The sequence below is a fragment of the Pacificibacter marinus genome (genome assembly GCF_018860665.1).
GTDB lineage: Bacteria > Pseudomonadota > Alphaproteobacteria > Rhodobacterales > Rhodobacteraceae > Celeribacter > Celeribacter marinus_A.
The window spans coordinates 76,940-134,610 of the sequence record NZ_JAHKPK010000060.1 but is presented as its reverse complement, the minus strand read 5'-3'; the positions used below and the strand labels follow the sequence as shown (position 1 = coordinate 134,610).

The 57,671-nt window shown below is 54.3% G+C and carries 52 protein-coding genes (1 of these 52 cut by a window edge); 20 read left to right on the top strand and 32 right to left on the bottom strand.

Features of this window, described 5'->3' with window-relative positions:
* A protein-coding gene (locus KO497_RS16595) for a DegT/DnrJ/EryC1/StrS family aminotransferase (RefSeq protein ID WP_215945072.1) crosses the window boundary here: on the bottom strand, positions 1–599 show its 5' portion. Its footprint begins 592 nt before the window's first position; the window shows 599 of its 1,191 coding nt (coding positions 1–599); it begins with the start codon at positions 597–599; the stop codon falls past the left edge of the window.
* On the bottom strand, positions 596–1,261 hold the full coding sequence (locus KO497_RS16590) for an HAD-IA family hydrolase (RefSeq protein ID WP_215945071.1): 666 nt from the start codon (positions 1,259–1,261) through the stop codon (positions 596–598). Before KO497_RS16590 ends, KO497_RS16595 begins: the two co-directional genes overlap by 4 nt.
* A 169-nt stretch (positions 1,262–1,430) precedes the next feature.
* On the opposite strand from KO497_RS16590, the gene glmU reads away from it, so the two are divergent.
* From glmU to KO497_RS16570, 4 genes are read left to right on the top strand one after another with little or no spacing between them, the layout of a single operon-like run.
* A complete protein-coding gene (glmU, locus tag KO497_RS16585; protein ID WP_215945070.1) occupies positions 1,431–2,783 on the top strand; it encodes a bifunctional UDP-N-acetylglucosamine diphosphorylase/glucosamine-1-phosphate N-acetyltransferase GlmU in 1,353 nt (450 codons plus the stop codon).
* Between the two features lie 4 nt (positions 2,784–2,787).
* Positions 2,788–4,611 carry a glutamine--fructose-6-phosphate transaminase (isomerizing) gene (glmS, locus tag KO497_RS16580; RefSeq protein ID WP_215945069.1) on the top strand — a complete coding sequence of 608 codons (1,824 nt, stop codon included), beginning with the start codon at positions 2,788–2,790 and terminating at the stop codon, positions 4,609–4,611.
* Between the two features lie 12 nt (positions 4,612–4,623).
* On the top strand, positions 4,624–5,202 hold the full coding sequence (locus tag KO497_RS16575) for a GNAT family N-acetyltransferase (RefSeq protein ID WP_215945068.1): 579 nt from the start codon (positions 4,624–4,626) through the stop codon (positions 5,200–5,202).
* Positions 5,199–5,882, top strand: coding sequence for a DNA alkylation repair protein (locus KO497_RS16570; protein ID WP_215945067.1), 684 nt, complete (start codon positions 5,199–5,201; stop codon positions 5,880–5,882). Before KO497_RS16575 ends, KO497_RS16570 begins: the two co-directional genes overlap by 4 nt.
* Positions 5,883–5,923: 41 nt before the next feature.
* On the opposite strand, the gene KO497_RS16565 is transcribed toward KO497_RS16570, so the two are convergent.
* Complete coding sequence (locus KO497_RS16565) at positions 5,924–7,105, bottom strand: benzoate/H(+) symporter BenE family transporter (protein ID WP_215945066.1); 1,182 nt, start codon at positions 7,103–7,105, stop codon at positions 5,924–5,926.
* 208 nt (positions 7,106–7,313) lie between these two features.
* Here KO497_RS16565 and moaA point away from each other — a divergent pair, with 208 nt between their 5' ends.
* The 3 genes from moaA to KO497_RS16550 all read left to right on the top strand — a co-directional run bounded on the left by moaA (position 7,314) and on the right by KO497_RS16550 (position 9,325).
* Entirely contained in the window at positions 7,314–8,348 is a 1,035-nt protein-coding gene (moaA, locus tag KO497_RS16560; protein WP_215945065.1) for a GTP 3',8-cyclase MoaA, read from the top strand.
* 130 nt (positions 8,349–8,478) lie between these two features.
* Entirely contained in the window at positions 8,479–8,898 is a 420-nt protein-coding gene (locus tag KO497_RS16555) for a PACE efflux transporter (protein ID WP_215945064.1), read from the top strand.
* Positions 8,899–9,046: 148 nt separating this feature from the next.
* Complete coding sequence (locus tag KO497_RS16550) at positions 9,047–9,325, top strand: hypothetical protein (RefSeq protein WP_215945063.1); 279 nt, start codon at positions 9,047–9,049, stop codon at positions 9,323–9,325.
* Between the two features lie 28 nt (positions 9,326–9,353).
* Here KO497_RS16550 and KO497_RS16545 read toward each other — a convergent pair whose 3' ends face one another.
* Together KO497_RS16545 and KO497_RS16540 are read right to left on the bottom strand one after the other, a co-directional pair.
* The gene (locus KO497_RS16545) at positions 9,354–9,707 is read right to left on the bottom strand and encodes a DUF1304 domain-containing protein (protein ID WP_215945062.1); all 354 of its coding nucleotides are present in this window, start codon (positions 9,705–9,707) and stop codon (positions 9,354–9,356) included.
* A 41-nt stretch (positions 9,708–9,748) separates the two neighbouring features.
* Entirely contained in the window at positions 9,749–10,912 is a 1,164-nt protein-coding gene (locus KO497_RS16540) for a M20 aminoacylase family protein (RefSeq protein WP_215945061.1), read from the bottom strand.
* Between the two features lie 345 nt (positions 10,913–11,257).
* Here KO497_RS16540 and KO497_RS16535 point away from each other — a divergent pair, with 345 nt between their 5' ends.
* Positions 11,258–12,322, top strand: a complete 1,065-nt coding sequence (locus tag KO497_RS16535) for a YeeE/YedE family protein (protein WP_215945060.1) — start codon at positions 11,258–11,260, stop codon at positions 12,320–12,322.
* Here the strand turns inward: KO497_RS16535 and KO497_RS16530 are convergent.
* The 4 genes from KO497_RS16530 to KO497_RS16515 form a co-directional block, all read right to left on the bottom strand.
* Entirely contained in the window at positions 12,243–13,541 is a 1,299-nt protein-coding gene (locus KO497_RS16530) for a DUF3422 family protein (protein ID WP_215945059.1), read from the bottom strand. The genes KO497_RS16535 and KO497_RS16530 overlap by 80 nt on opposite strands.
* Positions 13,542–13,896: 355 nt before the next feature.
* A complete protein-coding gene (locus KO497_RS16525) occupies positions 13,897–14,943 on the bottom strand; it encodes a YHYH protein (RefSeq protein ID WP_215945058.1) in 1,047 nt (348 codons plus the stop codon).
* Between the two features lie 208 nt (positions 14,944–15,151).
* Positions 15,152–16,585, bottom strand: coding sequence for an NAD(P)(+) transhydrogenase (Re/Si-specific) subunit beta (locus KO497_RS16520; RefSeq protein WP_215945057.1), 1,434 nt, complete (start codon positions 16,583–16,585; stop codon positions 15,152–15,154).
* Positions 16,586–16,598: 13 nt separating this feature from the next.
* Positions 16,599–18,170, bottom strand: coding sequence for a Re/Si-specific NAD(P)(+) transhydrogenase subunit alpha (locus tag KO497_RS16515; RefSeq protein ID WP_215945056.1), 1,572 nt, complete (start codon positions 18,168–18,170; stop codon positions 16,599–16,601).
* Positions 18,171–18,567: 397 nt separating this feature from the next.
* On the opposite strand from KO497_RS16515, the gene KO497_RS16510 reads away from it, so the two are divergent.
* Positions 18,568–19,032 carry a GNAT family N-acetyltransferase gene (locus KO497_RS16510; RefSeq protein WP_215945055.1) on the top strand — a complete coding sequence of 155 codons (465 nt, stop codon included), beginning with the start codon at positions 18,568–18,570 and terminating at the stop codon, positions 19,030–19,032.
* Here the strand turns inward: KO497_RS16510 and KO497_RS16505 are convergent.
* The 3 genes from KO497_RS16505 to KO497_RS16495 all read right to left on the bottom strand — a co-directional run bounded on the left by KO497_RS16505 (position 19,029) and on the right by KO497_RS16495 (position 22,538).
* A complete protein-coding gene (locus KO497_RS16505) occupies positions 19,029–19,802 on the bottom strand; it encodes a gamma-glutamyl-gamma-aminobutyrate hydrolase family protein (protein ID WP_215945054.1) in 774 nt (257 codons plus the stop codon). The two genes, KO497_RS16510 and KO497_RS16505, sit on opposite strands and share 4 nt — an antisense overlap.
* 159 nt (positions 19,803–19,961) lie before the next feature.
* A complete protein-coding gene (locus KO497_RS16500; protein WP_215945053.1) occupies positions 19,962–20,390 on the bottom strand; it encodes a GlcG/HbpS family heme-binding protein in 429 nt (142 codons plus the stop codon).
* Between the two features lie 3 nt (positions 20,391–20,393).
* Positions 20,394–22,538 carry a malate synthase G gene (locus KO497_RS16495; protein WP_215945052.1) on the bottom strand — a complete coding sequence of 715 codons (2,145 nt, stop codon included), beginning with the start codon at positions 22,536–22,538 and terminating at the stop codon, positions 20,394–20,396.
* Between the two features lie 245 nt (positions 22,539–22,783).
* On the opposite strand from KO497_RS16495, the gene pepN reads away from it, so the two are divergent.
* The gene (pepN, locus tag KO497_RS16490; RefSeq protein ID WP_215945051.1) at positions 22,784–25,339 is read left to right on the top strand and encodes an aminopeptidase N; all 2,556 of its coding nucleotides are present in this window, start codon (positions 22,784–22,786) and stop codon (positions 25,337–25,339) included.
* An 86-nt stretch (positions 25,340–25,425) separates the two neighbouring features.
* Here pepN and KO497_RS16485 read toward each other — a convergent pair whose 3' ends face one another.
* From KO497_RS16485 to KO497_RS16475, 3 genes are all read right to left on the bottom strand, one after another.
* Positions 25,426–26,262, bottom strand: coding sequence for a hypothetical protein (locus KO497_RS16485; protein WP_215945050.1), 837 nt, complete (start codon positions 26,260–26,262; stop codon positions 25,426–25,428).
* A 104-nt stretch (positions 26,263–26,366) separates the two neighbouring features.
* Positions 26,367–26,825 (bottom strand): Lrp/AsnC family transcriptional regulator, encoded by a 459-nt coding sequence (locus KO497_RS16480; protein ID WP_215945049.1) that lies wholly within the window; start codon positions 26,823–26,825, stop codon positions 26,367–26,369.
* The gene (locus KO497_RS16475; RefSeq protein ID WP_215945048.1) at positions 26,822–27,280 is read right to left on the bottom strand and encodes an Lrp/AsnC family transcriptional regulator; all 459 of its coding nucleotides are present in this window, start codon (positions 27,278–27,280) and stop codon (positions 26,822–26,824) included. The genes KO497_RS16480 and KO497_RS16475 overlap by 4 nt, the downstream gene beginning before the upstream one ends.
* Here KO497_RS16475 and ilvC point away from each other — a divergent pair.
* From ilvC to KO497_RS16455, 4 genes are all read left to right on the top strand, one after another.
* Positions 27,279–28,451: a ketol-acid reductoisomerase gene (ilvC, locus tag KO497_RS16470; protein ID WP_354668131.1), complete on the top strand. Its 1,173-nt coding sequence runs from the start codon at positions 27,279–27,281 to the stop codon at positions 28,449–28,451. The two genes, KO497_RS16475 and ilvC, sit on opposite strands and share 2 nt — an antisense overlap.
* 166 nt (positions 28,452–28,617) lie before the next feature.
* Positions 28,618–29,091, top strand: a complete 474-nt coding sequence (locus tag KO497_RS16465; RefSeq protein ID WP_215945047.1) for a tRNA (cytidine(34)-2'-O)-methyltransferase — start codon at positions 28,618–28,620, stop codon at positions 29,089–29,091.
* Positions 29,092–29,225: 134 nt separating this feature from the next.
* Positions 29,226–29,684, top strand: a complete 459-nt coding sequence (locus KO497_RS16460; RefSeq protein ID WP_215945046.1) for a hypothetical protein — start codon at positions 29,226–29,228, stop codon at positions 29,682–29,684.
* 116 nt (positions 29,685–29,800) lie between these two features.
* On the top strand, positions 29,801–30,172 hold the full coding sequence (locus KO497_RS16455) for a hypothetical protein (RefSeq protein ID WP_215945045.1): 372 nt from the start codon (positions 29,801–29,803) through the stop codon (positions 30,170–30,172).
* Positions 30,173–30,254: 82 nt separating this feature from the next.
* Here the strand turns inward: KO497_RS16455 and glmM are convergent, their stop codons facing one another.
* The 9 genes from glmM to KO497_RS16410 all read right to left on the bottom strand — a co-directional run bounded on the left by glmM (position 30,255) and on the right by KO497_RS16410 (position 41,177).
* Complete coding sequence (gene glmM / locus KO497_RS16450) at positions 30,255–31,601, bottom strand: phosphoglucosamine mutase (RefSeq protein ID WP_215945044.1); 1,347 nt, start codon at positions 31,599–31,601, stop codon at positions 30,255–30,257.
* Complete coding sequence (gene folP / locus KO497_RS16445; RefSeq protein ID WP_215945043.1) at positions 31,591–32,619, bottom strand: dihydropteroate synthase; 1,029 nt, start codon at positions 32,617–32,619, stop codon at positions 31,591–31,593. The genes glmM and folP overlap by 11 nt, the downstream gene beginning before the upstream one ends.
* An 18-nt stretch (positions 32,620–32,637) precedes the next feature.
* Complete coding sequence (locus tag KO497_RS16440) at positions 32,638–33,561, bottom strand: dihydroneopterin aldolase (protein WP_215945042.1); 924 nt, start codon at positions 33,559–33,561, stop codon at positions 32,638–32,640.
* A 143-nt stretch (positions 33,562–33,704) separates the two neighbouring features.
* Entirely contained in the window at positions 33,705–34,382 is a 678-nt protein-coding gene (locus KO497_RS16435) for a cell wall hydrolase (RefSeq protein ID WP_252729745.1), read from the bottom strand.
* A gap of 190 nt (positions 34,383–34,572) precedes the next feature.
* Positions 34,573–37,137 (bottom strand): putative PEP-binding protein, encoded by a 2,565-nt coding sequence (locus KO497_RS16430; RefSeq protein WP_215945040.1) that lies wholly within the window; start codon positions 37,135–37,137, stop codon positions 34,573–34,575.
* Between the two features lie 87 nt (positions 37,138–37,224).
* Positions 37,225–39,516: a glycine--tRNA ligase subunit beta gene (gene glyS, locus KO497_RS16425; RefSeq protein WP_215945039.1), complete on the bottom strand. Its 2,292-nt coding sequence runs from the start codon at positions 39,514–39,516 to the stop codon at positions 37,225–37,227.
* Between the two features lie 18 nt (positions 39,517–39,534).
* Positions 39,535–40,071 (bottom strand): DUF6446 family protein, encoded by a 537-nt coding sequence (locus KO497_RS16420; RefSeq protein WP_215945038.1) that lies wholly within the window; start codon positions 40,069–40,071, stop codon positions 39,535–39,537.
* Complete coding sequence (locus KO497_RS16415; protein WP_215945037.1) at positions 40,068–41,009, bottom strand: glycine--tRNA ligase subunit alpha; 942 nt, start codon at positions 41,007–41,009, stop codon at positions 40,068–40,070. The genes KO497_RS16420 and KO497_RS16415 overlap by 4 nt, the downstream gene beginning before the upstream one ends.
* Before the next feature lie 18 nt (positions 41,010–41,027).
* The gene (locus tag KO497_RS16410; RefSeq protein ID WP_215945036.1) at positions 41,028–41,177 is read right to left on the bottom strand and encodes a hypothetical protein; all 150 of its coding nucleotides are present in this window, start codon (positions 41,175–41,177) and stop codon (positions 41,028–41,030) included.
* A 136-nt stretch (positions 41,178–41,313) separates the two neighbouring features.
* Between KO497_RS16410 and KO497_RS16405 the strand changes: the two genes are divergently transcribed.
* On the top strand, positions 41,314–43,053 hold the full coding sequence (locus tag KO497_RS16405) for a serine protease (protein WP_215945035.1): 1,740 nt from the start codon (positions 41,314–41,316) through the stop codon (positions 43,051–43,053).
* Positions 43,054–43,174: 121 nt separating this feature from the next.
* Here the strand turns inward: KO497_RS16405 and KO497_RS16400 are convergent, their stop codons facing one another.
* From KO497_RS16400 to KO497_RS16390, 3 genes are all read right to left on the bottom strand, one after another.
* On the bottom strand, positions 43,175–44,623 hold the full coding sequence (locus KO497_RS16400) for a TrkH family potassium uptake protein (protein WP_215945148.1): 1,449 nt from the start codon (positions 44,621–44,623) through the stop codon (positions 43,175–43,177).
* Positions 44,624–44,870: 247 nt separating this feature from the next.
* Positions 44,871–45,977, bottom strand: coding sequence for a GTP cyclohydrolase FolE2 (gene folE2 / locus KO497_RS16395; RefSeq protein WP_215945034.1), 1,107 nt, complete (start codon positions 45,975–45,977; stop codon positions 44,871–44,873).
* Between the two features lie 121 nt (positions 45,978–46,098).
* Positions 46,099–47,283, bottom strand: coding sequence for an aminotransferase class I/II-fold pyridoxal phosphate-dependent enzyme (locus KO497_RS16390; protein WP_215945033.1), 1,185 nt, complete (start codon positions 47,281–47,283; stop codon positions 46,099–46,101).
* 425 nt (positions 47,284–47,708) lie between these two features.
* On the opposite strand from KO497_RS16390, the gene KO497_RS16385 reads away from it, so the two are divergent.
* Together KO497_RS16385 and KO497_RS16380 are read left to right on the top strand one after the other, a co-directional pair.
* On the top strand, positions 47,709–48,644 hold the full coding sequence (locus KO497_RS16385) for an alpha/beta fold hydrolase (RefSeq protein ID WP_215945032.1): 936 nt from the start codon (positions 47,709–47,711) through the stop codon (positions 48,642–48,644).
* A gap of 17 nt (positions 48,645–48,661) precedes the next feature.
* Positions 48,662–49,369, top strand: a complete 708-nt coding sequence (locus KO497_RS16380) for a glutathione S-transferase N-terminal domain-containing protein (protein WP_215945031.1) — start codon at positions 48,662–48,664, stop codon at positions 49,367–49,369.
* A 97-nt stretch (positions 49,370–49,466) separates the two neighbouring features.
* Here KO497_RS16380 and KO497_RS16375 read toward each other — a convergent pair whose 3' ends face one another.
* From KO497_RS16375 to ftsY, 4 genes are read right to left on the bottom strand one after another with little or no spacing between them, the layout of a single operon-like run.
* Positions 49,467–50,093: an inner membrane-spanning protein YciB gene (locus KO497_RS16375; RefSeq protein ID WP_215945030.1), complete on the bottom strand. Its 627-nt coding sequence runs from the start codon at positions 50,091–50,093 to the stop codon at positions 49,467–49,469.
* Positions 50,094–50,108: 15 nt separating this feature from the next.
* On the bottom strand, positions 50,109–51,011 hold the full coding sequence (locus KO497_RS16370; protein ID WP_215945029.1) for a DMT family transporter: 903 nt from the start codon (positions 51,009–51,011) through the stop codon (positions 50,109–50,111).
* Positions 51,012–51,023: 12 nt separating this feature from the next.
* Positions 51,024–51,458, bottom strand: a complete 435-nt coding sequence (locus tag KO497_RS16365) for a hypothetical protein (protein ID WP_215945028.1) — start codon at positions 51,456–51,458, stop codon at positions 51,024–51,026.
* The gene (ftsY, locus tag KO497_RS16360) at positions 51,455–52,633 is read right to left on the bottom strand and encodes a signal recognition particle-docking protein FtsY (protein ID WP_215945027.1); all 1,179 of its coding nucleotides are present in this window, start codon (positions 52,631–52,633) and stop codon (positions 51,455–51,457) included. Before ftsY ends, KO497_RS16365 begins: the two co-directional genes overlap by 4 nt.
* A gap of 140 nt (positions 52,634–52,773) precedes the next feature.
* On the opposite strand from ftsY, the gene KO497_RS16355 reads away from it, so the two are divergent.
* On the top strand, positions 52,774–53,850 hold the full coding sequence (locus tag KO497_RS16355) for an alkane 1-monooxygenase (protein ID WP_252729743.1): 1,077 nt from the start codon (positions 52,774–52,776) through the stop codon (positions 53,848–53,850).
* Between the two features lie 55 nt (positions 53,851–53,905).
* The gene (locus KO497_RS16350; protein WP_215945026.1) at positions 53,906–54,307 is read left to right on the top strand and encodes a hypothetical protein; all 402 of its coding nucleotides are present in this window, start codon (positions 53,906–53,908) and stop codon (positions 54,305–54,307) included.
* Positions 54,308–54,336: 29 nt separating this feature from the next.
* On the opposite strand, the gene xseA is transcribed toward KO497_RS16350, so the two are convergent.
* Entirely contained in the window at positions 54,337–55,869 is a 1,533-nt protein-coding gene (xseA, locus tag KO497_RS16345) for an exodeoxyribonuclease VII large subunit (RefSeq protein ID WP_215945025.1), read from the bottom strand.
* A gap of 101 nt (positions 55,870–55,970) precedes the next feature.
* Here xseA and purD point away from each other — a divergent pair, with 101 nt between their 5' ends.
* Positions 55,971–57,233 carry a phosphoribosylamine--glycine ligase gene (purD, locus tag KO497_RS16340; protein ID WP_215945024.1) on the top strand — a complete coding sequence of 421 codons (1,263 nt, stop codon included), beginning with the start codon at positions 55,971–55,973 and terminating at the stop codon, positions 57,231–57,233.
* Positions 57,234–57,671 lie beyond the last annotated feature (438 nt).

Here is a 57,671-nt window from a genome sequence, read left to right as displayed (position 1 = left end):
CCCTCGCCCGAATTGATGTGCTTATAGGTCTGGGTTGAATAGCACCCAATCGCGCCATGACGTCCAGAATGCACCCCATCCCATGTGGCGCCCATAGTATGCGCACAGTCTTCGATCACGATCACGCCCGCGCCGTTACAGATATACATGAGCGCATCCATATCGACGATATGCCCACGCATATGCGACAGCATCAGCACCTTTGCGCCACTTTCGGCGATCTTCACTTGCAAATCATCAAGGTCGATCACCAAACCATCGGTGACCCCCACAAAAACAGGACGAGCGCCGACAGATGCAATCGCGCCAGGCACAGGGGCCAGCGTAAAGGCATTGGTCAAAACCGCATCGCCCGCCACAACCCCGACAGCCCGCAACGCGCAGCCCAAAGCATAACCGCCAGACGCCACAGCCAGACAGTATTTTGCCCCTGTAAAGGCGGCAAATTCTTGTTCCAGCAGGGCCACTTCGCCCGCCTCATCGGGCAAGGTGTTATACCGATGCAGCCGACCAGAACGCATCACCGCCACGGCCGCCTCAATCGCCTCTTCAGGGATCGGCTCTTGTTGGGTGAAGTTGCCTTTGAATATTTCAGTCATCCGATCAGCTCCTTTGTCACCTGCATCAAGTCAGTGTAAGAGTGCAGCAAGGCTTCGGGCTTTAAGGCGCTCACCGCCTGCCCGTCTGGACCAAATGTCACCAAAGCACAGGGCACATCTGCAGCCTCAGCCGTTTTACGATCCGTGATTGTGTCGCCAACCAGATAGCTCATCTTCACATCTCCGCCGGCCTGCTCAACGGCTGCGATATACGGCGCGGGATCAGGCTTGCGCACCGGCAGCGTGTCAGCCCCGATCATAGACCCAAACAAATCGCGCACGCCGAGCTTTTTCAGCAAGGTTTCGGCCAAGCCAGATGGTTTGTTGGTGCAAACACCGACCGCATAGCCAGCCGTTTTCAGCGCCTCAACGCCTTCAACAGCGCCATCATATAGTTTTGTGTGCACATTTATTGCGTCACCATAGGCTTGCAGTAACACAGGATATTGCGCGTCAACATCGGTTTGATCGTAGTCTGGCTTGATCCGAGCAAAGCCCAAATTGAGCATCGCCCGCCCCCCCCGAAGCGCCGTGCCCGCATCCGAAACAGGGTCCAAGACATCCCCGTAGCCCAATGAATTAAAACAATAATTGGCAGATGCGATCAGGTCGCCTGAGGTGTCTGCCAATGTACCATCCAGATCAAATATAACGCAGCGCATAGCAAATCCTTTGTCCGTATTCATTTGGGTCCAGTCAGCGACAATCGGCGAAGGGATGCCGATACATGTAACCTGTGGTTAAAATATGTGAAGCCCCGCCTCTTGCGGTGCTGTGTGACATGGGTAAAACGGCATGCAGATAAAGAAAAGAGCAGATTGGGACGAACACATGGCCACAGCCCTCATTCTTCTTGCCGCGGGGCAAGGGTCTCGGATGAATTCAGAGTTGCCTAAGGTGCTGCATCAGATCGGCAATGCGCCTCTATTTGCTCATGCTCTGCACGCAGGCGGTGCACTTGACCCTACGCGTACTGTGATTGTTGTCGGTCACGGCGCAGATGCTGTCGCCTCACAAGCGCTCAGCCTCGATGAAGATATTATAATCGCACATCAAGACGAACAACTTGGCACCGCCCATGCCGTGCTACAAGCCAAAGAGGCTTTGGCTGATTTCGAAGGCGATGCCTATGTCCTTTACGGCGACACGCCATTTATTTCAGCCGAAACCTTAGAAAAAATGCAAACGGCACGGACCCAACATGATGTTGTGGTCTTGGGGTTCGAGGCCGCACACCCTGGACGCTACGGGCGTCTGGTTATGGACGGCGATACATTGTTGCATATCGTTGAGTTCAAAGATGCGACCGAGGAAGAGCGCTCCATCACACTGTGTAATTCTGGCGTGCTCTGCGCTGACGCCAAGGTCTTGTTTGACCTGTTATCCGAAGTCGGCAATGACAATGCCGCTGGCGAATATTACCTGCCGGATGTGATTAAAATTGCGCGAAGCAAAGGCCTGAGCGCAACCACGGTGTCATGTAACGAGGCAGAGACCTTGGGCGTGAACACCCGCACAGAACTGGCCTTTGCTGAATCCTTGTTCCAGCGCGCCAAGCGCACTGAGATGCTTGAGAACGGCGTCACGCTTGTGGCACCTGAAACCGTGTTTTTCTCGCTCGACACATACATAGGCCGTGACGCGATCATTGATCCGAATGTGGTATTTGGCCCGAATGTAACGATTGAAAGCGGCGCACGGATCAAATCCTTTAGCCATCTTGAGGGCTGCCATGTCTCAACAGGCGCTGATGCTGGCCCCTTCGCGCGTCTGCGCCCCGGTGCAGAGCTTGGCAATGACGCCCATGTTGGCAATTTCGTTGAAATCAAGAACGCACAGATTGGCGAGGGCACCAAAGTGGGCCACCTCGCTTATATTGGCGATGCGGATATCGGCGACGGCGCAAACATCGGCGCAGGCACCATCACCTGTAACTATGACGGCGTGTTTAAACATCGCACAACCGTGGGCCGTGACGCCTTTATCGGGTCCAACACCATGCTGGTCGCGCCTGTGAATGTGGGCATCGAGGCCATGACGGGCAGTGGATCTGTGATCACCAAAGATGTGCCCAATGGCGCTTTGGCGATTGCGCGCGCAAAGCAAGACAACAAACCGATGTTGGCGGTTAAGCTGTTCCAAAAGCTGCGTGCCCTCAAAGCAAAAAAAACCGAGGAAGGTTAATAACATGTGTGGTATTGTAGGGGTTCTGGGCAGGCATGAAGTCGCGCCCATTTTGGTTGAAGCACTCAAACGTCTTGAATATCGTGGCTATGACAGCGCAGGGATCGCCACCGTGAACAACGGCGTTTTGGATCGCCGCCGCGCGGTCGGGAAACTTGTCAATCTGTCAGATGAATTGGTCCACAATCCGCTGGCTGGAAAATCCGGTATTGGTCACACCCGTTGGGCCACACATGGCGCGCCAAGTGTGACCAATGCCCATCCGCATAAAGCTGGCCCTGTGGCAGTTGTACACAACGGCATCGTCGAAAACTTTCGCGAGCTGCGCGAAATGCTGGCCACCAAAGGCTATAAATTCGTCACAGAAACCGACACCGAAACCGTGGCGCTTTTGGCGCAAAGCTTTATCGATGCGGGTAAAACACCGATCGAGGCTGCCAATGCCACGATTGATGCGCTCACCGGTGCCTTTGCTTTATGTTTCTTGTTTGACGGCGAAGACGATCTGTTGATCGCCGCGCGCAAGGGGTCTCCGCTGGCTATTGGTCACGGGGATGGTGAAATGTTTGTCGGCTCAGACGCCATCGCGCTCGCCCCGATGACCGACCAAGTGACCTATTTGGAAGAAGGCGACCGCGCGATCATCACCCGCAGCAGCCTTGATATTTTTGCCCAAGACGGCAGCCAAGTGCAACGTACCCGCCGCGAGATTAAGATCGACGCGACACGGATCGAAAAAGCTGGGCACAAACATTTCATGTCCAAAGAGATCGCCGAACAACCGACAGTGATTTCCGAGGCGGTGAACTACTACATGTCCGCTGATGGGGCCTCTGTCGTGTTGCCAGAACCGGACATCGACTTCACTCAATTCGACCGGATTGTTATGGTCGCTTGCGGCACGGCGTTTTACGCCTGTTTCACGGCCAAATATTGGTTCGAACAGATCGCGAAAGTCCCTGTTGAGGTCGATATCGCATCCGAATTCCGCTATCGCGAAGCGCCGATCAGTCCGCGCACTTTGGCGATCTATGTCAGCCAATCTGGCGAAACTGCAGATACTTTAGCCGCTTTGCGCTATACAGCAGGCAAGGCCGCAAGCATCGTCACCGTCACCAATTCGTCTGAAAGTTCCATGGCACGCGAAAGCGATATGTCTTTGCCGATTTTGGCGGGCGTCGAAGTGGGTGTGGCCTCGACCAAGGCGTTTTCATGCCAACTGACCGTGTTGCATATGCTCGCGTTGAAAGCAGCGCAGGATCGCGGTGTTTTGAACGGTGAAGAGATCACGACACATCTGTCAGCTCTGCGCAGTCTTCCCGGTCTTTTGAATCTCGCTCTGGATCAATCCAACGCGATTGCCGATGTATCTGCGCTATTGGCCGAGGCCAGCGACGTGTTGTTCTTGGGGCGCGGCGCGATGTATCCGCTTGCCTTAGAGGGCGCTTTGAAACTCAAAGAAATCAGCTATATCCACGCTGAAGGCTATGCCTCAGGCGAATTGAAACACGGACCGATCGCGCTTGTGGATCAACACACGCCGATTATCGTTTTGGCCCCGCGGGACAAGCTGTTTGAAAAGACCATATCCAACATGCAAGAGGTCATGGCGCGCGGCGGCAAGGTGCTGTTGATCTCGGACGAACAGGGCCTGCGCGAGGCTGGTGACGGCGTTTGGCAGAGCATTCAAATGCCCACCGTGCCCGATTCTTTGGCCCCGATCCTCTATGCTGTCCCTGCCCAATTGTTGGCCTATCACACGGCTGTTGCCAAAGGCACAGATGTGGATCAGCCGCGCAATCTGGCGAAATCTGTGACTGTTGAATAGGATAACACGCGCATGACTTGGCCTGCCCCAGTATCGCTAAAAGGCGCGCATGTTCATCTGGCCCCGCTTGAGGTCATCCACTGCGATGATCTGTCTGGGGCAGTGGGTGATCTGCATCAGCTTTGGTACACAACCGTGCCATCGCCTGAGGGTATGCACGCAGAGATCGAGCGGCGTTTGTCATTGCAAAGCAACGGCCAAATGACAGCTTTTGCGATTTGCACCCCTGACGGGCGCGCTGTGGGCATGACCACCTATATGAATGTCGACCCGATCAACAAACGTGTTGAAATCGGATCAACTTGGATTTCAAAAGACGTGCAACGGTCCCAATTGAACACTGAGGCCAAGCTTTTGTTGCTCACACACGCTTTTGAGGTTTTGGACTGCATAGCGGTCGAGTTGCGCACTCACCGGCTAAACACGCAAAGCAGACGTGCGATTGAACGCTTGGGCGCGCAACTTGATGGTATATTGCGATCACATATGGTGGTGGCAAATGGTACGATCCGTGATACAGCCGTGTATTCGATCACGGCAGCTGAATGGCCCGCGATCAAAGCGGGACTGTTAGGAAAGATAAGCACATGACCCCTGAAAACGCGCTGACCGCGCTCCACGCTGAGGCTGATGAAGCCCGCGTCACGAAACTCAAAGCTCATTTTGGCGCTTCAGGGGATTACATCGGTATCGCACCTGGTCGTCTGGAAGAGATGGCCCGCGCTTGGCGCAAAGAAGTGGCTTTCCCAGAACGTCTTGAATTGGCTGCAACTTTATGGACATCTGGCATCCATGATGCGCGGCTTATGGCGGCAAAATTGCTGACCCAAGCGCGCATTTCTGACGATCAAGAAGTCTGGGCACATTTGACCGATTGGCTGGCGCAGGCCGGCAATTGGGCCGAAGTCGATGCGCTATGTGCGGCCTGCCAGCGCCGTTTGGCTGCCGATACGTCACGCATGAACAAGGTCTACAAATTGATGCGCCACGAGTCGTCGCTGCAACGGCGTGCGGCCTTGGGAATCACTGAATTCTTAGCCAAATCATCGCATCCGTCCGAACGTGAACAAATCGCGCTGGACCGCATTTGCGACTGGTTGCCCGAAGCCTTGGCCGATGAAAGCAAAGATGTGCACCGCACTGCGCAATCATGGCTGCGGTCTTTGTCCAAACACGACTACAAGCGTGCCCGCGCGATTCACCGCGGGGACAACGCGACTGAGGACAGCTCAGATGATGCGGATGATGACGAAGAGACGTTTGAGGGCTAAGGCGTTTTCGCTTTAAGCCTTTCTGAGCATTACATCTATGATCAGGAGCGCCGTTTGAGGGAAATCCCCTTGGCGCTCCAGATCACGCCACCGACAAGCACCCCCCAAAATGCACCGCTGACGCCGAACAACGCCATGCCACTGGCCGCGATCAAAAAGGTCAACGCGGGCGCTTCCATTTGGTCCTTGTTGCTAAATGCCCCCGACAGCGATCCAACCAAAGCTGGGATCAGCGCCAAACCTGCCACCCCCGTGATCAGTTCTGCCGGCGCAAGGCTCGCGATTCCCGCGACTGCGGTGGTCGCAAAGGCCAGCACCACATAGACCAGCCCAGAAACAATCGCCGCCCAATAGCGTTTGGCTGGATCTCGTCCCGCGTCCTCCCCTGCCATCATCGCCGCTGTGATTGCGGACATGTTCACGGGGATCGCCCCAAAGGGCGCGATCAGCAGACTGGCGAAACCAGTGCCACGAATAAGGGCCGCGCGGTTTACGGAATAGGCGTTAAGCTCCATCACCGCGAAGCCCGGAATGTTTTGCCCCGCCATAGTCACCAGATACATCGGCAAAGCGACGGATATTATCGCATGCAAACTAAACACTGGGGTGAGTGCGCTAAATTCGGGCAGCAAGGCCGCAGGCGCGGGCGCAGCGCCGCCATGTAGATCGACGCCAAAAATAAGCACCGCAACAAAGGCAATCACGGCAAAAGGCATCGCCGCCAATTTGTTCCACATCACCCCGATCAACCAAGCCACCAAAACAGGCAGCATCATCAGCGGTATCTCTCCAAAACCAATGGCAGGGGCAAAGCACAGTTTCAACAACACCCCCGCCAGCAAGGCATTGGCGATGGGTTTGGGGATCGCGGCCACTGCACGCGCCAAAGCGGGCAAGACGCCCGTGATCAAAATAAGCACAGCACAGATGATCAGCGCGCCGGATGCTTCAGCAAAACCACCGGGCAAGACAACGGATGACGCCAAAAAGGCCGCCCCCGGCGTAGACCAAGCGATGGCGGCAGGTGTGCGGGTCAAAAAGGGAATCACAATGCTGCAAATGCCCATGCCAAGCGTGGCAAAAAACAGCCCCGTGGTCGCCTGATCAGGACTGGCCCCCATCGCGCGCATGCCTGTCAAAACGATGGTAAAAGACGCAGCATAGCCCACAAAAGCGGCCAAAAGCCCCATCAATGCAGCCGAAAGGGTAAAATCACGGAACATAACGTCTCGCCGAGAATAAGTGTTACAACATAAGGCCTAATGTTTGCCCCTGTCCCGCAAATGCGTGACGTTTTGCGGATATAAACACCGACACAATATAGGGGCAACCAAAGCGCCATGGAAAATACGTTGACCTGCGCCAGCACAATTGCGTCAACATCGCAGGTCCCTCTTGGCCTTTGCGAATATCCTGCGTAGGGTCTTTGCCATGAACACACAGACCCATTTGACACAGCCCGCCCCACGCTTAATTGACCCTTTCGCAAGAGAGATCAATTATTTACGTGTTTCCGTGACTGATCGTTGCGATTTTCGCTGTGTGTATTGCATGTCCGAGAACATGACATTCTTACCGAAAAAAGAACTTTTGACCCTCGAAGAACTGGACCGCATGTGTTCAACATTTATTGGGCTTGGCGTCAATAAATTGCGGATCACGGGCGGTGAACCGCTGGTGCGTCGTGGAATTATGAATTTTTTCAATGGCATGACACGGCATTTGGACAGTGGCGCGCTGCAAGAGCTGACGCTGACGACAAACGGGTCGCAATTGGAACGTTTCGCAGATGATTTATTTGCCGCAGGCGTGCGTCGGATCAATGTGTCGCTGGACACATTGGACGCCGATAAATTCGCCCGCGTCACCCGCTGGGGCAAGCTGGATCAAGTGTTGCGCGGCATCGAAGCGGCGCGCAAAGCGGGACTGCGGATCAAGATCAACACCGTGGCTTTGAAGGGCTTCAATGAGGACGAAGTGTTCGATCTGGCCGCATGGTGTGCCCGCGAAGATATGGATCTGACCTTTATCGAAGTTATGCCCATGGGCGATTTAGGCGGTGAAGATCGCGTCGGGCAATATTGGTCGCTGGAAGATTTGCGCGGCCATTTGGCAACGCGGTACAGCTTGACCGAACTGACGGAACGCACCGGTGGCCCTGCCCGCTATGTGCGGTTAGAGGAAACCAATCAAAAGATCGGTTTCATCACGCCACTGACGCATAATTTTTGCGAAAGCTGCAACCGCGTGCGGCTGACCTGTACAGGCGAGCTGTACATGTGTTTGGGCCAAGAGGACAACGCATCCTTGCGGGACATCATGCGTGGAAGCCCTGATGATGACACACCGCTGATCCGCGCGATTGAAGAGGCTATTTCCCGTAAGCCAAAAGGGCATGACTTTGATTACTCGCGCCAACAAGAAGACGGCAAGATGACCCGCCATATGTCGCATACTGGCGGGTAACAGACGACGCGTGACAGGATAGACTTTTTCGCCACAGATCCTATAATGCGATACACGAGGACGACCTCCCCATTTGGGCCCCAATTCGGGTAATTTTCTGGGACGACCCAGCTCTGAAATGAGGGACATCATGCGCAACACTCGTGATCGTATTCGCCACGCACTCAGCTTTGAAATCATCGGCCTGCTTTTGGTGGTGCCGCTCGGTGCAGTCGGGTTTGGAATGCATATGCAAGACATTGGTGTTGTGGCGATTGTTGCATCCACACTCGCCACGCTTTGGAACTACATTTATAACATTGGGTTTGATCGCGCATTAAAACGAAAGCGTGGCACTGTGCATAAAACGATGCCCCTGCGCGTGTTACATGCTGTGTTGTTCGAAGCTGGGCTTTTGCTGTTCACATTGCCTTTGATCGCTTTGTATCTGGGCATAGGGCTATGGCAGGCCTTTGTCATGGATTTGGCCTTTGTTGTGTTTTATCTGATCTATGCCTTTGTGTTTAACTATAGCTATGACAAGATTTTCCCCCTGCCCGACAACGTTTGATGTCAGGGGCCAAACAAAAAGTCGTTCTTTCGCGGGCTTCATGCCAGAGGCAGCACCAAAGACCACCTTGGGTAGATGACAACTTAAGCCTTGCCAAACGTTAACTGTGTTCTTATTTTGTTCTTGTGGATAATTTAGGAACACAGCCATGGCACGATCAAATGAAACAGCTTCAAAAACGCATTACATTTGTCAAACATATCTCGGCGCAACGGCGGGCAGCACGCAGGGCGGGCTGAAAGTCGACAAGCTGATCGAATATTCGACCGCTTCGGCCGCCGAAGAGCGTGCAGAACGCGAATGCAGATTGCAAAACTGCATCGGCGCAGATGCTTATATGCTGATCGAAGACACGGATTCAGGCGAGGTCAGCCTGCCCGTGTTCTTGGCGCGTCATGGCATGGTGCCTGAGGTGGATGCCTTTTAAGGGCGATGCCGTAAACCCAGCGTGATCTTTAGTTTAAGAACACAACAGCAAAAAGTGCCAAGGCCGCTGGCAGGCCTTGCGTAAACAAAATCTTTTTAGACACCGTACGCGCGCCATAAGCGGCGGCCACGCAGATGCAGAGCAAGAAAAACACAAGAACATCTGTCTTGCCTGCAAACACGCCCCAAAACAGTCCAGCGGATAAAAAACCGTTGTACAGACCTTGATTGGCGGCCAGCGCTTTGGTCGCCTTGGCAAAATCTTCAGTGGTGCCAAAGATTTTACGAGTGCGTTTATCTTCCCATGCGAACATCTCAAGATATAGAATATAGGCGTGCAAAAAAGCGACTGCGATGCTCAATAGAATGGCGATAACGGACATGAGGCCCCCTTCAAAGTGACGTTAAAGTGGTGCAAGCCGCGCTATGCGACAGGTAAACGGCTTTCAACCATTTCAGCGTACCATGACGCCCCCACCGGCAGGATTTCATCGTTGATATTGAATTTCGGATGATGCACAGGGGCGCTGTCGCCATTGCCGACAAGAATATAGGCGCCGGGGCGTTCCTCAAGCATATAGGCGAAATCTTCGCCGCCCATCACCAGTGGCGCAAGATCACAACTGCCTGCAACTTTGGTGGCGGCATCTATCGCATATTGCGTTTCGCGGTCATGATTGACCATCACAGGATAGCCAAGCTTGTAACGCAGATCGATCTCAGCGCCAAACGTCGCGCCAATCCCTTGCGCAATGGCTTTCACGCGCGCCTCAGCCTGCGCGCGGACTTCTTTGTTGAGCGAACGCACGGTGCCGCGCAACTCAACCGAGGCAGGCAATACGTTATGGGCCTTTGACGAGGTCTCGAACGATGTGACCGAGACCACAACCTGTTCCGTCGGGTCCACATTGCGCGCGGCAATGGTCTGCAAAGCGATCACCAAATGCGATGCCACGACGGTGCTATCGATGGCCTCATGGGGCTTGGCCGCATGTCCGCCTTTGCCCACAACTGTGATGTTGAATTCATCCGTCGCGGCGAAAAACGGCCCCGTGCGAATGGCAAATTGCCCCAATGGCTGACCTGGCCAATTGTGCATGCCATAGACTTCGTCAATGTTCCACCGCGCCATCATGCCATCAGCGCACATCTCGCGACCGCCGCCCCCGCCCTCTTCGGCGGGTTGAAAGATCACCACGCAGGTGCCATCGAAATTGCGGGTCTCACATAGATATTGCGCAGCCCCCAACAACATCGAGGTGTGCCCATCATGCCCGCAAGCGTGCATCACACCGGGATTGATCGAGGCGTAATCAGCGCCGGTTTCTTCCAAAATCGGCAAAGCGTCCATATCTGCGCGCAATCCAACAGTGCGGCCTGATGCGGATTGCCGACCTTTTATGACACCAACGACGCCAGTGCGCCCGATGCCCTCGACAACCTCATCGCAGCCAAAATCACGCAGCAAATCCGCGACCTTTTTGGCGGTGCGGTGAACCTCGAACATCAGTTCAGGATGCGCGTGAATGTCTTGACGCCATTCGGCAATCTGCGGCTGCATATCGGCAAGACGGTTTTTAACAGGCATGAGGGGCTCCAAGCGATGGTGTTTATCTAAGCAATACGGTTTTGACCTCAAAGCGCAAGGGAGACAGAGCGCGCTTTTGATCCCTTGGTCAATATATACGCAGATGTGAATAAAGAACGACACAGCCCGCAGCATCGTCGCAAACCTTTGTGATGTCCCCATCACCGCCAGTTTCACAGAACAAACACGTCAAACAGATACGCAGGCGCAAACAAAGTCCACCCTGCCCCATATTCACAAATCTTAATCTATCTGCCAAAGAGGCATAAATCTAAAAAGACCGATTCCCGAACGCGCAGGCTCCAAACGCACTGCCCCCAAACACTCTGATCAAAGGACGCCCCCATGTACGAACAGCTCGGACTAGACGTCGATCCGCGCCAAGCGGCGATTATTTTCGGCCTCTTGGTAGGCTTTTTGTTTGGCGGGCTTGCCGAAGCGTCACGTTTTTGTTTTCGCCGCATGGTCGCAGGGCCACGTGGAGAGCGGCGCGCAGCCTCGGACGTTTGGTTTGCGGGTCTCGCGGTGGCTGTGATCGGCACGCAAATCGCCATCGCACAAGGGGTCATTTCATTTGAAGAGCACAGGTTCTTTGCCGCAGATCTGCCGTGGCTGGCCATCGTGATCGGCGGATTGGCTTTTGGCGCAGGTATGGTGTTAACGCGCGGCTGCGTGTCGCGTTTGACGGTTTTGGCGGGCACAGGCAATCTGCGGGCTGTCATTGTTTTGCTCGCCTTTGCCTTTGTTGCTCATGCCACGCTGAAAGGCGTTCTGGCCCCTGTGCGCACCACACTTGGCGCTGTGACGTTACCTTTGGATAAGGCAAGCCTGCCCGGTAACCCTATGATCTGGAGCGCGATTATCGTGATCGCAGCCCTGACCATTGCACTGCGCTCTGAGGCCCGCAAACGTGACATGGTGCTGGGTGCTTTGATCGGCGCTTTGGTCCCGCTGGCTTGGGTTGGCACAGGATATGTGCTGTTCGATGAATTCGACCCCATCGCGATGGAAAGCCTGTCGTTCACATCCCCTGCGGCTGAAACCTTATTCTGGGGCATCGCCTCATCCTCTATTCCCGCTGGCTTTGGCGTTGGCCTATTGGGCGGTGTGGTGGCGGGCGCTTTGGTGTTGTCCGTGCTCTTTGGTCGGTTCCAATGGCAAAGTTTCGAGACCCCACGCCAGACAGGGCGCTACTTTGCAGGGGCCGCTTTGATGGGCGTCGGTGGTGTGCTGGCCGGCGGCTGCACCATGGGCGCGGGCCTGTCGGGCATTCCCACACTGTCTATCGCTGCGATCTTGGCTGTGGTCTCGATTGCGATCGGTGGCAAAGTTACGGCGCAGCTTTTGCGTGATGGAGTGCCTTCAAGCGGCGCAACCCAAACCACACGCAGCCAAGCACCAGCGGCGTAATCCCTGCCAATGCCAGCCCCTTGCTGATGCCGAGGGGGTGCAAAAACGGATAGATCGCATAGCCCACAAGACCCACAGCGTAATAGCTGATGGCGACCACGGACAGGCCTTCGACTGTTTCTTGCAATTGCAATTGCAGATTGGCGCGGCGATCCATCGAGGCCAACAAGGCCTGATTTTGCATCTGCCGATCCACATCCACTTTGGTGCGCAACAGATTGGCCGCACGCTCGGCCCGATCCGCCAAGTTTTCCAACTGACGTTTGGCAGCATTCACGGTGCGCATCGCAGGATCAAACCGCCGCATCATAAATTCCGAAAACAATTGTCCGCCGCCAAAGCGTTCTTCGCGCAGCACTTCGATACGTTGCTCGACAATGGCGGCATAGGCGCCCGTGGCGCCGATACGGAAATTGGTTTGCGCCACCAGCCGCTCAATCTGTGTCGATAACCGCAGAATATCGCCCAGCATATCATCCGCCGGTCCCGCATCTTTGGCGGTCATTTGATCCATCAGCGCGGCAAGCTCGAATTCAATATCTGCCGTCTCGCCATTGATCCGCCGCGCTTGGATCAGCCCAAGCATCGACATCGATTTATAGGTCTCGATCTCGCAAAGACGTTGCAAAACCCGTCCGATCCTCTGCGCCCCGCATTCAGGGCGGGTGAACATCGCAAAGCGCATATGCCCGTCTGTGTCGATCCGAAAATCGGAAGCCACAGCCATTTCGCCATCCAGCACATAGGCCACAGCAAGACTTTCAGGTTCCAACCAACTGCGCAAACGCTTGCGCGCCCAATCTTCGGATTGCAAAGGCTCGATCCGCAAAATCGCAGAGGTCACGCGCTGCCCGGGTGCTGCGTCCAGCCAATCTTGTGGGAACAGATCAAACGTTCCGTCATCAAACCGCACGTCCGAAACCCCATCGGTGAACAAAGTATAGGTCACAAACTCTGTATGGCTTTCCCATTTCAGATGGTACTTGCCCAACTCGCCCATGAAATGCGTGGCCTCTGGCGCTGGATGCGCAGCCCCAAAGCGATCCAACAAGGCAATCAAATGTGCGCGATCCAAGGCCCGATCACGCCGAGCGGCATCGCCCGCACTGCGGATGGCCAAATAAGCCGCCCGCGACGGCGCATTCAAGCGTGGAAACGGGCGAGCGTGCAGCTCATTCGCCAACTCATAGCGGCGCGGGTGGTCGATAATAGGGGCCATGTTGGATCTCGTGCGTGTTGATTTACCTCACACTAGATCCAAAAAGCCCCTGTAGATAGAGATATATCGTCGCATATCAAAGACTTATCGGAATACCAACGTATACCAAAACCTGTCTAAGTTTGCCTAAGGCCATTTCACCTTGCGGCGCGAACAATCGGCGCAAGGGCTTCACACCGCGCCAATCTGGCTCAGATGTTTTTTGTCCAGACCAATTGAAAAGCCAACGGTGGTGACAAACATGCCAGAGACGAAAAAGCACTGACGGGTCGCCACGTCCCTGTGAGGAACTTGAAACAAAACATGGCGGCAAGGATCAGTCCTGCCGCCATGCGCATTGAAACCTGTCAAAACCTCACTCAGCAGGCGGCACATCAACACCTTCTGGTGGCGGACCACGACGCACATCAGACGCATCACAGATAAGCCCGCTGTCCTCAGAGGCGCAGCCTGTTTCGGCCTTAAAGCATCCCACGATGGCGTTGCTCGCGGCTTCACCTGCATGATAGTGATAGGCCATACCATCAGCTTCATGACCACCGCAATTATCAAGCCCAGAGACCACCTCACCTGCCGCGTCAAAACGGCTGTAAATGTCGTGGCCATCCATGGCGATACCGATTTTAACGGCACCTTCAGCGACATCCTCTGCGTCATGGAAATGCTCAGCCTCGACACCGGGCAAACAATCACGCACCGAATGATAATGATACCCCACATGCGTATTCACATGGCCACCGCAGTCATCAAAGGCGGCAATGGTGTGGGCGCTCAAGATCGCTTCAACAGGTGCCGGCCCATCAAGGCGCACGCCGTTATAGGCCAAACCAGCACCGGACTCGCGGGTGTCTTGGTCACTGGTGGCCACATGGGGTTCCAGCGGGATCACATAGGTCATAGAGGCATCGTCGGCCATATATTCAGGCAAGCACTGCACGCAGTAGTTCTGATACTCTTCGGCCACATCAGGGCGTGCAGCAGCTTCGCAGGCTTCCTGAGTGTCGGTCACACGGATTTCACCCGTTTTCGGATCATATAGCTGCCATTCGCCATCATTATACAGCTCATCTAGCGTGGCGATAAAATCCCCATCCACATCCATCACCTTGCCATCGGCAAACCAAATGCCGCCTTTGCTGGCGTCATCTTCGATATTGGTCGGACACCATGGACCCGGAGTGTAATCTTGTGGTTCTGGTCTGACCGTGATCGAAAAACACTTGGTTTGCATGCCTTGCGACAGGGTGCAATCGACGATTTCAGGACCGTTCAAAATCGCGGCGGTTGAAAAGAACGCCTCCAATTCTGCGATACGATCCTGTGAGGCATGGTCATCATGCGCCGAGGTTGCAAGGGGGATGATCGCCAAGACGATACACTGGCTTAAAAAGGGAAATTTCATAAAGTATATCCATCCTGTCACTGACATAGCGCGACGGTGCGACGGCTTTGTTGACCGCGATCCGCATTGTTCACTTTTATGTTACGTCACATGGCGAGATTTCCGTCGCATTAATTTGCCTGAGGACAAAAAATGGCGGATCAGTCAGATGCGGCAACAAAAAAGGCGGCCCATTTGGACCGCCTTCCCTGAACTATCACGCAGTGCCTTAGTCGATTTTAGGCAACAAGGCGTTTACAGAGTCTTTGGCATCGCCGTAGAACATCCGCGTGTTTTCTTTGTAGAACAACGGGTTCTCGATACCGGAGTAACCGGTGCCTTGACCGCGTTTGGACACGAACACTTGCTTGGCTTTCCAGACTTCCAGAACAGGCATGCCTGCAATCGGTGAGTTTGGATCTTCTTGTGCTGCTGGGTTCACGATGTCATTGGACCCGATCACGATGACAACATCCGTATCCGGGAAGTCCTCGTTGATTTCGTCCATTTCCATCACGATGTCATAAGGCACTTTGGCTTCCGCCAGCAAAACGTTCATGTGGCCCGGCAAACGCCCCGCAACGGGGTGGATGGCGAAACGCACGTTTTTGCCTTTGGCGCGCAGTTTGTTGGTCAACTCGGACACCGCCGCTTGGGCCTGCGCCACCGCCATGCCATAGCCTGGAACGATGATCACTGAGTCCGCTTCGTTCAATGCATTGGCAACGCCATCCGCATCAATCGCAATCTGTTCGCCTTCCACTTCCATCGCTGGACCCGTTGTGCCGCCAAAGCCGCCCAAGATCACAGACACGAACGAGCGGTTCATCGCCTTACACATGATGTAGGATAAGATCGCACCAGAAGAGCCCACAAGCGCGCCCACAACGATCAACAGGTCGTTCCCGAGGGAGAAACCAATCGCCGCAGCGGCCCAGCCTGAGTAGGAGTTGAGCATGGAAACAACCACCGGCATATCCGCGCCGCCGATGCCCATGATCAAGTGGTAACCAATGAACAAGGCAGCCAAAGTCATGATGATCAGTGGCAAAACCCCACCAGTGTTGAAATACCAGATCAAGGTGATGGCAGAGATCGCCGCAGCACCCGCATTAAGCATGTGCCCCCCTGGAAGCTTAGAGGCATTCGAGGACAATTTGCCCGCAAGCTTGCCGTAAGCCACAACAGAGCCGGTGAAGGTCACAGCGCCGATAAAGATGCCCAAGAACAATTCAACGCGCAGGATGTTGATCTCGACAGCTGTTTTATGCGCGAGCAAGCCCGCGAAGCCGTCCAGAGTGGCACGCGTTGCATGATCCATGCCCAAAACGCGACCAAGTTCGATATGCGCAATCAAGCCCACGAACACAGCGGCCAAACCGACCAACGAGTGCATCGCCGCCACAAGCTGTGGCATTTCCGTCATTTGCACGCGTGTGGCCACAACATACCCAATGGCACCGCCACCTGCGATCAGCAGAAGCGATAAGAACCAAAGGCCAGCGCCCGGTCCAACAAGTGTTGCCGCCACGGCCAAAGCCATACCAACAATGCCGTACCATACAGCGCGTTTTGCGCTTTCTTGTCCTGACAAGCCTCCCAAAGAGAGGATGAAGAGGACTGCCGCGACCACATAGGCCGCTGTCGTAAATCCGAATTCCATAATCCTATACTCCTTAAGATTTCTGGAACATGGCAAGCATGCGCCGTGTGACGAGGAAGCCGCCAAAGATGTTGATGCCCGCCATAAAGACCGACAAGGAGGCCAATAGGATCACAAGGAAAGACCCAGATCCGATTTGCATCAAAGCACCCAAAATGATGATCGATGAAATCGCATTGGTGACCGCCATAAGGGGGGTATGCAGTGAATGCGCCACGCCCCAGATGACTTGGAACCCGATGAAGACAGACAGAACGAACACGATAAAGTGCTGCATAAAGCTGGCCGGAGCCACAAGACCGACAGCCAACAACAAAGCCGCACCCACAGACAACAAGATCACCTGATTTTTGGTTTGTGCTTTAAAGGCAGCCACTTCGGCTGCGCGTTTTTCTTCGGCTGTCAGCTCAGGCACAACCTCTTTTGGCTTGGCTGCGATTGCTTGGATTTTGGGTGGGGGTGGCGGGAAAGTGATTTCACCTTCGAACGTTACAGTCGCCCCACGGATCACGTCATCTTCCATGTTGTGATTGATCTGACCGTCTTTGTCTGGGGTCAAATCTGTCAACATGTGGCGGATGTTTGTGGCATATAAAGTCGACGCTTGGGCTGCCATACGCGATGGGAAATCAGTGTAACCAATGATTGTGACACCGTTGTCTGTGACGATTTTCTCGTCCGCGACTGTCAGCTTACAGTTGCCGCCTTTTTCCGCTGCCAGATCGACGATCACGGACCCCGGTTTCATGGCTGCAACCATGTCTTCGGTCCAAAGCTCAGGCGCTTCGCGGTTCGGGATCAAGGCTGTGGTGATCACGATATCGACCTCTGGGGCCAATTCGCGGAATTTCGCAAGCTGGGCTTCGCGGAATTCAGGGCTGGACACAGAGGCATAGCCACCTGTCGCAGCACCGTCTTGCTGTTCTTCTTCAAAGTCCAAGTAGACGAATTCAGCGCCCATGGATTCGACTTGCTCGGCCACCTCGGGTCGCACATCAAAAGCATAGGTGATCGCGCCGAGCGATGTAGACGTCCCGATCGCGGCCAAACCGGCCACACCAGCGCCCACAACCAAAACCTTCGCTGGCGGCACTTTACCTGCCGCTGTGATTTGACCGGTAAAGAATCGGCCAAAGTTGTTGGACGCCTCAATAACCGCACGGTAGCCCGCGATATTGGCCATGGATGACAGAGCATCCATTTTCTGCGCGCGGCTGATGCGGGGCACCATTTCCATCGCAATGACATTAGCGCCCTTCGCTTTCGCCGCTTCCATGCCCGCGTCATTTGCCGCAGGGTTGAAGAAGGAAATCAAGGTTTGGCCTTTGGTCAAACGTTTGAGCTCAACAGCTTCAGGTTGGCGAACTTTGGCAACGATTTCAGCGGCTTTCCACAATGCTGCTGCGGTTTTTACCACCTCAACACCAGCCTCTTTATAATCCTTGTCAGCAAAACCAGCCAGCGCGCCAGCGCCCGTTTCAATAACACAGTCGTAGCCAAGCTTTTGCAGCTGTTTGGCACTGTCAGGCGTCAACGCGACGCGCGCTTCGCCTTCATATAATTCCTTAGGAATACCGATCTTCACGAATTTTTCCTCTTTTCCCCAGTCAAAATTTTTGACATCTCACAAGTCCTACCAGAACAAAAAACAAGCGCAACATTGTTGCGCTAACATTCCAACATTTGAACATTCTTGTTCATTCGTAGAACAAGTGCTGCCCAAAGTCCTTAAGTGGCGTGCAAAGTGTTTTTCGCGCCACTTAAAATCATTGGTTGTAAAATGCCTCCTCCACTTCTTTCGCCTGACCCAACGAAAGACAGTCCAACCTCAGGTCTGAGCGCATTCTAATGCAAATGATGCAGAAGGAAAGCTCAGGATGGTATACCATTTTCAAAATGTCGAAAATATATGTCATTAAATGCTGTGCAAATCTAGCGATTAAAATAATTTCAACATACAAAAATGATGTAGACTATAAATCATGAAGATCCGCCCCCTCACCCATGCAGATGCCGACCGTTGCTACGACGTGTTTTTGCGCGCCGTGCATGAGGGCACGGGCGACTTTTATACAAAAGAACAACAAAGCGCATGGGCTCCGCCCCGCGCCTGGGCCCCCAATGACTGGCCTGAACGCCTGACGCAAGGCTATGCAATTGCAGCCAAACGCTGGGGTAAAATCGTGGGATTTATGACAATGGGCACGGACGGCCACATCGATTTCGCCTATGTCTTGCCAAATGAAAGGGGCAAAGGCACCGCTGTGACGCTTTATAAAGCCTGCGAAGCCGAAGCGCGCAAACGAGGTCTCACAGTGATGGACACAGAAGCCTCGCATCTGGCCAAGCGTTTTTTTGAAAAACTCGGTTGGCAGGTCACTGCACGGCAAACGGTGATCCGCGATGGCGTCGGGATTGAAAATTTTCGAATGGAAAAAAGCCTTTAGGCGCTGGCCAAAGTTTTATGTTTGCGCATTGCATAGGCACGCGCAGCATCCCCAAACGCGCCAAACAGTGTTTTGGACACAGGATCAAGCCCTGCACGCCATTCAGGATGCCATTGCACAGACAGCGTAAAGCCCGGCGCATCCTTGATATAAATGGCCTCAGGCGTGCCATCGGGTGCGTAACCGTCGATTACCACACGCGGTCCGGCGTGCTTGATGCCTTGGCCGTGCAACGTATTGGTTCTGACCGTCTGTGCGCCTAAGAGTTTGTGAAACACACCGCCTTGCGCAAACGTCACATCGTGGCGCAGTTCGAATTTTTCCTCTAAAGTGCCATCAGGGGGCATCCGGTGATTGTCGCGCCCGTCAAGGTCGCGAATTTCAGGGTACAAAGACCCGCCCATCGCAACGTTGACCTCTTGAAATCCGCGGCAAATGCCGAAAAACGGCTGACCACGCTCCACACAGGCGCGTACCAGTGGCAGGGTCATTTCATCACGCAATCGATCAAAAGCCCCATGCGCATCGGTTTCAACCTCGCCGTACTCAGACGGATGCACATTGGGGCGCCCGCCTGTCAGCACAAAGCCATCACAGGTGGCCAAAAGTTCGTCAACAGATAGCATATTTGGATCGGCAGGGACCAAAAGCGGCACGCAGCCGGACACATTGGACACGGCATCCACATTCATCTTGCCACTGGTGAACACGGGATAATCCTCGTGCAAAACGTCGCTATTTCCGATGATACCAACGATGGGCCGTGTCATGTGAAATCCTTATCCTGTCGTAGCGATATTCTTAACATAGGCAAAGGTGACGAGATGAAAAGTTAGAACGACGCGCATGTGATATGCAATAGGCGCACAGAGTGATCTGCGCGCCTCGTGTGATTAGATTTTAATCTATCGTTTGTTTGAAAGATGAATTTAGATTTCGGCGGTAAAACCGGCAGCCTCAATCCCCACCTGCCCCGCAGCTGCGTCATTCTCAGATGTGTCTCCAGTGACACCGACAGAGCCAATCACTTTGCCGTCAGTAGATTTCACCAAAACACCGCCCTGCACAGGCACAACCGTGCCCCCCAGCGCAGTGTTCAATGCGTTAAGAAATTCCGGGCGCTCTTTGGCCATTGCGTTCAAGGTCGTGCCAGACATGCCCATCATAACAGCGCCGTACGCTTTGCCATGAGCAATCGCATAGCGCGCAGGCGAGGTGTCATTGGCCCGCGCAAAGGCAATCGGGTGTCCGCCAGCATCCAGCACAATCACCGACAAAGGTTTCATACCATGTTCCACCCCGTAGGCTGTGGTGGCTGCAATCATTTGTGTGGCGGCTTCGAGAGTAATAGTGGTCATGAGTTATCCTTGGGCTTTCAATTCTAGGCGACGCGCATGCAGCACGGGCTCGGTGTAACCAGAGGGCTGAACGCGTCCTTTGAACACCAAATCACAGGCGGCTTGGAATGCGATACCATCGAAATTCGGGGCCATCGGCGTATAAAGCGCATCGCCCTCGTTCTGGCGGTCCACAACAGCGGCCATTTTTTTCATCGCGGCCATCACTTGGTCTTCGGACACAACCCCGTGGTGCAGCCAGTTGGCCAAGGCTTGCGAGGAAATCCGACATGTCGCGCGATCTTCCATCAGGCCCACGTCGTGAATATCAGGCACTTTGGAACAACCCACGCCCTGATCGACCCAACGCACAACGTAACCCAAAATGCCTTGGGCGTTGTTTTCAATCTCTGAGGCGATATCAGCGTCAGACCAGTTCACACCTTGGGCCACAGGAATCGTGATCAAATCGGCCAGCGTACCACGAGCCCCGCCCGCTTTGATCTGCTCTTGCACAGCCATCACATCAACCTTGTGGTAATGTGTGGCGTGCAAGGTGGCCGCTGTTGGCGATGGCACCCAAGCGCAGGTCGCGCCAGATTTTGGATGGCCTATTTTGGCTTTCAACATATCCGCCATCAAATCCGGCATGGCCCACATGCCTTTGCCGATTTGCGCCTTGCCTTTCAGCCCGCAAGCCAAACCGATATCAACATTGCGATCCTCGTAAGACGCAATCCAAGGTTCCGCTTTCATGTCACCCTTGCGGATCATTGGTCCCGCTTCCATCGAGGTGTGAATTTCATCGCCAGTGCGGTCCAAGAACCCTGTGTTGATAAAGGCCACACGCGACTTGGCCGCGCGGATGCATTCTTTCAAGTTCACCGATGTGCGACGTTCTTCATCCATGATGCCCAGTTTCACTGTGTTCTGCGGCAGACCCAAAATCGCTTCGACGCGGGTGAAAATTTCATCTGCAAAAGCAACTTCGTCTGGCCCGTGCATCTTGGGCTTCACCACATAAACAGAGCCCGTCACAGAATTGCGTGCGCCGCCTGTCTTGTTCAGATCATGCATGGCGATCAACGTGGTGAACATCGCGTCCATCAAGCCCTCGCCGACCTCGCGCCCCTCACTGTCGGTCACCGCTGGATTGGTCATCAAGTGGCCAACATTACGCACCAACATCAAGGCGCGGGTTTTCACAGGCAGGTCTGATCCATCGGGGGCGATAAAGCTGTCATCATCGTGCAATGCGCGGGTGATCACCTTGCCGCCCTTGCGGACCTCTTCGGTCAAATCGCCCTTCATCAGGCCAAGCCAATTGCGGTAAGCGCCAATTTTTTCTTCCGCGTCCACAGCTGCGACAGAATCTTCGCAATCCATGATCGCAGACATCGCACTTTCCAACCGGATGTCGGCAATGCCTGCAGGGTCTTGTGCGCCCACTGGGGTGCTTGGGTCGATCACAATATCGATCAACAACCCATTGACCCGCAGCAAAACATGACCCTCTTTAGAACCCGCCAATTGATCAGGATTGGACAGGCCAGTGTCGCCCTTTGAACCACTCGCAATCATCATACCATCTTTGACGGAAAGCGCCGTGACATCCGCCCAAGAGCCGCCCGCCAATGGGGCCACGTCATCCAAATGCGCCTTGGCCCAAGCAATCACGCGTCCACCGCGTTCACTGTCATAGCCCTTGCCTGTCGCCACATCGCCCAGCGCGTCGGTGCCATACAATGCATCATAGAGCGACCCCCAGCGTGCATTGGCGGCGTTCAAGGCGTAGCGCGCGTTGGTGATCGGCACCACAAGCTGCGCACCTGGGATCAGCGCCATTTCAGGGTCAGTGTCTGTTGTCTCAATCTCGAAATCTGCGCCCTCAGGCACGATATAATCGATCTCACGCAAAAACGCTTCATAGGCTGCGGCATCATGCGGCTGACCTTTGCGGGCGATATGCCAGTCATCGATCTGCGCTTGAATGCGTTCGCGTTTGTCCAACAAGGAGCGGTTTTTAGGCCCAAGTTCATTCACGATCGCCGCAAAACCCGACCACACAGCCTCAGGCGTGATATTCAATCCAACAAGGGCTTCATCTTCAACGAAGCGCACAAGATCAGTTGCAATGTTTAGGCCGAAAATTTTGGTGGTATGGCTCACGGAATCATCCTCTCAGGTTGGGATCGCTTTTATGCGAACCGTAGGCAGGAAAGCGAGGCGCGACAAGGGCGGTCATATTTTTTTACCAAAATGATTAAATATAAATCGACTGCTCGAAATCTCATCATTTTTGTGAACCTATGCTCTCTGCGGCCAAACGCCCTAAGACCATCGGTGACTTGCAGCCCCTTCGACTGCGGACTAACCTCTGGCTCGATCACGCATTTCAAAGTGAAAGCCCTTATATGACAGCCCTCGCCCCACAGACTATTTTCCTCAAAGACTATGCCGAGCCTCACCATTGGGTAGAGACCGTGCACCTGACATTCGCTTTGGCCCCCCGCGCCACGCGTGTCACATCGAAAATCGTCTTTACGCCGAATACAAATAACCTTGGTGATCTGATCCTCAATGGCGAACAGCTTTCACTGAAATCTGTGACCGTGAATGGCGCGCCTGTATCATATGAGGTCACGGACACGCATTTAACGGTGAAGCAAGCCGATTTGCCATGTGAGCCTTTCACGTTTGAGGCCGAGGTCGAAATTTCACCCGAAACCAACACAGCGCTTGAAGGGCTTTATATGTCCTCTGGCATGTATTGCACCCAATGCGAGGCCGAGGGTTTTCGCAAAATCACCTACTACCCCGACCGTCCCGACGTGATGGCAGTCTTCACCGTGCGAGTTGAATCCGATCTGCCGGTGATGCTGTCCAACGGCAATCCGCAAGCAGCGGGCGCGGGCTGGGCGGAATGGCATGACCCATGGCCCAAACCTGCCTACTTGTTCGCCTTGGTCGCAGGCGATCTTTTGGCGCATTCCGGCAGTTTCACCACGATGTCGGGCAAAGATGTCGACCTCAACATCTATGTGCGCAAAGGTGACGAAGACAAATGCGCCTTTGGGATGCAGGCCTTGATCGATTCAATGCGCTGGGACGAACGCGTTTATGGGCGTGAATATGACTTGGACATATTCAACATTGTCGCAGTGGATGATTTCAATATGGGCGCTATGGAAAACAAGGGATTGAACATCTTCAATTCGTCTTGTGTTCTGGCCTCGCCTGAGACCTCTACGGATGCCACATTCGAGCGGGTCGAGGGCATCATCGCACATGAGTACTTCCACAACTGGACCGGCAATCGCATCACCTGCCGCGATTGGTTTCAGCTGTGTCTCAAAGAGGGCCTGACGGTCTACCGCGATCAGATGTTCTCAGGCGATATGCGCAGCCATGCCGTTAAAAGGATTGAAGAAGTTCTACAATTGCGCGCGCGCCAGTTCCGAGAAGACAACGGTCCTTTGGCCCATAACGTGCGCCCTGAAAGCTTTGTCGAAATCAACAATTTCTACACCGCCACGGTTTATGAAAAAGGCGCTGAAGTCATCGGCATGTTGCGTCGTTTGATCGGGGATGAAGCTTATTACAAAGGTTGTACGCTTTATTTTGATCGTCATGACGGCCAAGCTGTCACCATCGAAGATTGGATCAAGGTTTTTGAAGAGGTCACAGGTCGCGATCTTGCACATTTCGCACAATGGTATTCCCAAGCGGGCACGCCGCGCCTGACTGTGAACGAGACATGGGACAACGGCACGCTCACACTCAACTTCACTCAAAGCACCCCCGCGACACCGGGCCAAGAGGTTAAAAAACCGCAAGTTCTGCCGATTATGGTCGGGTTGATCGCCCCTGATGGCACCGAGGTTGTGCCAAGCACCGTGTTGGAAATGACCGAAAGCGCGCAGAGCTTTACGTTTGATGGCCTATCCGAGCGCCCTGTTGCGTCCATCCTGCGCGATTTTTCCGCGCCAGTGATTTTGCAACGTGAAATGGATGCCAAAACCCGTGCCTTTTTGCTGGCCCACGACACCGACCCGTTCAACACATGGGAAATGGGGCGGATGCTGGCGAAAGACACGCTTGTGGCGATGATCGTCGACGGTGTTGAGCCTGCTCGCGATTACTTGGATGCGCTGAAAACTATGGTCACCGACGCGACCAAAGACCCAGCCTTCCGCGCGCTATGTCTGGCTTTGCCATCGCAAGATGACATGGCGCAGACCCTGTTCGATGCGGGCGTTACGCCTGATCCGATGGCGATTTACGAGGCGCGTGAAAACCTGCGCCATATTTTGGCAGCAGAGTTGAAAGACGACCTACCCGCGCTTTATGCCGCCAATGATGCGGGCGCGTTCAAGCCTGATGCGGATGGGTCTGGGAAACGGTCCTTGCGCATGGCGGTTCTGTCGCTGCTGACCTTAAACGACCAAGGCACAGCCGCGCAAAACCTGTTTGAGACAGCCGATAATATGACCGAGCAGGCAGGCGCTTTAACTGCGCTTTTGTCTGCGGGCATTGGCCAAGAAGAGCTGGCGAGCTTTTATGCACAGTGGTTCCATGACCGTCTGGTGATGGACAAATGGTTCATGATGCAGGTGGCAGCGGCCGCACCTTTGGACGCGGCGCGCATCGCTCAGACATTGACGGAACACGCTGATTTTAGCATGAAGAACCCCAATCGTTTCCGCGCCGTATTCGGTGCGCTTGCGGGCAATCATGGCGGATTTCATGCCCCCGATGGGGCTGCGTATAAACTGCTGGCAGACTGGCTGATCCAATTGGACCCGCTGAACCCGCAGACAACTGCACGCATGTGTGGCGCTTTCGAGACATGGAAACGTTATGACGCGGATCGCGGCGATATGATCACCACCCAGCTGAAACGCATTTTGGCCACCAAGGGCCTGAGCGGCGACACCACCGAGATGGTAACGCGCATTTTAGGCGCCTAAAAACCTTTTGGGGCATAGGGTCTTGTGACCTGACCTATGCCCCAATACCAGGTTGCGAAAACATCGCGGTATCCAAATCGCCTTTGTTACAAGGCATTGAGAGGCGACGCGGCAATCGGTATCTGTAATCTACCTTGATAGCCTGTCGCAGGGCTCCCCGTCATTTGCATAGTCTGCATCCCCATCTGCTGGTCCGTGGCGACGCGAAAAACCGCATCACGCCGCATGCTTGTGCGATTCAGGTTTTTCAGGCCATCGCCATAGCGCGCATCAGCGCCATAAACCGCGCGACAATCTTTTTCAGAAAACGCCCATTGTGACGCCAAAACAGGTCGCGCCCCAGACACGGCATCAATCACAGACTTGAACACTTCAAAGTGAATATGCGGCCAACGCCCCGCGTAGCAGCCCGGAAAAATGGTTTTAAACGCCACTTTGCCATCCGCACCGACCACACCAACAGCGCGCAAATAATTGCTGTCTTTGATATCATACAGCGAATATCGCCCCATCGCATCGCAGTGCCACAGATAGATCGCACAGCCTCCCAATGGCGCGCAGGTGGCATCAGCGCTGACCAGTTCCAGTTCGCAATCAAGTTGCACACCTTTGGCAACCGAAACCATCCCCGCAAAGCTCCTGCGCATGTCTGAGCGGATCACACCGATATCATCCAACACGTCATGCGCCTGACGCACAAGCGGTTGGCTGCCCGCAGGAAAAGACGCAACCCGACCAGCCTGCACCGGCACGCAATGATCACGCCCAAAGGCCGGCGCACCAGTAACAGCACAGCCCCCCGCTGCAGCCATCAACCTCAGCATTCGGCGTCGCCCGATCAATCGCGGCATGTCATGGGCAAGGCCCAAATCATGATCGTCTTGATGAGCTACGACATCGACCTGTGCGGGGTCATTCGGCATGAAAGGCATCTCATTTATTGGGTGCGTTCGGTATATTACGCAACAGGCAAGCCATTCCGTCGCATAAAGCCGAATTAAATTGATTTCGCTTGAATTGGCCTCGTTTAAATGGGGCCAGCGCGACGCTCTTCGGACAACAAAACATTCGCCTCGACATTACCAACCCCAGGCAATGTCATAATCCGCCGTCTTAGCACCCTTTCAAAATCAGGCAAATCCTGCGCCACCACACGTAAGCGATAGTCATAGACCCCCAAAACATGCTGAACGGTTTGCACCTCAGGAATAGCCGAGACAGCACGTTCAAGGTTTTCCAAAGACACGCGCCCTTTGGTGGCCAGCTTGATGCCTAAAAACACAGTCACCCCAAAGCCCAACTTTTCCAAGTTCAAATCAACGCGGCGCGGTCCAAAAACGCCCGCCTCGCGCAATCGCTTGATCCGCCGCCATGTTGCAGGCTGGCTTAGACCGTGGTCGCGCCCCAATGCCCCTGCCGATTGCGTGGCGTCCTCACATAAGGCGCGCACCAAAGCGCGGTCTATATCGTCCAACTCAAGCGTCATAGTGGCACCTCTTGGCGTTCTTTCACCTGCGCCACATGCATCAGCGCCTCGATGTCAGAAATATGCGGCAACGTTAAAATGTGGTCGCGATACAGGCGCTGGTAATCCGGCATATCACGCGCGATGATCAGCAATCGCACATCCACTTGCCCCAAAAACGTACCGATTGAAATCACTTCAGGCACCTCGCGTGCGGCTGCGATGAATTCATCAAAGGCGCGAGGTTCGGTTTTATCCAGCGTAAAGCGCAATGACACCTCGACCGCATAACCAAGCGCCTGCCAATTGACTTGGTCGTGAATGGCACGGATCACGCCTGCCTCACGCATCTTTTCGACACGGCGCGCGAACGTGGCCCCTGTCACCCCTGCGCGTGCAGCCAAAATCACCACGGATTCCTCTGGATCGGCTTGCAGCTGTCGTAAAATCCTACGGTCTGTATCGTCTATTGGCATGATTTATTCACATATGTACTTCTACAAGAATGAATTTAACACAAAACCGCATAATACGTCAAATTTTGAACTCGCACTTAGCAAGATTTTCACTATTGTCGCCCTCAGACGATTCAACACGACTGAACTCAATAAAAGGAGCGCCAATATGCGCGTTTATTACGATCGCGATTGCGATGTAAATCTCATCAAAGAAGCAAAAGTTGCCATCTTGGGCTACGGGTCTCAAGGCCACGCACATGCGTTGAACTTGCGCGACTCTGGCGCGAAAAACGTTGTTGTCGCACTTCGCGAGGGCTCTTCTTCTGCAAAGAAATGTGAAGCCGAAGGCCTGACAGTTATGGGTATCGCCGAAGCGGCGGCTTGGTGTGACGTGATCATGTTCACCATGCCCGACGAGCTTCAGGCTGAGACATACAAAAAATACGTCCACGACAACATCAAACCAGGTGCAGCCATCGCGTTTGCACACGGTTTGAACGTACACTTCGGCTTGATCGAGCCTAAAGAAGGCGTTGACGTGATCATGATGGCGCCAAAAGGCCCAGGTCACACAGTGCGCGGCGAATACCAAAAAGGCGGCGGCGTGCCTTGCCTTGTGGCTGTTGACACAAACGCGACTGGCAAAGCTTTGGAAATCGGCCTGTCTTACTGTTCCGCAATCGGCGGCGGTCGTTCCGGCATCATCGAAACAAACTTCCGCGAAGAATGTGAAACCGACCTGTTCGGTGAGCAAGCTGTTCTGTGTGGTGGTGTTGTTGACCTCATCCGTTGTGGTTTCGAAACACTTGTCGAAGCTGGCTACGCGCCTGAGATGGCTTACTTTGAGTGTCTGCACGAAGTGAAACTGATCGTAGACCTGATCTACGAAGGTGGCATCGCAAATATGGATTACTCCATCTCGAACACAGCTGAATACGGTCAGTACGTCACTGGTCCACGCGTGATCCCATACGATCGCACAAAAGCTGAAATGAAACGCGTTCTCGAAGACATCCAGTCCGGTAAATTCGTCCGTGACTTCATGCTTGAAAACGCTGTTGGCCAGCCAACTTTGAAAGCCTCTCGCCGTGCAAACGACGAGCATCTTTTGGAAGAAACCGGCGCGAAACTCCGCGGCATGATGCCTTGGATTTCAGCAGGCAAAATGGTCGACAAAGAGCGCAACTAAGCTTTTCGAAACCTAAGACATTTGAAAGGCCTCGCAGGATTGCGGGGCCTTTTTTGTCTATAAAATTACCCCTTGCGACACTGCGCGTTGTGAATGCCGTCTGAGTTGGGTAACAAAGGCCAGCAACAGGCAAATCCTGCACCTGTGAGTTAGAAAGCCAATCCTCATGTCTGATCCGCAAATGAAAGTGGTCATAGTGACCCCTGAAATCCCTTACAACACTGGCGCGATTGGGCGGACCTGTGTGGCTTTGGGGCTGGAATTGATTTTGATCAAACCTTTGGGGTTTTCACTGGATGAAAAAGCCGTGCGGCGTTCTGGCACGACCTATTGGCAGCATGTGCAATTGACGGAATATGATGATTGGCAAAGCTTTCTTGACGATCGCAAACCAGCGCGCGAGGCCTTGCATTTCTTTGAAGAACATGGCGCGCAGAGTTTTTACGAACCCGACTATCCGCAAGACGGCTATTTGGTGTTCGGCTGCGAGTCCAAGGGCCTGCCAGAAACCATTCTGGGCGGTATGGAAGATCGCGTCTTCAATCTACCGATGCGCAATCCCGTTGTGCGCTCGCTCAACTTGGCGAACACTGCCACGGCTGTGATCTATCAAGCCATGCGTTCTCAACTGGGCGGTTAAACGTACAAACGAGCAGCGAAGCGAGTCCGAGGCGCAACATTTTGCATCCATGCGACCCGATTAAGGCTTTTTGCATTTGAAACGTTGGAGACCTCGCGTAGCCATAGGGAAACAGCACAACAAGCAGGGTCACGATGCAACTCAAAACATCCTTAACAGCGCTGGCGCTTATGCTCGCCCCGTCACTAACACTGGCTGAAGGGTCAATCGCCCCTGACGTGCTGCAGATCCCATTGGCGTCCACCCATTTCGGGTCGTGGTCAGAGTCCGACTTCAACGAATTCAACCCCGGTATGATTTTTACATGGGTCGAGCGCGCGGGCGATTTGAACTATAGTTTTGGCGCGTATAAAGACAGCAAATCTGCGACAGCCCTGCATGCCTCTATCGCCAAAATGTGGGACATAGCCGAGCACACCCAAGCGGGCATTGTCGGCGCGTATATTCATTCCACCGGCGAGGGCTTTACCGGCTTTGCGCCTTCGGTTCAACTGAACCACAAATACCTTTTCGTGAACGTGGCCACGGGCTATGACGACGACGGGATTTACGGCGTGGTGGGGACGGGTCTAACTGTTCCGCTCGGCAAGTAACCGATCAAATACATCGATCTTATGAAGTCCGCCCGCGACACCGCGTGCACCTGATCCATCTTGCCTCAAACGCGCAGACCTGATCAAAGTGGCGCAACGCTGCAAAGGATCGCCCGATGACAAACCCAACAGACCAAGAGCTTGCCCAAATCAACGCCGATCGTGCGCGGATGTTTACATGGGCGTTTTGGAAAAGCCTGTTGCAAGGGCGCGAAGGCTTAGGCGACACATTCTGGGCTGGCAATTATTTGGCAGGATTGCTGTTTTTGCCCATCGTCATCGTGATGCTGTTTGTGCCGTTTTTTTACGGCCTGATCGCGCCAGCCTTTGTGATGTTTGGCCTGTACCTCTTGGCCGTCGCCCGCGCGGTTTGGCTTGCCAAGCCAAAGGGCGATAGCGGCAAAGGCATCAAGATTACGGCCTTGGTCTGGACCCTGCTCAACGCGATTTCCGTGATGGCGGTCTCGCCCTACTCTGCAGGACAATAGCCGCTGAGCGGCAGCAGCCTCGAAACAGCACAGCCCCTGAGCTGTGACACTCAGGGGCTTTTGCGCTTCAAACAACACGTTTTTACCGGGTGGCGCTTTCAACGGCGGCCACGACACTGTCGACTGCCGCGTTCAGCGTTGCCTCGGACAGGCTTTCCGCCATCACGCGGATCAAAGGTTCTGTGCCAGATTTGCGGATCAACAGGCGACCATTACCCATGAGCTTGACCTCGGCATCGGCAATCGCGCGTTTGACTCCATCGTTATCAAGTGGCGTTTGCCCTGTTGCATAGCGCACGTTTTTCAACAATTGCGGCACGGTCTCAAAGGTTTTGGATAGTTCGGACGCTTTTTTACCCGTCTCGATCATAGCGGCCAAGAATTGCAGCCCCGCCAATAGACCGTCACCGGTGGTGGCGTAATCTGTCATCACGATGTGACCTGATTGCTCGCCCCCCAAGTTGAATCCCCCTTGGCGCATCCGCTCGACCACATAGCGGTCGCCCACAGCTGTGCGCTCCAAACGCAGTCCTTGGTCCTGCAAGTATCGCTCAAGTCCCAAGTTGGACATCACAGTGGCCACCAAAGCGCCCCCTTGCAGCTTGCCCTGATCGGCCCAGCTTTTTGCCAAAAGCGCCATCAATTGATCGCCATCCGCGATCTGGCCGTTTTCATCCAAAATCATCACGCGATCCGCATCACCATCAAGGCAAATGCCCATATCAGCGCCATGGGCGATCACGGTTTCGGCGGCTGTTTGCGGCGATGTCGATCCGCAATTGTCGTTGATATTATGACCATTGGGCGCGGTGCCCACAGGGATCACATCTGCACCAAGTTCCCACAGCACTTCTGGCGCGGTTTTATACGCAGCCCCATTGGCGCAATCGACCACAACTTTAAGCCCAGACAGGGTCATACCACGCGGCAGAGTGCTTTTGATCCGTTCGTTATAGCGAAACCGTGCATCATCAACCCGTTTGGCCCGCCCGATATTTTTGGCCTGAGCAGGCTCAATATCTGTCATCAACAAGCGCTCGATTTCCATTTCAGCCTCATCAGACAGTTTAAACCCATCGGGGCCAAAGAACTTGATTCCGTTGTCTTCTGCTGGATTGTGCGAGGCGGAAATCATCACACCGACATCGGCACGCATCGAGGTGGTCATCATTCCAACAGCGGGCGTCGGTACGGGGCCAAGCAAGAACACATTCATCCCCGTAGAGGTAAATCCAGCGGTCATCGCTGTCTCGAACATATAGCCCGACAATCGCGTGTCTTTGCCGATGATCACGCGGTGCGCACCACCGCCATCACGGCGAAAATACCGCCCCGCAGCGGCCCCAAGTTTCAACGCCATTTCAGCGGTCATCGGGTTTGAATTAGCGCGACCACGCACACCATCGGTGCCAAAAAACTTACGGGACATCTCGGTACTCTCCACTACTCACCGCTTGCCAAAGATCAAGCGCTTGTTTTGTTTGTTTTATGTCATGAACACGAATGATTTGCACGCCCTGCGCGGCTCCGGCCAAAGCCACCGCGATGGACCCGCCAAGGCGCTCGTCAGCCTTGGGTTCCTTGCCGATGGTGCCGATGAATCGCTTGCGCGAGGCCCCAAGTAAGATCGGACAGCCAAGACTGTGAAATAGCGAAATACGGTTCATAATTTGTAAATTGTGATCAATCGTTTTGCCAAACCCAATACCGGGGTCGATCATGATCTGATCGCGTGCAATGCCTGCACTCACGGCGACCTCAATGCGGTCATTTAAGAAATCATAGACATCCAATATCACGTCCGAATAATTTGGATTGTCTTGCATCACCTCAGGGTCGCCCTGAGCATGCATCAAACACACAGGCGCGCCCGCAACTGCGGTCACGTTGGCCAAATCGGGATCATGCGTAAAGGCATAGACATCATTGACCAGAGTGGCCCCAGCATTAAGTGCCGCTGCTGCCACATCCGCTTTGCGCGTATCGATAGAGATCGGCACAGTGCAGGCTTGGCGCAGGGCGGCAATCACAGGGGCTGTACGGGCAATTTCGTCTTTGGGGGCAACATAGGCCGCCCCCGGTCGCGTACTTTCCCCGCCAATGTCCAGAATATCCGCTCCAGCCCCTATCATCGCAAGCGCATGCTCAATCGCTGCATCAGCGCGCTCGAACTTGCCGCCATCCGAAAAACTATCGGGCGTCACATTGAGAATGCCCATCAGATTGACCCGCCCCATATCAAGACCTGCAATATCGACACGCGGCTTGGTTAAGCGATCTAAGACCTCATGCGGAATATCTATCGCAGCCATGATGCGAGGGGTCGCAACGCGCGAAAGAATTTCGACATGGGTGAACCACAAAGGCCCACCGGCCAAAGTCACTGCTGTGTCGGGACGTGTGCGCCCGTGTTGAATCAAAGGGCGGTGATAAATTGGCTCGGACATTAAGGCTCCTCGTGTCCCTCAGATGAGGGCAACAGGACCATCAACGTCAAGGGCGCGTATCGGTATGTTACAGCCCTGTGGCAACTCTTCGCCCATGATCAACAGCTCTGTCGCGCTCAATTCCGACCCCAACCAAGCGGCCATTTCAATCGCAGTCCCCTTTGGTCCGTCAACGGCATCCAGCACCATTTTGGAAGGGGCCCAAACCGACAGTTGATCGTGCTTCATCGCCCAGTCCAGTTCGGTGCGCGAGGCCCGTACCACACAACGCGGGTCACGCGCGGCCAAGGTCCATGCATTCTGCTCGATCGCCAACAGATCGATCCGCCTTTGGGTCAGTTTTGTTGCGGCATGCGGCCAAGCCCCATCGGGCAGACCAACCGCAATGATCACCGGCTGATCGAATACGGCCAGCGCGTCGATCCACATTGGTAATTGCGATGAAGCAAGCGCCTGCGCACCCAAATATACGATCACGGGATGCGGTACAGGCGCATCGATAGGGGTCGCAAGATTATCCGCTTGGTCATCCGAACGCACAATTTCGACGCCCAAAGCGCCGGGACCACGGTCCAGCTTTTCGATGCGCACAAACACCCTAAAGGCACGCGGTTCGGCCAAAATACGCGTTGCAATCCGTTCGGCCAATGTTTCCAACAGGTTTAACCGCTCTGCGGCCAATTCGAATTGGATTGCTTCAGTCAGCGCATCGTAGGACAAAATACGGTCCACATCATCATCAATAGGCCCTGTCACAGGGGCCAATTCCACAACGATATTAAAGCTCACCCGTTGCAAAACACCGCGCTCGGCCTGAAAGGCGCCTATTTCAACCTCGACCACAAAGTCGCGCAACGAAATACGGTCCATCGGCGCGTCGCCAGCCATGGCTGCTGCGCGCGATTCAGGGTGGTCAAAAGCGAGGTGTATATCGGACATCAAGACTGCTCTGGTTGGGCGCAAAGGGCGCGCTATCTTTGGCGCCTTGCTATCGGGTTTGGTCGCTTGCTCCAAGCCCATTATATCCCAAAAATGCAAAACCCCGCCAAGATAGGCGGGGAAAAAACGCAGTCATAGATCAAAAATTAAGCGCGCGGCATTCTGTAGAAATAATGCACGCCAATCGACGCCGTCCGCGGGAAAGCGCGCGCCCAGCGTGGGTTGACCGCTTTCGTATGATAATGCGTGGCCCCATCCGTTAGACGACGCGGCGCACCATCAAGCATCAAACGCGCAATTTTACCAAGACGGGTCCAAGATTTTTTCTCGTTGATCACTTCTGCACGCCCATCACAGGTGTATGTGAACTGACATTGATACTTTTTGCCTGTCCCTTGATTGACCACCTCGCAAACGGAATCCGGAAACTGCGAAGAAGAGGCGCGGTTTAGGATCACTTCTGCCACGGCGAACTGTCCTTTGACACTTTCGCCACGCGCTTCAAAATACAAAGCCTGCGTCAAACATTCCCAATTCTCACCGCCGCTTGCCGCCGGTTGCTCTGCCAAAAACGCGCCTGTGTATTCAACCTGCACCGGTGCCATTGGTTTGGCCGTGGGTTTAAAATTCGCCAAGACCTGCGCGACGGTGTCGGTTTCGATGGCCATAACGGAATCGCGTTCATGGCTCAAAAGCTGAGACACCTGAGCGCCAAGAAAGGCGTTTGGATCGTTGGAAGTGCTCAAAGTGACGTCTGCCTGTGCCCCAAAGGGCAAAGCAGCCGCCCCAATAAGAGCATTTAGGGCAAGGGTTCTGAGCGTCATTTTCAAAGTCATCATCTTTCCATAGGCGCTCACAAAAGCAGCAAGAGCGCGGTATTTCGGACGCTGACATAGGCTAAATATAAACAAAGGTCCACCCAAGCGCCCCTGCGCAAGCGCAGAACGGCCTAAATGTCGCGATTTTCACTGCAAAAATTTTGCGCGAAAGCGCATCATTTCGGTATAAAATCAACTACTTGCGTGATAAATTCGTCGCCTTTGCCTCTGCTGCGACCAATTGTGCCGCGGCCAAGCGAGCCACAGGGACGCGGAAGGGGGAACAGGACACATAATCGAATCCCGCAGCCCGACAAAAGGCGATAGATTCGGGGTTGCCCCCATGTTCGCCACAAACCGATAAGACGATCTTGGGTGAGGCCTTACGCCCACGCGCCGCCCCAATCGTCAACAGCTCGCCGACTCCATCGACATCAAGCGTGTGAAACGGGTCTTCGGGGAACACGCCTTGCTGAACATAAGCGTTCATAAATCGTCCCGCGTCATCGCGCGACAAACCGTAAGCCATCTGTGTCAGATCGTTTGTCCCAAATGACAGAAAAGCCGCGTGCTGGGCAATCTCATGGGCGCGCAATGCCGCGCGCGGCGTTTCAACCATCACCCCAAGGCGATAGGTGAACTCTGCGCCCTTTTCGTTGCGCACAGCGGCCGCGACACCGTCAACCAAAGTCTTGACCAACTCAACTTCGCGCATCGCCGACACCAGAGGGATCATCACCTCAGGTACGACAGGGGCACCCAGTTTAGAGGCCTCGATCGTTGCCTCGAAAATCGCGCGCGCTTGCATCTCATAGATCTCGGGGAACGTGATCCCCAACCGCACGCCGCGCATCCCCAGCATCGGGTTGAACTCGGACAGCCACTCGATCCGGCGCGTCACGTCAGAGAGGGGCAAATCCAATGCCTCGGCCAATTCCTTGGCCCCTGCCCTGTCCGATGGTAAAAATTCATGCAATGGCGGATCAAGCAAACGTATACACACAGGCTGCCCCTGCATGATGCGAAACAGCTCGATAAAATCAGAGCGCTGCATCGGCAACAGCCGCGAGATCGCTTCTTGGCGATCCTCATGGGTGGCGGCGAAAATCATCTCGCGCATCACCGTCAAACGGTCACCTTCGAAAAACATGTGCTCTGTGCGGCACAGCCCGATGCCCTGCGCCTTGAAATCGCGTGCCATAGCTGCGTCTGCGGGCGTGTCGGCATTGGCGCGCACATCGATGTCACGAATGGCGTCGGCCCATTCCATCAATTGCAAATACCAATAGTCTTTCGAGGGCGGCAACATTTTGGTCTCGCCGATCAAAGCCTCGCCAGCCGAACCGTCGAGCGTGATCATATCGCCCTCGTTCAAGGTCTGCCCGTTTGCGCCCGTAATCGTTTTTTTGCGCGAATTGATCGTCATCGACGCGCCAACAACGCAAGGCACGCCCATGCCCCGCGCGATCACCGCCGCATGGGACGTGACGCCGCCCCGTTCGGTCAACACGCCAACAGACGAATGCATGCCGCGAATGTCTTCGGGCGCCGTTTCGCGCCGCACCAAGATACACGCCTCGCCACGCGCCTCCGAGACTTGCGCAGCCGCTGATGAAAACACCAAACGCCCCACAGCGCCGCCTGGGCTGGCCGCGATCCCTTTGGCAAAAGCCACCCTTGGCGCAGTGGGATCAACTTGTGGGTGCAAAAGTTCCGTCAGTGAGCGCGGTGGAATACGCAGCAAAGCGTCAGATTTGGGAATGATGCCATCTTCGGCCAATTGCACAGCCGAGCGCAGCGCAGCGCGGGAGGACCGCTGCACGCGTACCGCGTCCAAAATAACCAACTTGTTGTTTTCAATAATAAACTCAACCAGCATTTCTTCGCGCAATTTGACACGGCACAGTTGCGTCATCGTGGTGAGCTGCTCGAACAACGCTGGGCAATCCACCTCAAGCGATGGGCCGCGCGCGTCGTGCGTCAGATACATCACGTCGGTTTTATCCGTCAGCGCGCTGCGGCCAATCGCTTGGCGCTTGTAGCGACCACGGATCAAAGGCGCGCCGGTTTCTTCGTCAATCAACTGAATAACGCCAGCGCCACTTTCATCGGCTCCCACACCAAATGACATGGCCTGCACGATCAGCCCCAAACCTGCATCCGCAGGTGCGCCCTTGGCTTGGCGCAACAAACGCGCGGTGGTGCCCGACCATGCGCGCGCCATAGAGCGCAGCACTTTGATCAGCTGTGTTTCGACATCTTGCGGAAACGGTTCATCGGTTTCATTTTCATATGCGTCCAGCGCGGATTTCAACGCCAGCCTTACAGGCGTCGCACTGTCATTTTCGAACTCTTCAGGGTCCAAACGTTCAATATGAATGGCGTAGGCTTGCACAAATCGCAAATATAACGCGTCTGCCGTGTCTGGTCCGAGGGTCTGGGTCAATTCGGCGTGACGTTGATCATTCATGCCCACATTCAACATCGCGCCGGGACCGCCCCAATCGGGGTCTTCGCTTGACGGGCGTACAGTCAGCAGTGGCGCATCGCCAAAAGTTTTGAGCAACGCAGAAATATCAAGGGGATGCCCATCGGCCAGTTTGCGCACAGCATCGAAAGACAAGGCCACCGTTTCAGGCACTGGCAAATCTAGGCGCACCAAGCGTTGCAAACATTTCGCCCGCCCGCCGTGGGTGTTTACGGCGATCGGTGCCACCCGGCGAATACGGGTATACTCAAGACTGTCATTATTTTGCTGCACTGCGGCGCTCCCTTTGAGGATACAGATTAAGCGCCTAAAGCGGCGGGGCGCAATCAAAACGTGACGCCCCGCGCTGATTTTACACGTTTAACCGTCGAGTTTGGTCAAATCGGCCACCGACAAACAAATGTCGCGAATGCGTCCCAACAGATTCAAACGGTTACGGCGCACCACTGAATTGTCAGAATTGACCTGAACCGCGTCAAAAAAGGCATCTACAGCCCCGCGCATCGCCGCCATGGCCGACATTGCGCCCTCAAAGTCCTCGGACGCCATTGCAGGTTTGATCGCGGCTTCGGCTGTGTCTAGGGCTGCGAACAGTGCTTTTTCCGCGTCTTCTTCGGCGAATTTGATGTCGGGCCCGTAGGAATATTCCACGCCATCTTTATCTTCTGCCTGCGTCAAAATGTTATTGGCGCGTTTGAACCCTTGGATCAGGTTTGCACCGTCTTCTGTGGCCAGCGTCTGCGACAAAGCGCGGGCACGTTTGACCAGCAAAGTGATGTCATCCGCCCCGTCCATTGCAAGACAGGCGTCAATCACATCGTGACGAATGCCTTCGTCTTTGAGGAAGACTTTCAGGCGGTCGTGGAAGAAGGAGAGGAGGTCAGCAATCAACTCATTGATACCTACAACCTGATACACTTCGGCTTCCAATGCTCCAACGCCTGGTTGGCGGGATGAATTCGAGAAGTAAAGATCGCCAGACTCAAAAGCAAATTCTACAGCTTGCGAGCCAATGAAAGTGTAATCATCCGTGCTGTAGAAGTCAGTGAACACAAACTGACTCTCATCGTTAGGGTTGATCATTTTGGAAAATGCAGACAATTTTTTACCCTTTTGGGCAGCAAGCGCATTGAAGAAAGTTCTAAATAGATCGGCGAGAGAACACTTTGCCTCATTGGTCAAAATCAACCGCAAGACACCCAAAGCAGCGCGACGCAGCGCGAACGGGTCTTTCGACCCAGTTGGCTTCTCATCAATCGCCCAGAAGCCTGTCAGCGTGTCGAGTTTATCGGCCAAGGCCACAGCAACGGATACAGGGTCTGTTGGCACGTCATCTGATGGGCCGAGCGGCGAATAGTGATCGCGGCAGGCGTCAGCGACTGCATCAGAAAGACCCGCTTTTTCAGCGTAGTAACGCCCCATGATCCCTTGCAATTCGGGAAATTCATAGACCATTTCAGACGACAAATCCGCCTTGGCGACTTTCGCAGCCAATTCAGCCTCATCAGCATCCGCCCCCACAATAGGCGCGATTTCACGCGCGAGCGCTGCAATGCGCGCGATGCGTTCCGCCTGAGAACCAAGTTTATTGTGGAAAGTCACGTTTGAAAGCGGACCAGACATGGCCTCCAGCCCCTCGCGTTCCACAGTGCGGATGTCATTGTCCCAGAAAAACTTCGCATCGGCCAAGCGGGCGGACAGAACCTTTTCGTTGCCCGCCAGAATGGTAGCACCCTGATCAGCGGTTTCACGGTTCGCAACGGTGACGAATTTCTCAATACGACCTGTTTTCGGATTGCGCACGGAAAAGAACTTTTGGTGCTCTTTCATCGAGGTCTGCAACACCTCTGGTGGCAGGTCCAAGAAATCCGCGCCGATGTTGCCCATCAGCACAACAGGCCATTCGACCAGCCCCGCGACCTCGGCCAAAAGGCCAGCATCTTCAACGACATCCAAACCCTGCGCAAAGGCTTGGTTGGTGGCGTCATGCCAGATGTGATCGGCGCGCTCGGTGGCGTCCAGCATCACAAAAGCGGATTTGAGTTTGCTGGAGTAATCATCAAAAGACACCACATCAAAAGCATCCGGCGCCATAAAGCGGTGCCCACGGGTCGAGCGGCCAGAGGCGATGCCATCGATATCAAATTCCACAACGTCTGAGCCATCCTCGGCGGACAGGATACAGATGATAGAGTGCAAAGGACGCACCCATTTCAGCGAACCTGAGCCCCAGCGCATGGATTTTGGCCAAGGGAAGTTGCGGATCGCCTTTTCCAACACTTCGGCAATGATAGGGGCTGCGGCGCGGCCTTGCTTGGTGATTTTGGCGACATAGAATGTGCCTTTTTTCTCTTCCACCGTGCCAAGGTCTTCTTTGGCGACACCAGCGCCGCGCAAGAAACCAGCAAGCGCTTTTTCGGGCGCGTCAATCCGTGGGCCTTTGCGCTCTTCGACCGTGGTGGGGCTTTCAGCCAATAGACCCTCAACCGACAAAGCCAAGCGGCGCGGCGTGGCGAAAGCGCCAGCAGAGGCATAGGTCAGCCCCGCTTCGACAAGTCCGTTGGTGACCAGTTTTTTCAAATCCTCAGCGGCGCGTTTTTGCATCCGCGCGGGGATTTCCTCAGAGAACAGTTCAATCATAAGATCGGGCATAATGTTGATCCTTTAGGCTTACTGACCAGCGTTTGCGGCTGGGGCTGGCGGACAGCCTTCGGGTGCGGGTTCACCGTCAAAGACGGTCGCGCCACACGTATTGATTTGATGCCACGCAAACGCGCGACCATCGGCATAGACGGCCAAAACGCGGTCGATGCCGTAAACGATGTTTTCGGTGCCCATAAAGGCCATAGCTGCACCACTTTCCAGATCGGCCTCAAGCGTTTTGGCGTCGAAACAGCCAAACCAGCTGGGCGCGGTCAAAGGTGTGGGTGCCTCATGGGGCACAAATGTTTCCGTCATCATCGCCTGCGATAAGGGCGTTTTGAAGCAAGAGCGGTATTTGATCGGCGAGGTGTCGGCATCGATGCCTTCGAAATCTTCGGCCAAAATGTCCTCGGGCGCACCATCGAATGTGGTCGCAGAAACCATAGCGGCGGGCGAGCTGACTTCGATTGGGTCGTAGTAAGCGTAGACTTGGCTGTAGTATAAAAACCCGCCAAATATCGCGGCTGTTCCTAATATCCCCCCTGACACGATGGAGCCCTTCATTCGGCGGCCTCGGGCAGATAGCCCCCAGCTTTGGTTTGAACAAAGGCATCAGCACAGGCTTTGGCCAGCGTGCGCACGCGGCCGATATAGGCTTGGCGTTCGGTGACCGAAATCACGCCACGCGCATCCAAAAGGTTAAAGATATGCGAAGCCTTGATGCATTGGTCATAAGCGGGGTGCGCCATGATGATCCGCTTGCCGGTTTTGGGATCATCGGCAGGCACGGACAACAAAGCGTGACATTCGGCCTCGGCCTCTTCAAAATTCTTGAGAAGCTTGTCGGTATTGGCCGCGTCAAAGTTGTGGCGGGCGTATTCTTCTTCGGTCTGTTTGAACACATCGCCATACGTCAGCGGTGTGGGCGAAGACGGATCATTGAATGGCATATCCATCACGTGATCCACGCTGAGGATATACATCGCCAAACGCTCAAGCCCGTAAGTCAATTCGCCAGAAACTGGCGTACAATCATGGCCGCCAACCTGTTGGAAATAGGTGAATTGCGACACTTCCATACCGTCGCACCAAACTTCCCAGCCAAGCCCCCAAGCGCCAAGTGTTGGCGATTCCCAATCGTCCTCGACAAAACGGATGTCGTGCAATTCGGCATCGATACCGATGGCTTTGAGCGAACCAAGGTAGAGCTCTTGCAGGTCTTTGGGGCTGGGTTTGATCACCACTTGGTATTGGTAATAGTGCTGCAACCGGTTCGGGTTTTCGCCGTAACGACCATCTGTCGGACGCCGCGAAGGCTGCACATAAGCGGCAGCCCAAGGGTTTGTGCCAAGCGAGCGTAGGGTCGTCGCAGGGTGGAATGTCCCCGCCCCGACTTCCATGTCATAGGGCTGCAAAACAGCGCAGCCTTTTGTGGCCCAGTAAGCCTGAAGTCTAAGGATGATCTCCTGAAAGGAGCGCGGTTTATCAACTGTCTGCGACATGGGGTTCCCTTGCCAATCTTATGTCAGGCCAGCGCCAAAGGGACGCGCGCCGATGATCTGGAATGCGGGTTTTAAATAGGCAAGCCACGCGGGGGCGTCAATCGAAAGCCACGTCTGCACCGCTTCTTTGCCGCGCTTTGCGACGATAGTTTCGCGAAGATAGGCCATCCGCCCTGTCATTTGTGCGCATCACACGGAAAACCATCAAAAACGCGACTGAACATATTGACCTTATGTGCGGTCTGCTTTCTTGTCCTACCCGAAGAAAAAGAGCGGAATGCTCACACAGGACGCAGGGTTTTATATGACACGTTATTTTGTTGCTCTCCAATTGGGGCTTGTTGCCTCGCTTTATTCTGGCACGGCCCTTGCCGACGCTTGGGTCCAAATCGAGGCACAGCCCTCTTTGACCACGGCCACACGATCCGCTCAAACCTATTCTAGTTCATTGCCAAATGTCGCAGGGTTTAAACTTGCAGGACGCTGGCATGCCATTGCACTTGGACCTTATGCTGACGATGGGGATGCGGAAGCGGCCCGTCGTTCTTTGCGTGCCCAAGGCCTCATCCCAAGCGACAGTTTCATTGTGGATGGCTCAGACTTTCGTCAACCCTTTTGGCCGGTTGGCGGCGCGGCAGTTTTAACGCCTGCCGCCCCTGTCGAGGCCCCAGTCGCCGCGGCACCAGCGCAAGCCCCAACCTCCCTCGAAGCTGTGACCATCGCCCCCGCGCGCGAAGAAACATTGGCCGAAGCCCGTCGCTCCGAAAGCACATTGGATCGCGCAGGCCGCGAAGAATTGCAAGTCGCATTGAAATTCGCAGGCTTTTACAAATCCACCATCGACGGATCATTCGGACGCGGCACGCGCGGATCGATGTCCGCATGGCAAGAGTCCAAAGGCTATCAATCCACTGGCGTTTTGACCACAGCGCAGCGTGCAGAGGTTGTCGGCACCTATCGCGCCTTTGTGCAAAGCCTCGGGCTTACACCTGTAAACGATGAGGTTGCGGGCCTTATGATCGATTTGCCGTTGGGTTTGGTCGAATTCGATGCCTACGCGCCGCCGTTTGCCAAGTACAAATCAAAAGACGACAGCGGTGTCGAAGTGCTGTTGATTTCGCAATCCGGTGACGAGGCCACACTTGCTGGCCTGTATGAGATCATGCAGACGCTGGATATCGTACCCTTAGACGGCCCACGGTCACGCAAGGCCACAAGCTTTACCCTGACTGGTACGGACAACACCCTAAGTTCGACCACAGAAGCCCGCCTGCAATCGGGCCACGTCAAAGGCTTTACGCTGATTTGGCCCAATGGAGACGACCAGCGCCGCGATATGGCACTGGATGCGATGCGCAATTGGTCTGCCACAGACGCGGTGTTGCCCGATGCCTATGGCGATGGTTCCGTACAAGACATCAATCTGTTGGCGGGCTTAGATATTCGTCGCCCTGACATGGTTGGCTCTGGGTTTTACGTTGATGGCAAAGGGCATGTTCTGACATCGTCTTCCGTTGTCGATCAATGCACCAATATCACCTTGGATGACATCTACTCTGCCAAGATTGTGGCAAATGAAAATGGTATGGCCCTGCTGGCGCCTGATGATACGCTTGCCCCGCCCACCCATGCTGGGTTCGACATGCGCTTGCCGCGCTTGCAGTCCGAAATTTCTGTTTCAGGATATGCTTACGGCGGACGTTTGGGGGCGGCCTCTTTGAACTATGGCACCATGCAAGAACATGTGGGACTGGCGGGCGAAACCGATGTGTTGCGCTTGTCTTTGACAGCATTGCCAGGCGAAATCGGTGGACCAGTGTTGGCAACAACCGGAGGTGTGGTCGGGATGCTCGCCCCGACACCAGACACAGGTCGCGCTCTGCCAGATGATGTTGCTTTTGCTTATGATATGGAAAAACTTGCGGTGTTTTTGTCGGGCAATGGCGTGACAATGACCGCCTCTGAAAACACCAACGACATGTCAGATGCGCAGCTGGTGTCGACAGGCCGTGACATCACCGCATTGGTGAGTTGCTGGAACTGATCACATCGCGCCAAACGACCTGAAAAAAATAAGCCCCGCAGACAATCGTCTCGCGGGGCTTTTTCTTAGACCTTTCGAAATTCACCGCAGCGCCACAGGCGCACCTCGGTCACCTCGTGCCTCAACTACGCCAAAACCGAATGGTGAACAGCGCAAACACCGACATAACTTCAAGACGCCCCACCAACATCGCAATCGCCAAGATCCATTTCGCAGGATCATTGAGCGACGCATAATTGCCTGCAGGACCAATAATATCACCCAGCCCAGGACCGATGCAGGCCAAGGCCGTTGCCGCGCCAGATACGGCCGTGACAAAATCAAGCCCTGTCGCCGCGAGGGCCACAGCCGTTATCCCAAGCGACACAATAAACAGGGTAAAGAATGCCATGACAGACGAGAGCACATCCTCGGATATAGGTCGCCCCTGATACCGTGGGGAGAAAATACCATGCGGCGAGTGAATTTTGCGAATCTGCGCCCGCACAGATGCGATCAAAAGCTGATAGCGAAAGATCTTTACAGAACAAGCTGTCGATCCCGCGCAGCCCCCAATCAACCCGATGAAAAAGAACCCCACAGACGGAAATGCGCCCCAAAGTTGATAATCTACCGAAGCATACCCCGTACCCGAAATGATCGAGACCACATTGAACAGACCTTCGCGCACGGAGTGCTCCAAATGATCTCCATTGGCGATCAAACGATAAGCGGTAAACACCCCGACAAAGGTAAAGATCACGCCTAGATACGCGTGAATTTGACTGTCACGCCACAACGGCTTGGCAGTGCCCTGCAACAGCTGCACGTAGCGCACAAATGGCAAGGACGCGAGAATCATAAACACCGCTGCCACATATTCCGCAGGGCCTTGGAACGCCCCGAATGAAGCATCATGGGTCGAAAATCCGCCAGTCGACATGGTGGTCAGCGCATGGTTCAACGCGTCAAACGCGGGCATACCCACGATGATGTAACACAGGTAACACAGCAGCGTCAGAACGACGTAGATACTTGAAATGCGATTGGCGATTTGCGCGGCGCGAGGCAGGACTTTTCCATCCGTATCAAAGGCTTCGGTCCTAAAAATCTGCATCCCGCCCACACGCAGTTCAGGCAAGAACACCATAGCGACAACAATGATACCAACGCCGCCAAACCACTGCAGCATCGACCGCCACAATAATATCCCCGGTGGCAATTCATCCAAACCTGAAAAGACCGTAGCCCCCGTTGTGGTCACGCCAGACATGGCTTCAAAAAATGCATCCGTCAGCGACGCTTCGGTCTCGCCCAGCATAAACGGCAAGCCACCAAACATTGGCAACGCGATCCATATCGCTGTTGTTAATAGGAAAATCTGTTGAATAGACAGGCGGTCCGATACGCCGTTGGAACAGGCCAGCGCAATAGAGCCCCCGCCAACAAAGGTGATCACCCCAGATGCGAAAAACACGGCCCAGTCGCCACTGCCAGCCCACAGGTCAACGCCCATAGGAATGAACATGGTCAAGCCCAAGGCAGCCACAAGCAGGCCAATAACATATCCGACAGGTCTAAGATCGTTCATTCGCAAAGGCTTGGCTTTTGATTGCAGCCAAGTCAAGTCACGAGTGTAAAAGATGGCCATGCGATCTCACACAGCCGTCTTATGACTTTAAACTGTTGCAGCGCTACGCCGCACACAGGCCACCTGGGGCCACTTGGATGATCACATCCACAGTCAGCACCATTTAGGCATTGGGCCACATGAAGGTGCGGACACATCGTAAATTCAAAAGACGTTGGATAGGTTGCAGACCTCAGCCGCAGGTCACTTAGCCGACGTGAAACAGCGTGCTGAACAATTTGGGGTCAAGGCTGGCGGCGGCAAAGGTCTCGCCTTCGGTCAGCACGGATACCGCATCATGCGAATGCAAGCTTTCTTGATGCGAGGCCACGACACGGAAATCGCCGATACGGCCCTCACCTTGCAAGGCTTCGCAAAACAGACGTGCTGCATCTTCGACAAAAATCGGATTGGCGGCGTTCAATTCAGCAAAGGCTTGTTCATCTTCGCGTTTGACCATGACTTGAGTTTCTGTTGCGACAGCAGAGCGGCAAAGATCGATCAAATCCTCAAACCACAAACAAGTCTGATTCGGCAAAACCTCGACAGAAATACGCGCCACAGAACGTTGCGAATGCGGGGTCGCCAATTGTTGACGCGTGGCGCGCGCATGTTCGGAAAGTTCAAGCGAGCACGGGCATGTAGAGCTATACACATAGTCCAAATGCATGATTTTACTCCGCACACCTGCGCGCTCCACCAGCTCCAGTGCGATATCGTAATATTGATATCCCTCAAGGCCAGAGCGCAAAGACGGCACTTTCATCGGGAAAGAAAACCGCATTTGAATACGCGCATCAAAACTATCAAGATCAGAGATATAATCATCCAGCGCGGCCTCAATGACATCAAACGAAAACGTCCGTTCCGCGTGCTTGTAATAAGACCGCATGATCCGCGACATGTTGATGCCTTTTTTCTCGGCCTCAAGCGATACCGTGCCTGTCACCGATGTCTCTAACGTCAGATCGCCGCCCCCGCGGGTGAGAAACCGGATCGGCAGACGAAAATTAGAAATACCCACATGTTGGATATGTTGTTTGGCGCCTTTAATCAGGCTCTCGGGGCCGTTTTGCAAATCCGGCAAGGTGTCACGATAGGCTTCATCAACAGAAAAATCTTCTGGATAAGCACGGCGCAACGCAGGGTAATTGGCCAAATCTTGCGCCTCAGGTAACAGACGCGCGATCGCGGGATCAAGCTCGGCCACTTCTGTCGGCGTCGAGGCCCGCGCCCAATCGCGCAATGCTTCAAGTGCCGCCTCAGCGGCCGCGCGTTTGGCGTCTTTGTCCATATGGCTTTCACGAATATTCATGAGCTTTTCCCCTCAGAGACCCATTTGATATAAGCCTTTTGCGCCAATATACAAAGGGTACGCGCGCACGATGCATTTAGATCATTTTTGACGCGCAGCCCACACCGCGCGCCAAATCAAACTAGACTTGATCCAAAGCGGCCAACAGATCCGCAATCAAATCATCTGCATCTTCTAGCCCCGCAGACACGCGCACCAATCCGGGCGAGATGCCCAAAGTGGCTTTTTGCTCGTCCGGCAAACGCGCATGGGTGGTGGTTGCGGGATGCGTTGTAATGGATTTGGCATCGGCAAAGTTATTGGAAATTGTGAAAATCTCCAGCGCGTTCAAAAACTTGAAACAGGCGTCTTTGCCGCCCTTGACGTCAATTGCCAGCACAGTTCCCGCACTTTCGCCTTGCGATTTTGCCAGCTCATATTGCGGATGCGCAGGATGCGTGGGAAAGCGTACGGCATTCAATTTTGGATGACCATCAAGGGCTTCGGCAATCGCCATTGCGGTACTTGATTGTTGGCGCACACGCAGGTCGAGCGTTTCCAAAGATTTAAGCTGCACCCAAGCATGAAACGGACTCATCGCGCCGCCAGAGTGTTTGAGGTAGGCCTCAATCGGGCCACGGATCAGATCACGTGAGGCGGCAATGATACCGCCCAAAACACGCCCCTGCCCGTCAACATGTTTCGTGGTGGACACAACAGCGACATCGGCACCACAGCTTTGCGCATAGGAAAAAATCGGCGTCGCCATAGCATCATCGACCACAACCAAAGCGCCTTTGGCATGGGCCAGATCACAGACATGTTTCAGGTCGATCACTTCCAAAGTCGGGTTGGAAATGCTTTCCAAGAACACCACTTTTGTATCATCGCGAATGGCTGCGTCCCACGCGGCGGTGTCTGTGCCATCGACCAATGTGATCCCAACGCCGAAACGCGCCAAAACGTCTTCGAGAATATACAAGCAAGACCCGAATAAAGCCCGCGAGGACACAACGTGATCGCCAGCTTTGAGCAAAGCCATCAACGCACCGTTCACAGCCGCCATGCCAGAGGCGCAAGCAAAGGCATCCTCAAAGCCCAAAATAGACGCCATGCGATCTTCGAACATCCGCGTGGTTGGGTTGCCGTAGCGCGCATAAATGAATTCGTCTGATCCAACTTCGATGAAACGCTGTTCAGCAGCTTCAGCCGTGTCATAGACAAAACCTTGGGTCAAAAACATCGCCTCGGACACTTCGCCATACTGCGACCGACGGGTGCCATCGTGCACCAGTTTCGTGCGCATTTTCCAATCTGATTTCGCCATTTTAGGCTCCTTCGCATTCAAAAAAACCCCCGTAGTGACCCACTGAGGTACCAGCGTGATCAAGAGCGGGGGTCGCATAAGCGTCTCGTCCTGACCTCTTTAGCGGTGTGTTTAAAGGTGCGTTTTGACAACTGCACCAACGTGGCCCGCAATCCGGTGAACAAATCGCCACGTGCTTGTGGTTTTGGTACCGAGGGCCAGCGGTCCTGTCAATATATGACACGGAAACTTTGGGGTTTGGCGGCTATGCATCCTGTGTAAATGCGTAAAATTTTCAACGCGTAACGCCGATGTAATGAAACCTTCACGGATTTGATGCATCCTCGATCCACTCTCAAATAGACAGACGACACGCCCCAGCGGTTTTGCCTCTGGACACCTTTTCCAGAGCTTGCCGCTTGGATGGCCACTCAAGGAGCGCGCTTATGCCTTTGCTGAGCCTCAATTTGGTCGACGGAATCCCCGAATTGGATGGGGGCGGATGTGCGCATAGCGCGTTGCAAGCGGCGCTAAAGGCCCTACCAAAAGGCGCCCCCATTGTGATCTGCATCCACGGGTACAAATTTTCGCCGCTGCATAAAACACTCTCACCGCACCAACATATCCTGTCGCTCAATCCGTCGAAATCTTGTTGGAAAGCGATGAGCTGGCCACGGCATTTGGGATTTGGGCGCGGACTGGAAAACGAGGGGCTTTGTATCGCTTTGGGGTGGGCCGCGACGGGCAGTATTTGGCAGGCATATTCAACCGCGCGTCTGGCTGGGAATGCAACGGCCAAATTGATCGACATGATGGATCGCCCCGTCCATTTGGTTGGGCATTCGCTTGGCGCACGCGTGGCGTTGCGCGCTTTGGCTTGTGCAAAGGCAGGGATGATCCGGCGTGCCATTCTGCTCGCTGCCGCCGATTTTCGCAGCAATGCCATGCAGGCTTTGGCCAGCCCTGCGGGAAAAACGGCGGATGTCATCAACATCACCTCGCGTGAAAATGACCTCTATGATGCCTTGCTGGAACGGCTTGTCGGTGGCACAGAAAAGTTTGATACAGCTTTGGGCATGGGGCTTGATGGCGCTGCGCACAATTGGGTTGATGTGCAGATTGATGACAGGATAACCCTGAAAAAACTGCACGGGTTTGGATTTAAAATTGCCGCCCCCAATCGCCGCATTTGTCATTGGTCGGCCTATGTGCGTCCCGGCGTTTTTGCATTTTACACCGCTTTGATCCGCACGCCGGATTTGCTGCCCGCAGGATTATTGCGATCACAACTGCCCCAAGAATGCACACCACGTTGGTCACGACTTATGGCCTGGCCAAACACGCAAATCTCCTTGCCATTCCTAAAAAAGGCGACATTCTAACTCCAAAAGGAGTCAGTATGTCCAATCCCATCGATCTTTATTTTTGGCCTACGCCGAATGGCTGGAAAGTGTCCATCATGCTTGAAGAGCTGGGCCTGCCCTACAACACCCATTACATCAATATCGGCGCGGGAGATCAGTTTGCGCCGGAGTTTTTGAAAATTGCCCCCAACAATCGGATGCCCGCGATCGTCGACCCTGATGGGCCTGATGGCGACCCCATTTCGATCTTTGAAAGTGGCGCGATCTTGCAATATCTCGCGCGTAAAACGGGCCAGTTCTGCGGCCCGACACAACGCGACCGCATCGCCGTTGATCAATGGTTGATGTGGCAAATGGGCGGCCTAGGCCCGATGGCGGGACAGGCACATCATTTTTTGAAATACGCCCCTGCGATGGATCCCCCCAACGATCTGCCTTATGCCAAAGATCGCTACCGTAATGAAACGGCACGGCTTTACGGTGTGTTAGACCGCCAATTGGCCAAATCAGAATATGTCGCTGGGGATTTCTACTCCATCGCGGATATGTCGATTTGGGGTTGGGCCAGCTTGTGGGAAGGCCAGCAGCAAACGTTGGATGACAAACCGCATATGGCCCGTTGGCTCGACACGGTGGGCGCGCGTCCCGGTGTTATTCGAGGTCGCGCTTTGGGCGCTGAAAAACGCAAAAATGCGGCCGAGGATAAAGAAGCCCTGAAAAACATGTTCGGCAAAAGGCCCTAGTTCCTACAAAGTCCCTACTCAGAACAGACCTCAACAAAAAACGCACAGAAACGAATTTCTGTGCGTTTGTCTTTTGATGGATCGTCAAATGCGGTGTTTAAGACGCGTCTTTGTCATCGGGAACAATGTCGTCCGGCGCAATCGTGTGGCGCGCCAAAAGGCCTGATTGGGTCATGAAAAATCCGAACATCACGATGGGCAGACCAAAGGTTTTGAACTTGACCCAAGTTTCCGTCGACAGATTGCGCCAGACCAATTCATTCGCCACAGCCAGCGCCAGAAATAACAATGCGATCCGCAAGGTCAGCTTCATCCAGCCCGCGTGATCCATGGGCATCATTTCCCCCATCACCACACGTAAATAGCTTTGCCCACGCAGCAAACCAAACCCAAGGATGCCCGCGAAGAGCGCGTAGATCATCGTTGGTTTCATTTTGAAAAAACGTTCGTCATTGAGGAAAATCGTCAAGCCGCCAAAGACAGTCACAAGCACCAGCGTCATGATTTGCATCGCTGACAGTTTCCCCGTCAAACGCCACAACACAAATGTAGACAGCATCAAAAGCGGCACAAACAGCGCGGTCATGGCGATAAAACCTGTATAGGTCTCGCCCGCCACCACGAATTCACGGTCTTTGAGAACAATAAATCCAACGAAAAAGGCCAGCACAGGCCCCATTTCAAGGGCTGTCTTGACCCAAGGTTTCACATTTTTTTCCGTCATGCTGCGTCCTTCACGTTATCCGCCCATTTCCACTATCACAGCGCCCAGAGCGATCAAAGCCATGAGCGCCAAACGCCGTGGTCCAACTTTTTCTTTCAACACCAACCAGCCGATCAAGGCCGCAAAGACGGTGGAGGTTTCCCGCAAGACTGCCGCTTCGCCGACATTGTCTAAACGTGTCGCCAACATAATGAAACCAAAGGAAAAATAAGCGATGATACCGCCCAAAAGCCCACGTTTCATCAAGGGCAAAAGATCAGGTCGATCTGTCATGCGACGATAGCGGACAGCCGCAACGACGGGCATCACAAATCCGTCAAGAAAGAAAAACCACGCCAGAAACGTAAACGGATCCGCCGTCGCGCGAATGCCGTAGGCGTCATATGTTGTGTAGAGCGCCACAAACCCGCCCGTCAAAATGGCCAGCATCAAAGCGGGCACCATCGTGTCACGCCCAACGGAGATCGTGCGTAGATTATACACGGCCAACCCGAAGATGCCTGTGATCAACACCCCTACCCCGATCCACTGCTGGGTTGAAAAGTGTTCACCAAATACAAAGCCAGCACCAATCACGGTGAACAAAGGCCCTGTGCCACGCACCACCGGATAGACGACCGTATAGGCTCCCTTTGAATAGGTGTAGCCTTGGGCGATTTTATAGCCGGTGTGAATGACAAACATGCCCGCAAAAATCAGCCACATATGCGGCTCTGGCCATGGCACGACAAAAAGCGCGAAAGGCGCTGCAATCAGGCCATAACAAAAATCCATCGCCCCACGTGACAACCACGGATCGTGACGGCCTTTCTGCAAGGCGCCAAAAAATGCATGCAAAATGGCGGCAGAAATCGCTAAGATCAGCGCCAGTTGGTGCCCAAACTCGGTGCCCTCTAATGACGTGATCCAATGGCCCATCAGTGACGCGCGTTACGCGGCAAGGCGTCTGGGACGCTGCGGCAAGCCTTCAAAATCAGCGGCAGGATTGGCGATCAACCGTCCGTCCGCCCCCTCGATAAAGGGTATGCTATCATCCAGATAACTGTCTGTGATCAACTGTTCTTCGAGCGCTGTGATGATGAAATTCGTGCGATAATCGGGCAAAAGTCCGACACCGAACACCCGCAGTTGAATGTCTTCGCGTTCGGGGTCCAACACCAACATCGCCGTGCCGACAACACGGGTGCCATCCAAAACAACCATTTCGGAAAAAAGCTGGCGATCATCAGGCCAGTCTTCTTCGGTTTGTGATGGGCACAGCGCATGGTCGTAAAACAGATCTTGCATGGCTTCGCGGCGTTCCACGACGTCGCCTTCGGACACCCAATTGTCGGGGCCAATGGCTTTGCGAATCTCGAGCATCATTCCTCCAAGCCCATCAAGGCTGCGGCAAAATCTTCGGGATCAAAGGGAACAAGATCATCGATCTGTTCGCCCATACCAATCGCATGGATCGGCAGACCAAATTTATCGGCCAAGCTGACCAAAACACCGCCTTTGGCTGTGCCGTCCAGCTTGGTCATCACCAAACCAGTAACATCCGCAAGCTTTTGAAACACCTCAACTTGGTTGAGCGCATTTTGGCCGGTGGTGGCATCAAGCACCAACAGGGTGTTATGTGGCGCGCTTGGGTCTTTTTTCTGAATAACGCGGACGATTTTTGATAATTCTTCCATCAAATCCGCGCGGTTTTGCAACCGACCGGCGGTGTCAATCATCAACAGATCTGCGCCGATGTTCTGCGCTTCTGTCATAGCATCAAAGGCAAGCGAGGCAGGGTCAGACCCTTCGGGCGCGGTCAAAACAGGCACGCCAGCGCGTTCCCCCCAGACTTGCAACTGTTCAACGGCTGCGGCGCGAAACGTATCACCCGCCGCGATCACAACCGATTTTCCAGCCGCACGAAACTGCGAGGCCAGCTTGCCGATGGTCGTGGTTTTACCCGACCCGTTGACACCAACAACCAAAACCACTTGTGGGGTCTTTTGGTAGATCGGCAAAGGTTTGGCGACAGGCTCCATGATCCGCGCAATTTCGCGCGCCATCAGGTCTTTGATTTCTTGAGCAGACAGTTTTTTACCGAACCGCCCTTCGGCCATGGCTGCCGTGACACGCATCGAAGTGTCCACACCCATATCTGTGGTGATCAGCAGCTCTTCAAGCTCTTCGAGCATCTCATCGTCAAGCACGCGACGCGCGGCCGTAGGGTTCACTTTGCGCCCTAACATCCGCCCCAAAAGGCCAGGTTTGCTAGGCTGTGCAGCATCATCGACAACGGGCGCGATTGTGATCGGGGTCACGGTTTCTAGCGGCGCTGGCTCAGGTGTCTGATCCGCAACCGGTTCAGCCGCGTCACTTTGCGGCTCTGCAAGGTCTGGCGTTGCCTCATCAGAGGTATCAACGACAGGCAAAACTGCCTCATCCTGCGGTGAGACAGGTGCGGTTTCTTGCGTTGCGTCTTTGACAATCGCCTCTAATCCCTCGTCCAACTTGGACGATGTTTTCAAAAGACGATTTTTGAGCTTTCCAAACAGAGACATGGACACCCACCTTTCCAGATTTTGCAGACTTAATGCCGAATCCCTTTGGATGGAAGAGCAAGCCAACGGTGATGCGTCGAAATACCAAGTGATTTCATAACTTTTGGCGTGTAAAAGACCGATAACATCAAGGATATACGATGCAACACTCAGACCCTAAGACCAGCGGGCATATGGTAAGGTTCTTTGCCGCCGCGACATGCCTTCCCGTTCTCTTGTTGGCGCTCGGCGCAACATTTGGGGGCATTTGGACCATTACGTCACTGATTTATATGACAATATTGTCATATGGACTTGATATGCTGGTGCGTTTTATACGCTCGCCGTCAAACCCTGAAACCGAATTTCCAGCCGCAAATACTTTATCTGCGACCTTGGCTGTCGCGCATTTTTTACTCTTGCCCTTGGTGATTTATGCTTTGTCACATGACGCCCTAGGCAATTGGGAAAAATTTTCTGTATTTCTCGCAACGGGTTTGTTTTTTGGGCAGGTGTCCAATTCCAACGCTCACGAGCTGGTACATCGCACAGGGCCGCTTTACCGTCGTCTTGGGACTTGGGTTTATATTTCGATCCTGTTCGGACATCACGCTTCGGCACATCCGAAAGTACATCACCGGTTTGTGGCGACAGATATGGACCCAAATTCTGCCCCCAAAGGCATGAGTTTTTACCGGTTTTTACCCCGCGCTTGGATCGGCTCATTTAAGGCAGGTTTTTTGGCCGAAAGCACTATGCGGTCGCAAGCAAACAAAGGAGGCATTCACCCCTATGTGTTATACCTTGGCGGTGCGTTGTTCTGCGTAATCTTGGCCGTATTGATCGGCGGATTTTCAGGACTTATCATATACATGGCTCTGTCTCTTTATGCCTCAAGCCAGTTGATGTTGTCTGATTATGTGCAACATTACGGGCTGCGTCGCAACGCCTTGCCAAGTGGCGGGTTCGAACCTGTTGGGCCAGCGCATTCGTGGAACAGCCCGCATTGGTTCAGTTCTTTTTTGATGCTGAATGCACCGCGTCATTCCGATCATCATGCACATCCTATGACCCCCTATGTGGCGCTTGAGGTTACCCCTGATATGCCCATGTGGCCACGCCCTTTGCCTGCTATGGCCACGCTCGCCTTGATCCCAAGTGCTTGGCGCCGCGTGATGGACCGCCGTGTGGACCGGATCATGGCGCAACGCGAGATTGATACGACACGAATAAGTTAACCAATTGCCAACAAAGTGACTGGCCTGACGATGTTTCTAATGGCAAAGTTAGCACATGATTAAACATATCCTTCTTCCGCTCGCTGTAACCCTGTTCGCAGCCACAGCCGCCACAGCCGCCGAACCCTTGTCGGGCGCTGAATTTGATGCCTATGCCACTGGCAAAACTCTGACATATGCAGAAAACGGCGAACCTTATGGGGCCGAACAATATCTGCCGAACAACCGCGTTCGCTGGGCTTTCGACCAAGACACCTGCATGGAAGGTGTCTGGTATGAAAAAGAAGACAACATCTGTTTTGTCTACCAAGATGGTGCAGCGCCGCAGTGTTGGAGTTTCTATCTTGAAGACGACAAACTCACAGCCGTGTTCAACGGCGACAGCGGAACCGAACTTTATGAGGCTTGGGCCACAGACGGTCCATTGGCCTGCATGGCGCCGGGTTTGGGTGTTTAAGCCCAGATCACTATTTTAAGACACTGTTTTTAAAACAAAGATCCCTGATCTGGGGCTGGGGGCTTTTGCTTTTTGGGCCTCGGCTTAGGCTTGTCTGTCGGCTCTATAGATGCAGTCACGGCAGAGGTCGAGACCGCGCCAGTCAGCTGCGCACGTCCATCGGAAAACTGAACCTCGTGCATTTTAGCCGCATCGGTCACAGAGGTCACCAAGCCACCAGACACATCTCGGATCACAGCATATCCACGTTTGAGCGTTTCCTCATATCCCATAGCTTGGCGCATGGCCTCAAGGCGCTCAAGTCTTTGACGGCGTTGCTGTTCTTGTGCGCGCGCGGCGAGAACAAGACGTGCAGAGACTTGATCAAAACGGTCACGTTTGCGTTGGGTAAGTTCGGCCAAACGCGCGGGATCAAGGCTGCGTGCCGAGGCATTCAACCGCTCACGACCACGGTCCACTTTGGTTTTCAAAACTCCCAATCGTAGCCCCGCCGAGGTCGAGGTCAAACGATTGCGCTGTTTGCTGACGCTCAAGACCAAGGCCCGTCCCAACCGTGCATCGGCTTGATCAACCCGTTGACGCGGCACATCCAACAGGCGTTCTTTGGCGGGCATCACGCGGGCCAAATCCGACAGGCGCTGCTTGCGACGTTGCAAACTTTGATTAAGCCCTCGCGCCATGCGGCCCTTTTGCTCTTGGATCAAAACCCACAATTCGCGGCGCACCGGCACGGCCATTTCGGCTGCCGCTGTCGGCGTTGGCGCGCGCATGTCTGAGGCGAAATCGATCAAAGTGGTGTCCGTCTCATGTCCCACCGCAGAAATCAGCGGGATCTGCGAGGCCGCAGCAGCACGCACGACGATTTCCTCATTAAAGCCCCAAAGATCTTCGACAGAGCCACCGCCCCGCGCCACGATCAGTAAATCGGGGCGCGGAATCGCACCACCCACAGGCATAGCATTAAATTGTTCAATCGCATTGGCCACTTCGCGCGCGCTATTTTGCCCTTGCACGGCCACAGGCCAGATCAATACATGGCGCGGAAATCGGTCGCGCAAGCGGTGTAAAATATCGCGGATCACCGCTCCAGACGGAGAGGTCACAACCCCCACCACTTCGGGCAAATAAGGGATAGGTTGCTTGCGCCCCGCATCAAACAGCCCTTCTGCGGCCAATGCTTTTTTGCGCTTTTCCAGCATCGCCATCAAAGCGCCAGCCCCTGCGGGCTCAACACTGTCGACGATCAACTGATAACGCGATCCGCCGGAAAATGTCGTCATGCGACCTGTGGCGATGACCTCCATCCCCTCTTCGGGGCGCACCTCCATTTTGGCGACTTGGCCTTTCCAAGACACAGCGTTGATCACAGCTTTGTCGTCTTTAAGGTCAAAATACATATGCCCAGAGCGCGGCATCGACACACGGCCCACTTCGGCTCGGACCCGCACGAATCCAAATTCGCCCTCAATGATCTTTTTCACAGCGCCCGAAAGCTCAGACACCGTGAATTCAGGAGCATTTGAGGTGCCTTTTGGGGCTTCGTCTTCGAAAAGATCAGACATAGGGGGCGCACGCCTTATTTGGTCAACGAGTTAGACTTGTGTCAGCTTGGGTCAGACTTTAGAACGCCAACAACAAAAGGTGAAGCATAGGAATTGGCGCGATGAACATTCTCATTCTCGGATCTGGTGGACGTGAACATGCGCTCGCATGGGCGGTGCTGCAAAACCCCAAATGTGACAAGCTGATCGTGGCCCCTGGCAACGCAGGCATAGCAGCAATAGCCGAATGCGCGCATTTTGACATTAACGATGGCGATGCGGTGCTTAGCTTTGTCGAAGAAAACGCCATCGAGTTTGTGATCATCGGACCAGAAGCGCCTTTGGCCGCGGGTGTGGCTGACGTTTTGCGTGCCGCCAATATTTTGACATTTGGCCCCTCACAAGCGGCAGCACGGCTAGAGGCCTCTAAAAGTTTCACCAAAGAAATATGTGATGCGTCAGGCGCGCCAACTGCAGGCTACGCACATTTTACTGATGCCGAGGCCGCCAAAACCTATATCCGTGCTCAAGGCGCGCCGATTGTGGTGAAAGCCGATGGTCTGGCCGCTGGCAAAGGCGTGATTGTGGCGATGGAACTGCAAGAGGCATTGGACGCAGTTGATGACATGTTCGGCGGTGAATTTGGCGCGGCTGGCGCGGAAGTCGTTGTTGAGGAATTCATGGACGGTGAGGAAGCGTCTTGGTTTATCCTATGTGACGGGACCAACGTTTTGCCTGTGGGTACTGCGCAGGATCACAAGCGCGTCGGCGATGGTGACACAGGGCCAAACACGGGCGGTATGGGGGCGTATTCCCCCGCCCCAGTGATGACCGACAGCGTGATCCAAAAAGCGATGGACGAGATCGTTAAACCCACTGTGGCCGAAATGGCCAAACGCGGCATGCCCTATCAAGGCGTGCTGTATGCGGGCTTTATGATCAAAGACGGCCAACCGCGCCTTGTGGAATACAACTGTCGTTTTGGCGATCCTGAATGTCAGGTGTTGATGATGCGTTTGGGCGCACAGGCGCTTGATCTGTTGATCGCCACAGCAGAAGGCACGCTTAATTCAGCCCAAGCCAACTGGGCCGATGATCACGCGCTGACCGTTGTGATGGCCGCTGATGGCTATCCCGCAGCCTACAAAAAAGGCACTGAGATCAAAGGTCTGAGCGCCTTGCCTGCCGACAGCAACCGCATGGTGTTTCATGCGGGCACTGCGTCCAAAGACGGTGCTATCGTGGCCACAGGCGGACGCGTATTGAACGTGACAGCACGCGGCGCATCGCTGCAAGAAGCACGGGACGCGGCTTACGCGATGATCGGTGGCATCGATTGGCCCGACGGGTTCAATCGCTCAGACATTGGCTGGCGCGCGCTTTAATCGCCCCCCGCGAGTTATTGGAGGTGCCGCCCGTAGTGGAGCGGCGTTTTCTTTGGTGAAGATATTGCCTGCAATTGTCGCGGGTTTCTTAATCTCTTGGTCGTGTTTACGATTTCTTAAGGTTAATCCTCGATAAAGGGACAAAGAACCAAAGGGTAAAACCCGAAATACATGAATGACACAGGCGGCAAAGCCGCTAGTGGGTTCTTGGAAACACAAAAGGAGCGCTCGAACGGCGCGCCTTTTGGTTATTCTGAATGTGTTTAAATGCCTAGCGTCTTGCCTCCCTCGCAAGTCTGCTCGGGCATTCGCGACTTTAAAAGGTCTCACAGACCTTTCAATCTCACCTGCGATGAGACCGTAAATCAGGCACCCTGCCCTCGCAAGTCTGCTCGGGCCTTCGCGACTTCAAAAGATCTCACAGACCTTTTAATCTCA

Excerpts from the sequence above, each read along its gene's own strand:
- KO497_RS16590 (WP_215945071.1), bottom strand. The coding sequence starts at position 1,261 with ATGCGCTGCGTTATATTTGATCTGGATGGTACATTGGCAGACACCTCA.
- glmU (WP_215945070.1), top strand. The coding sequence starts at position 1,431 with ATGGCCACAGCCCTCATTCTTCTTGCCGCGGGGCAAGGGTCTCGGATG.
- glmS (WP_215945069.1), top strand. The coding sequence starts at position 2,788 with ATGTGTGGTATTGTAGGGGTTCTGGGCAGGCATGAAGTCGCGCCCATT.
- KO497_RS16575 (WP_215945068.1), top strand. The coding sequence starts at position 4,624 with ATGACTTGGCCTGCCCCAGTATCGCTAAAAGGCGCGCATGTTCATCTG.
- KO497_RS16570 (WP_215945067.1), top strand. The coding sequence starts at position 5,199 with ATGACCCCTGAAAACGCGCTGACCGCGCTCCACGCTGAGGCTGATGAA.
- KO497_RS16565 (WP_215945066.1), bottom strand. The coding sequence starts at position 7,105 with ATGTTCCGTGATTTTACCCTTTCGGCTGCATTGATGGGGCTTTTGGCC.
- moaA (WP_215945065.1), top strand. The coding sequence starts at position 7,314 with ATGAACACACAGACCCATTTGACACAGCCCGCCCCACGCTTAATTGAC.
- KO497_RS16555 (WP_215945064.1), top strand. The coding sequence starts at position 8,479 with ATGCGCAACACTCGTGATCGTATTCGCCACGCACTCAGCTTTGAAATC.
- KO497_RS16550 (WP_215945063.1), top strand. The coding sequence starts at position 9,047 with ATGGCACGATCAAATGAAACAGCTTCAAAAACGCATTACATTTGTCAA.
- KO497_RS16545 (WP_215945062.1), bottom strand. The coding sequence starts at position 9,707 with ATGTCCGTTATCGCCATTCTATTGAGCATCGCAGTCGCTTTTTTGCAC.
- KO497_RS16540 (WP_215945061.1), bottom strand. The coding sequence starts at position 10,912 with ATGCCTGTTAAAAACCGTCTTGCCGATATGCAGCCGCAGATTGCCGAA.
- KO497_RS16535 (WP_215945060.1), top strand. The coding sequence starts at position 11,258 with ATGTACGAACAGCTCGGACTAGACGTCGATCCGCGCCAAGCGGCGATT.
- KO497_RS16530 (WP_215945059.1), bottom strand. The coding sequence starts at position 13,541 with ATGGCCCCTATTATCGACCACCCGCGCCGCTATGAGTTGGCGAATGAG.
- KO497_RS16525 (WP_215945058.1), bottom strand. The coding sequence starts at position 14,943 with ATGAAATTTCCCTTTTTAAGCCAGTGTATCGTCTTGGCGATCATCCCC.
- KO497_RS16520 (WP_215945057.1), bottom strand. The coding sequence starts at position 16,585 with ATGGAATTCGGATTTACGACAGCGGCCTATGTGGTCGCGGCAGTCCTC.
- KO497_RS16510 (WP_215945055.1), top strand. The coding sequence starts at position 18,568 with ATGAAGATCCGCCCCCTCACCCATGCAGATGCCGACCGTTGCTACGAC.
- KO497_RS16505 (WP_215945054.1), bottom strand. The coding sequence starts at position 19,802 with ATGACACGGCCCATCGTTGGTATCATCGGAAATAGCGACGTTTTGCAC.
- KO497_RS16500 (WP_215945053.1), bottom strand. The coding sequence starts at position 20,390 with ATGACCACTATTACTCTCGAAGCCGCCACACAAATGATTGCAGCCACC.
- pepN (WP_215945051.1), top strand. The coding sequence starts at position 22,784 with ATGACAGCCCTCGCCCCACAGACTATTTTCCTCAAAGACTATGCCGAG.
- KO497_RS16485 (WP_215945050.1), bottom strand. The coding sequence starts at position 26,262 with ATGCCGAATGACCCCGCACAGGTCGATGTCGTAGCTCATCAAGACGAT.
- KO497_RS16480 (WP_215945049.1), bottom strand. The coding sequence starts at position 26,825 with ATGACGCTTGAGTTGGACGATATAGACCGCGCTTTGGTGCGCGCCTTA.
- ilvC (WP_354668131.1), top strand. The coding sequence starts at position 27,279 with ATGATTTATTCACATATGTACTTCTACAAGAATGAATTTAACACAAAA.
- KO497_RS16475 (WP_215945048.1), bottom strand. The coding sequence starts at position 27,280 with ATGCCAATAGACGATACAGACCGTAGGATTTTACGACAGCTGCAAGCC.
- KO497_RS16465 (WP_215945047.1), top strand. The coding sequence starts at position 28,618 with ATGTCTGATCCGCAAATGAAAGTGGTCATAGTGACCCCTGAAATCCCT.
- KO497_RS16460 (WP_215945046.1), top strand. The coding sequence starts at position 29,226 with ATGCAACTCAAAACATCCTTAACAGCGCTGGCGCTTATGCTCGCCCCG.
- KO497_RS16455 (WP_215945045.1), top strand. The coding sequence starts at position 29,801 with ATGACAAACCCAACAGACCAAGAGCTTGCCCAAATCAACGCCGATCGT.
- glmM (WP_215945044.1), bottom strand. The coding sequence starts at position 31,601 with ATGTCCCGTAAGTTTTTTGGCACCGATGGTGTGCGTGGTCGCGCTAAT.
- folP (WP_215945043.1), bottom strand. The coding sequence starts at position 32,619 with ATGTCCGAGCCAATTTATCACCGCCCTTTGATTCAACACGGGCGCACA.
- KO497_RS16435 (WP_252729745.1), bottom strand. The coding sequence starts at position 34,382 with ATGACGCTCAGAACCCTTGCCCTAAATGCTCTTATTGGGGCGGCTGCT.
- glyS (WP_215945039.1), bottom strand. The coding sequence starts at position 39,516 with ATGCCCGATCTTATGATTGAACTGTTCTCTGAGGAAATCCCCGCGCGG.
- KO497_RS16420 (WP_215945038.1), bottom strand. The coding sequence starts at position 40,071 with ATGAAGGGCTCCATCGTGTCAGGGGGGATATTAGGAACAGCCGCGATA.
- KO497_RS16415 (WP_215945037.1), bottom strand. The coding sequence starts at position 41,009 with ATGTCGCAGACAGTTGATAAACCGCGCTCCTTTCAGGAGATCATCCTT.
- KO497_RS16410 (WP_215945036.1), bottom strand. The coding sequence starts at position 41,177 with ATGGCCTATCTTCGCGAAACTATCGTCGCAAAGCGCGGCAAAGAAGCG.
- KO497_RS16405 (WP_215945035.1), top strand. The coding sequence starts at position 41,314 with ATGACACGTTATTTTGTTGCTCTCCAATTGGGGCTTGTTGCCTCGCTT.
- KO497_RS16400 (WP_215945148.1), bottom strand. The coding sequence starts at position 44,623 with ATGAACGATCTTAGACCTGTCGGATATGTTATTGGCCTGCTTGTGGCT.
- folE2 (WP_215945034.1), bottom strand. The coding sequence starts at position 45,977 with ATGAATATTCGTGAAAGCCATATGGACAAAGACGCCAAACGCGCGGCC.
- KO497_RS16390 (WP_215945033.1), bottom strand. The coding sequence starts at position 47,283 with ATGGCGAAATCAGATTGGAAAATGCGCACGAAACTGGTGCACGATGGC.
- KO497_RS16385 (WP_215945032.1), top strand. The coding sequence starts at position 47,709 with ATGCCTTTGCTGAGCCTCAATTTGGTCGACGGAATCCCCGAATTGGAT.
- KO497_RS16380 (WP_215945031.1), top strand. The coding sequence starts at position 48,662 with ATGTCCAATCCCATCGATCTTTATTTTTGGCCTACGCCGAATGGCTGG.
- KO497_RS16375 (WP_215945030.1), bottom strand. The coding sequence starts at position 50,093 with ATGACGGAAAAAAATGTGAAACCTTGGGTCAAGACAGCCCTTGAAATG.
- KO497_RS16370 (WP_215945029.1), bottom strand. The coding sequence starts at position 51,011 with ATGGGCCATTGGATCACGTCATTAGAGGGCACCGAGTTTGGGCACCAA.
- KO497_RS16365 (WP_215945028.1), bottom strand. The coding sequence starts at position 51,458 with ATGATGCTCGAGATTCGCAAAGCCATTGGCCCCGACAATTGGGTGTCC.
- ftsY (WP_215945027.1), bottom strand. The coding sequence starts at position 52,633 with ATGTCTCTGTTTGGAAAGCTCAAAAATCGTCTTTTGAAAACATCGTCC.
- KO497_RS16355 (WP_252729743.1), top strand. The coding sequence starts at position 52,774 with ATGCAACACTCAGACCCTAAGACCAGCGGGCATATGGTAAGGTTCTTT.
- KO497_RS16350 (WP_215945026.1), top strand. The coding sequence starts at position 53,906 with ATGATTAAACATATCCTTCTTCCGCTCGCTGTAACCCTGTTCGCAGCC.
- xseA (WP_215945025.1), bottom strand. The coding sequence starts at position 55,869 with ATGTCTGATCTTTTCGAAGACGAAGCCCCAAAAGGCACCTCAAATGCT.
- purD (WP_215945024.1), top strand. The coding sequence starts at position 55,971 with ATGAACATTCTCATTCTCGGATCTGGTGGACGTGAACATGCGCTCGCA.